Origin of the sequence: Pseudomonas putida NBRC 14164 (assembly GCF_000412675.1) — a bacterium.
Classification (GTDB): domain Bacteria; phylum Pseudomonadota; class Gammaproteobacteria; order Pseudomonadales; family Pseudomonadaceae; genus Aquipseudomonas; species Aquipseudomonas putida.
The window spans coordinates 5822687-5879071 of record NC_021505.1 but is presented as its reverse complement, the minus strand read 5'-3'; the positions used below and the strand labels follow the sequence as shown (position 1 = coordinate 5879071).

The following is a 56385-nucleotide window of genomic DNA, read 5'->3' as shown; positions in this document are numbered from 1 at the left end:
CAGCAGATTTCAGCTGTTTGGCAGCAAGCGGCAGGTGATGCTCTTGATGTAGCGGGTCTCGGCGATGGCCGGGTGTACCGGGTGGTCCGGGCCCTGGCCGCCGCGCTCGAGCAGCTGCATGTTGCGGTCCAGGTGGCGGGCGCTGGTCAGCAGGATGTTGTTCAGATCGTCCTCGGGCAGGTGCATCGAGCACGAGGCGCTGACCAGGATGCCATCCTTGTTCAGCATGCGCATGGCCTGTTCGTTCAGGCGGCGGTAGGCCGCTTCGCCGTTTTTCAGGTCTTTCTTGCGCTTGATGAAGGCGGGTGGGTCGGCAATGATCACGTCGAAGCGTTCTTCTGCAGCCTTGAGCTCGCGCAGGGCTTCGAACACGTCGCCTTCGATGCAGGTCAGCTTCTCGCTGATGCCGTTCAGGGCAGCGTTACGCTCCACGCCATCCAGGGCAAAGCCCGAGGCATCGACGCAGAATACTTCGCTGGCGCCGAACGCGCCGGCCTGCACGCCCCAGCCACCGATGTAGCTGAACAGGTCGAGTACACGCTTGCCTTTCACGTACGGCGCCAGGCGCGCGCGGTTCATGCGGTGGTCGTAGAACCAGCCGGTCTTCTGGCCTTCACGCACCGGGGCTTCGAACTTGACGCCGTTCTCTTCCAGCGCCACCCAGTCGGGCACTTCGCCGTAGACGGTCTCGACATAGCGCTGCAGGCCTTCGGCGTCACGCGCGGCGGAGTCGTTCTTGAACAGGATGCCGCCAGGCTTGAGCACCTGCACCAGGGCAGCGATCACATCGTCCTTGTGCGCTTCCATGGTGGCCGAGGCCAGCTGCACCACGAGGATGTCGAAGAAGCGGTCGACCACCAGGCCCGGCAGCAGGTCGGAATCGCCGTAGACCAGGCGATAGCACGGCTTGTCGAACAGGCGCTCGCGCAGCGACAGGGCGACGTTCAGGCGGTGTACCAGCAGCGACTTGTCCAGCGGCAGCTTGATGTCGCGCGACAGCAGGCGGGCGCAGATCAGGTTGTTCGGGCTGAGTGCGACGATGCCCAGCGGCTTGCCGTTGGCTGCCTCGAGAACGGCCTGCTGGCCGGCCTGGAAGCCTTGCAGCGGGGTCGCGGTGACGTCGACTTCGTTGCTGTAGACCCACAGGTGGCCGGCGCGCAGGCGGCGGTCGGCATTGGCTTTGAGGCGAAGGCTGGGCAGGGACATGACGTCGCTCCGGAAAAAAGAGCGGGAGTATAACGTGTCTGCGGTGCTTTCGCCTTTAGAGGTGCAGCGCCTGGGAGATCGAGCGCCGCGTGGGCGGCGCTCGATTTCCCAGGCGCTGCACCTGTCACGGCGAGCGCAGAGAGGGTTAAAATCGCCGGTCCTAAACGAGTGTGCACGTATGTCCCAAGAACTCAGCGCCGAACAGATCCAGCAAGCCTTGCAAGGCATCACCATTCCGCCGCAACCGCAGATCATGGTCGACCTGCAGTTCGAGCAGTACATGCCTGACCCGGACCTGGAAACCATCGCCAAGCTGATTTCCCAGGACCCGGGCCTCTCGGGCGCCTTGCTCAAGCTGGTCAACTCCCCGCACTTCGGCCTGTCCAACAAGATCGGCTCGATCCAGCGCGCAGTAAATTTGCTGGGCAGCCGTTCGATCATCAACCTGATCAACGCCCAGTCGATCAAGGGCGAGATGAGCGACGAGACCATCGTTACCCTCAACCGCTTCTGGGATACCGCCCAGGATGTGGCGATGACCTGCCTGACCCTGGCCAAACGCACCGGTGTCCAGGCCGCAGACGAGGCTTACACCCTGGGCCTGTTCCATGACTGTGGGGTGCCGCTGATGCTCAAGCGCTTCCCGGACTACATGGATGTGCTGGTGCAGGCCTATGCCCAGGCCGACGAAGAAACGCGCGTGGTCGACACCGAAAACCGCGTGTTCAACACCAACCATTCGGTGGTCGGCTATTTCACCGCCAAGTCCTGGCGCCTGCCCGAGCACCTCACGGCAGCCATCGCCAACCACCACAACGCCCTGGCCGTGTTCCGTGACGAGAGCGCGCGCAATACCCAGAGCCAGCTGAAAAACCTGCTGGCGGTGCTGAAGATGGCCGAGCACATCTGCGCGTCCTACCGGGTGCTGGGCAACCAGGCGGTGGACCACGAATGGAACGTGGTCGGCCCGCTGGTGCTCGATTACATAGGCTTGTCGGAATACGATTTCGAAAACCTCAAGCAGAACATTCGCGAGCTGAGCGGGCACTGACACATGCCGGAATTGCCAGAAGTAGAAACCACCCGGCGCGGTATTGCGCCCCACCTCGAAGGCCAGCGCGTCAGCCGCGTGGTGGTGCGCGACCGGCGCTTGCGCTGGCCGATCCCGGAGGACCTGGATGTGCGCCTGTCGGGGCAGCGCATTGTCAGTGTCGAGCGGCGCGCCAAGTACCTGTTGATCAATGCCGAGGTCGGTACGCTGATCAGCCACCTGGGCATGTCGGGCAACTTGCGGCTGGTCGAGCTGGGTTTGCCTGCGGCCAGGCATGAACATGTCGACATCGAGCTGGAGTCGGGGCTGATGCTGCGCTACACCGACCCGCGCCGCTTTGGTGCCATGTTGTGGAGCCTGGACCCGCTGAACCACGAGCTGCTGCTGCGCCTCGGGCCTGAGCCGCTGACGGACCTGTTTGACGGTGAGCGGCTGTTCCAGCTGTCCCGTGGGCGGTCGATGGCGGTCAAGCCGTTCATCATGGACAACGCGGTGGTGGTGGGGGTGGGCAACATCTACGCCACCGAAGCGCTGTTTGCCGCAGGCATCGACCCACGGCGCGAGGCGGGCGGGATTTCACGGGCGCGCTACCTGAAGCTGGCAATCGAGATCAAGCGGGTGCTGGCGGCGGCGATCGAGCGCGGTGGTACCACCCTGCGCGACTTCATCGGTGGCGATGGGCAGCCGGGGTACTTCCAGCAGGAATTGTTCGTCTACGGGCGAGGCGGGCAGCCGTGCAAGGCGTGTGGCACGGAGTTACGCGAGGTGAAGCTGGGGCAAAGGGCGAGCGTGTATTGCCCGCGCTGCCAGCGCTGACCTGAAGCTGGCGCGATCACTGTGGGAGCGGGCAAGCCCGCGAAGCAGGCGACGCAATGGATGGCACCGGCTGCGCCGGTGTTCGCGGGCATGCCCGCTCCCACAGTGACCAGTGATCAGTCCTTGCCGGTAATGCGGCGGTACTTGGCCATCAGCTGTTCTTCGGACTCCGGGTGTGCCTCATCCAGCGGGATGCAGTCGACCGGGCAGACCTGTTGGCACTGCGGCTCGTCGTAGTGGCCCACGCACTGGGTGCACAGGTTAGGGTCGATCACGTAGATCTCTTCGCCTTGGGAGATGGCCTCGTTCGGGCACTCGGGTTCGCAGACGTCGCAGTTGATGCAATCGTCGGTGATGATCAGGGACATGGGGACTCCGGCCGGGGCTCATGGCCCGGGCATGTTCAACGCAGTGGGCACAATTGTGCCGCATTCGCGCCCGCAGTGCACGCGGGCGCGATAATCAGGCGATCGGGCTTATTTCTTGAAGCGTTCAGTCAGCGCGTCGGCCACCACCGGATGGACGAATTTGCTGATATCACCGCCCAGAGCGGCGATTTCCCGGACCAAAGTCGAGGAAATGAACGAATAACGTTCCGAAGGCGTCAGGAACAGGCTCTCGACATCGGGGGCCAGTTGCCGGTTCATGTTCGCCAGCTGGAACTCGTACTCGAAGTCGGACACCGCACGCAGGCCACGCAGGAAGACGTTGGCGCCCTGTTCCTTGGCGAAATGCGCCAACAGGGAGGAGAAGCCGATGACTTCGACATTCGGCAGGTGCTTGGTGACCTCACGGGCTAGCGCCACCCGCTGCTCCAGGGGGAACAGGGGGTTTTTCTTCGGGCTGGCCGCCACCGCGATGATCACGTGGTCGAACAAGCGCGAGGCGCGCTCGACCAGGTCTCCATGGCCTTTGGTAATGGGGTCGAAAGTACCCGGGTACAACACTCGGTTCATCGCGTCATCCTGGCTGGAGTGCGTTGGGGAGTCGGATGGTAGCGCAGCGATTGCGCCCGGCCAAGTCATGCGGCCAGCTGATGGCACTATAGACAGGCGCCGTATTCGTTGTCATGCGCTGTGTGCCAGGCGGCCAATCAGGGCTTCGGTGAGCTTGGCGCTGATGGCATACACCGACAGTTGCGGGTTGGCGCCGATGCTGGTGGGGAACAGCGAGCCGTCGTGCACCGACAGGTTTTCCAGCTGGTGATGGCGGCCCAGGCTGTCGCACACGGCCTGACGCGGGTCTTCGCCCAACGCACAGCCACCCATCACATGAGCGCTGCCCAGGCGCGCCCTGAAGGGCTCCAGGCGCAAGGCGTCGATCATGCCCAGCGCCTGTTCCAGGCTGGAAGCAGCGCTGGCGTCGCTGTGCACGGGGGTCACCTGCATGGCCCCGGCCGCGAACTGGATCTGCGCCATGCTGCGGTAGGCGCGACGCAAGCCGTCGCGCAGGTAGTCGGTGACCGTGTAATCGAGCACCGGTGAACCGTCGCCACGCAGCTCCACGGCGCCACCCTGGCTCTCGGGGTGGAAACCGTCGCGCAGCAGCGCGAGCATCACATGGGTGTGCGGCAGCTCGGCCATGCGCCGTGCATTTTCGTGGCCGTGCCCACCCAGCAGGGTGCTGGCCAGCGCAGGGTGCAGCGGTGGCACTTCCAGTTTGTAGCCGACTGGGCCATCTGTGCCGCCTTGCCACTGGAAGTGGTCGCTGTAGATGGACTGCGGGGCGCCGTAGTAGGGGTCGATACGGTCTGTGAAACGCGCTGCGCTGAAGTTCACCAAGTGCAGGAACGTGCGTTTGCCCAGGCGGCCATGTGGGTCGGGCGCGGCGGAGCGCAACAGCAGGGCCGGGCTGTTGATGCCGCCGCCAGCCAAGAGGTAATGGCGTGCGCGTACGCTGACCTGCCTGCCGGTGGGATGTACGCCTTGGGCATCCAGGGCCTGGCAGGTCAGGCCCTGGATGCGCTCGCCGTTGTGCGTGAAGCGCTCGGCCCGGGCCAGGTACAGCAGTTCGCCGCCTTGTTCGAGGGTGGCGGGAATGCGCGTCACCAGCATCGATTGTTTGGCATTCACCGGGCAGCCCATGCCGCAGTAGCCCAGGTTCCAGCAGCCACGCACGTTGCGCGGGATCACCGCCCAGCGGTAGCCCAGCTGCTCACAGCCCCGGCGTAGCACGTCGTTGTTGGCATTCGGCGGCAGGGCCCAGGGGGTAATGCCCAGTTCCTGCTCCATGCGTTCGAACCAGGGCCGCAGCTCATCTTCACCCAGCCCAGTCACGCCGTGGGCTGAAGCCCAGTGGACCAGGGTCTGGGGAGGGGTGCGAAAGCTCGAGGTCCAGTTCACCAGCGTAGTGCCGCCCACGGCGCGGCCCTGCAGGATGGTGATGGCGCCATCCTTGCTCATGCGCCCCAAGCCTTCCTGATACAGGCTGGCGTAGGCTTCGCTCTCCAGCAGGTGGAAATCGTTGCTGGTCTTGAGCGGGCCTTCTTCGATCAGCAGCACCTTGAAGCCTGCGGCGCTGAGCATCTGCGCGCTGGTGGCACCGCCGGCGCCGCTGCCGATCACGGCAACGTCGGCCTCCAGGGCAAGGTCCTGCGCCAGACGCGAAGCGTCATGGGTGATCCAGCCGCGTTCGAGGCCTTGGCGAAACGGGTCGGGGACAGGCATTGGCGATGCTCTTGTTGTTTTCAGATTGTTGGTGGCCCGGGGTAGCCGCAGGCGGCCCAGGACTCGGGGCGTTCGTACCAGGCCATCTGCAGCAACTGCAGCAACGAGGCGTGGCCCATGCGCAGCAGGTTCAGCGAACTGTCCTGCCAACGCTGCAGGAAGGCCGTGACTTGCGCAGGGCTGGCCTGTGCCCAGGCGCCCCATACACCGGTCAGGGGGCCGCGGGTGAGTGGCAGGCTGAGCACGTCGAACAATTGCCGGGTGAGCTTGAGCATTTCCGGCGACAGCGCTGCCAGCTTGCGGTCGAGGCTGTGCAGCACCAAGTGCTCGGAGGCCTGCGTACCGGCGAGTACCACCGGGATCAGCGCCCGCAGCAGCGGCAGGTCGTCGTCGCGCAGTACCTGATAGCCCGTCGCCGCTGTTTGTGCGCTGCAGCCAACCAGGCTGGCGCCCGCCAGAAAGGCGCTGGCGCCAAGGCTGAAACGCAGCAGGTCGCGGCGGTGCACAGGCCGGCGCTCAGCGGATGAACAGCTTGTAGACCAAGCGCTGCAAGGCTTTGCCATAAGGCGGGTAGATCAGCCGTGCGGCGTTGAAACGTTGCTTGGCAAGTACGGCCTTGGCCTTGCTGAAGGTCAGAAAACCGTCGTGGCCATGGTAGTGGCCCATGCCCGAAGGGCCGATGCCGCCGAAGGGCAGGTCGTCCTGGGCCACATGCAGCAGGGTGTCGTTCAGGCATACCCCGCCGGAGTGGGTGTGGCGCAGCACATGCTCCTGGCCGGCCCGGTCATAACCGAAGTAGTACAGCGCCAGCGGGCGCGGGCGCTGGTTGATGTAGGCCAGCGCCTGGTCGAGGCTGTCGTAGGGCACCAGCGGTAGCAGCGGGCCGAAGATTTCGTCCTGCATCACCTGCATGCTGTCGTTCACGTCCAGCAGCAGGTGCGGTGGCAGGCGCCGGCCCTGGCGGGTTTCGCCTGGGTACAGGTCAAGCACCTGCGCACCTTTGCTGTGGGCATCGTCCAGCAGGTGCTGCAAGCGCTGCAGCTGGCGGGGATTAATGATGGCGGTGTAGTCGGGGTTGTCGGCAATGCGCGGGTACAGGCGGCGCACGGCGCGCTGGTAGGCGTCGCTGAAGGCCGCCAGCCGTTCGCGCGGCACCAGCACATAGTCGGGGGCGACGCAGGTTTGCCCGGCGTTGAGGGTCTTGCCGAAGGCGATGCGCTCGGCAGCGCTGTCCAGTGGCACGTCGGCCGACACGATGGCCGGTGACTTGCCGCCCAGCTCCAGGGTAACCGGGGTCAGGTTCTGCGCCGCCGCCAGCATGACCTGTCGGCCCACGCTGGTGGCACCGGTGAACAGCAGGTGGTCGAAGGGCAAGCGGGCGAAGGCCTGGCCCACCGCTACCTCACCCAGCACCACGCTGACCAGATCGGAGGGAAACACCTGCTCCAAGAGTTGTTTCAAGGCCTGGGCGCTGGCGGGCGTGGCTTCGCTGAGCTTGAGCATGACCCGGTTGCCGGCGGCCAGGGCGCAGGTCAGCGGGCCGATGGCGAGAAACAGCGGGTAGTTCCACGGCACGATGATGCCCACCACCCCCAGCGGCTGATAACGCACCTGCGCGCTGGCCGGCTGGAAGGCCAGACCGACCCGTCGCCGGCTGGCGCGCATCCAGCGATGCAGGTGCCTTTCGGCGTGGCGCAGGCCCTGTACCGAGGGCAGCAGCTCGGCCAGCAGGGTCTCGTCGGCGCTGCGCCCGGAAAAATCCTCGCTGATGGCCTCGATCAGCCCAGCCTGGTTGGCCAGCAAGGCTTCGCGCAGGGTTCTCAGCCATTGCAGTCGCTGGGCCGCGGGCGGCAGGGGGTTACCGGCGAAGGCCTGGCGCTGGGCAGCGAACATCGCAGCAAGGTCGAGGTCGGATTGCACAGGGGTCAAGGCACTGGGCGCGTTCATGGCGGCGTTTGATCCGGGCAGGAAATGTCTAGAGCCTATACTCTAATCGGGACGATGGTGCGAATTTTTCCGCGCCGCCGAACGGTGCATTCCACCTGTAATACGCCGTAAGATGACCCTTTGATGAAAGCCCGCAGACTGGGAGCTGAGCATGGCCCCGCGCATGAAGACCCGAGAGCGCATCGTGCAGAACAGCCTGGAGCTGTTCAACCAGCAGGGCGAACGCAGCGTCAGTACCAACCACATTGCCGCGCACATGGAAATCTCGCCCGGCAACCTGTATTACCACTTCCCCAACAAGCAGGCGATCATTGCCCTGTTGTTCAGCCAGTATGAAGAACTGGTAGACAGCTTCCTGCGCCCGCCGCAAGGCCGCCAGGCAACCGTGGAGGACAAGCGCTTCTACCTCAAGGCCTTGCTGGCAGCGATGTGGAACTACCGCTTCCTGCACCGTGACCTGGAGCACCTGCTGGACAGCGACGCGGAGCTGGCCGCCCGTTACCGGCGTTTTTCCGAGCGCTGCCTGCGCCAAGGCCAGGCGATCTACCGCGGCTTTGTCGAGGCGGGCATCCTGACCATGGCGCCGGCGCAGATCGAATCGCTGACCATCAATGCCTGGATCGTGCTGACGTCCTGGGTCCGTTTCCTCAGCACTACGCGTGAACATTCCGCGCACTTGGGTGAAGAAGCCTTCAAGCGGGGCGTCTACCAGGTACTGGTGCTGGAACTCGGCTACGTCACCGACCGTGCGCGCAGTGCTGTGGACGCCCTGTGCCAGGAATTCCATGTACCGTTCAACCAGGCTCTGGAACATTGACCCAGGGCCCTAGTGCCATCGATCAGGAGATTGTCATGCCCCTTGCGCAATTGATCACCCCGCAGCAGTTGGCCGAGCGTCTGGGCTCGCCCAAGTTGGTGATCCTCGACTGTCGCTTTGCCCTCGAGGATGTGGACTATGGCCAACGCAGCTATGCCCAGGGGCATATTGCCGGGGCGCATTTTGCCGACCTGGACCGCGACCTCAGCGGGCCGGTGAGCAAGGGGCGCACCGGGCGCCATCCACTGCCCGATGCGCACCGGCTGGTGGAGCGCCTGCGCGAGTGGGGCCTGGACAACGACAGCGAGGTGGTGCTGTACGACGACGGCCCTGGCGCCTTTGCCGCCCGGGCCTGGTGGCTGCTGGCCTGGCTTGGCAAGCGCAACGGCGTGGCGATCCTCGATGGTGGCCTGAAGGCTTGGCATGCGGCACACCTGCCGTTGAGCCTGGACTCACCGTCCAAACGCGAAGGCACCTTCAGTGGTGAGCCCGATGCCAAGTTGCTGATCGATGCCGAGCACCTGGGCAAGCGCCTGGGCAGCACTGACCTGACCTTGATCGATGCGCGTGCCTTGCCGCGTTTTCGCGGTGAAGTAGAGCCGATCGACCCGGTGGCGGGGCATATTCCCGGGGCCCAGTGCGCGGCGTTTAACGACAACCTGGGGGCTGATGGGCGCTTCTTGCCTGTGGATCAACTCAAGCAGCGCTTTGCCGAAAAGCTGGCCGGGCGGGCACCGGAGCAGTTGGTGTCTTACTGCGGGTCTGGGGTGACGGCTTGCCATAACCTGTTTGCGATGGCACTGGCGGGGTACCCGCTGGGCAAGCTGTACGCCGGGTCGTGGAGCGAGTGGATCAACAACCCGCAGCATGCGGTAGCTACCGGCGAGTAAGCAGGTCCGGCCTCATCGCCGGCAAGCCAGCTCCCACAGGTACATCACTGCCCATCAGGGCTGTGCCCTACCTGTGGGAGCTATTGCCTTGCTCACATTCCAAAGCTTGCGCGATCCCTGTGGGAGCTGGCTTGCCGGCGATGAAAACTGCGGCTCTTACTGGCCTTCGACCAGCCACTGCGGAATCCGCCGCTCCAGGTAGTACCCCGGGTTGCGCAGGCTGCCATCGACAAACCCCACATGGCCACCGCGGCGGTGCAGTTCGAAGCGGGTCTGGGGTGCCAGTTCACGGGCCGTAGGCAGGCTCTGGCCGGCCACGAACGGGTCATCGCTGGAATGGATGATCAGCGTCGGCGTGCGGTTCTGGCCAAGGAAGAAGTGGCTCGATGAGCGGCGATAGTAGTCGTGCACATCGCGAAAGCCATTGAGGGGTGCCGTGACTTTGCCGTCAAATTCCCAGAACGTGCGCAGGTTGCTCAGCTGCCCCAGGCGCTCCAGCGCCGCCAGCCGTTCATGCTCGCCCTGCTCGTGGAAGTGCCGCTGCTTGAGCTGAACATACGCCAGCATCTCGCGCATGAAATGCGCCTGGTACACCTTGGAAAAGCCCTGGCCGATACGGTCGGCACAGTGGTCCAGGCGAAAGGGCACCGACACGGCAACTGCCGCCTCCAGCTGGCTGGCAACGCCGCTCTCGCCCAGGTATTTCAACAGCACATTGCCACCCAGTGAGTAACCCACCGCATACAGCGGCGCCAACGGGCGCTGGGCACGCAGGTGGCTGACAATTTCGGCCAGGTCTTCGCTGGCGCCGGAATGGTAGCTGCGCGGCAGCAGGTTGGGTTCGCCTGAGCAACCACGCCAGTTCACCGCCACGCTGGCCCAGCCGCGGTTTTGCAGCGCTTGCTGCAAGCCTTTGACGTAGGGTGAATGGGACGAGCCCGTCAGCCCATGTAGCACGAGCACCAGTGGCGCCTGTGCCTGATGTGGGCCATGCCAGTCGAGATCGATGAAATCGCCGTCGGCCAGCCACAGGCGCTCGCGGTTGCGCTGCAGCTCAGGCAGCTTGCGCCACAAGGGGCCCCACAGCGTCTGCAGGTGGGGATTGGACAGGCCGATGGCCGGACGGAAGGTGGCGCTTGGGCTGGGCATGCTGGGCAACTCATGATGTGCTTGCCTAGATTGCCATGAAAAAGCGCCACAGTACCTGCGCTATTGGTCGGTGGCCGGCAGTGGTTGTTGCGCGGTAGGTGGGCCGACACTGACGCGTACCGCCTGGCTCAAATCGAGCTGACGCTGCAGGACGGCGCCGACATCTGCCAGTGTCAGCCTGGCGACGCGCATCCTCGCTGCCAGAGCGCGTAATGCACCTGGCCGGTTTTCTTCTCGCGGTGCAGCCGCCAGTTGCCGGGCATCGGCAGTGTTGAGGGCGCCGCTTCGCTTTCGGTGTAGATCAGCGCCTGTTCGCCTAGCCACTGGTTCTGCTCCAGCAGGTTGCAGGTGTTGGCCAGCAGGTCCTGGTGGAACGGCGGGTCGAGGAACACCACGTCGAACTGTTGCTTGGCCGGGCCTTGCAAGTAGCGCAGGGCATCAGTTTGCAGGATTTGCCCGCGGGGGCAACGCAGGATCTCGAGGTTGTTCTTCAGGTTGCCGATCGCCGCCGGGTTGCTGTCCAGTGCCACGGCATCCTTGGCGCCGCGAGACAGGGCTTCGAGCACCAGGGCACCGCTGCCGGTGAAGGCATCCAGAACGCGGGCACCCTCGATGTGCGGCGCCAGCCAGTTGAACAGGGTTTCGCGCACGCGGTCAGGCGTTGGCCGCAGGCCTTCGCCTTCCGGTACCGCCAGGCGGCGGCTACGCCACTCGCCGGCGATGATGCGCAGGTGGCCCTGGCCCTTGCTTTGGCCCGATTGCGGGCGGGCGGGAGGGGTGGATCTTGGCATTAGTGCTCCGGTACCCCGAGCGCTTGCTCGGAGGGCTTGTCAGTGGGGGCTGGAAGTGGTTTTTGTGGCACTTTCGGGCCTACGGTGACGATCACCAGTTTATCGGCTGACAGGTGTTTGTTCATGGCCGCCTTGACCTGCTCGACGGTGAGGGCCTGGGACTGCTGCATGAAGTCCTCCAGCCAGGTCAGCGGCAGATTGTAGAAGCCGATTGCGCCCAACTGGCCGACGATGCTGGCGTTGCTGGCATTGGACAGCGGGAAGCTGCCGGCCAGTTCGCGCTTGGCATCGTCCAGCTCTTGCTGGGTGGGGCCTGTCTTGAGGTAGTCGGAAAGAATATCCTGTACCAGCTTGAGCGTGCCTTCACTGAGCTCGGCACGGGTCTGCAGGTTGATCATGAACGGGCCGCGCACCTGCATGGGGCTGAACACCGAGTACACGCCGTAGGTCAGGCCACGCTTTTCACGCACTTCGCTCATCAGCCGGGTACCGAAGGCGCCACCACCGAGGATCTGGTTACCCAGCGACAAGGCTGGCCAATCCGGATCCTGGCGGTCGATACCAAGCTCAGCCAGCATGAGGTGAGTCTGTTTGGACGGGAAGTCGATGTGGGTCAGGCCGGCCTTGGCTTCGCTGGGCTGGGCTGGCGCGGCAAGCGCCGGGCCCTTGGGCAGGCCCGCCGAAACCTGGGCGGCAATGGCTTCGGCTTCGGCACGGCTGAGGTCGCCGACCAGGGCGATTACTGCGTTGCCGCCGGTATAGGCCTTGGCGTGGAAGGCGCGCAGTTGTGCCAGGGTAATGCCGTTGATGGTTTCTGCGGTGCCATCGCTTGGGTGGGCGTAGGGGTGGTCGCCATAGAGGTTGCCGAACAGCGCCTTGCCAGCGATCTTGCCGGGGTTCTGCTTCTCGTACTCGAAGCCGGCCAGCATCTGGTTCTTGATGCGCTTGAGGGCGTCCTCGGGGAAGGTCGGCTTGCCGGCCACTTCGGTGAACAGCTTGAGCGCAGGTTCGCGCTTGTCCTTGATGCTGAGGCTGCGCAGCGATGCCACGGCCATGTCACGGTAGGAGCCATTGCCAAAGTCTGCGCCCAGGCCTTCGAAACCTTCGGCGATGGCGGTGACGTCCTTGCCGGCCACACCCTCGTTGAGCATGGCGTTGGTCAGCGCCGCTACGCCGGGGGTTCCGGCGTCCTGGCTGCTGCCGGCGGCAAAGGTGACGCGCAGGTCGAACATCGGCAGTTCGCGGGCTTCCACGAACAGCACACGGGCGCCCTCAGCGGTGTTCCAGTGCTGGATGTTCAGCTGGCGCCGGCTGGGTGCCTTGCCATCCAGCTCGGCCAGCGACTGCAAGGTGTTGGCCGGGCGGGCGGCGCTGGTGTCCGCCTTGGCGGCGTTGTCGGCCATGGCCGGGGCGGCCAGCACTGCCGCCAGCGCCAGGGCGCGGATGCCCGTGGCCAGCAGGGTTGGGCGCGGTGCGCGATGATCACTCATGAGCGGACTCCTCGGGCAGTACATGGGCAACGCTCAGGCGTTCGCGGGTGAAGTAGGTGCGCGCGGCGTCCTGGATGTCCTGCGGGGTGACGCGCTTGAGCTCGTCCAGCTCGCTGTCGATCAGTTTCCAGGACAGGCCGACGGTTTCCAGCTGGCCGATGGTGGTGGCCTGGCTGCTGATGGAGTCGCGGTCGTAGACCAGGCCGGCAATGACCTGGGCGCGTACGCGTTCGAGCTCTTCGGCGCTGGGCGGGGTGGTCTTGAGTTCTTCAAGCAACTGCCAGATGCCTTTCTCCACATCGTCGAGGGTTTTCTGCTTTTGCACGTTCGGCGTGGCCGAGATCAGGAACAGGCTGTCGCCGCGGGTGAAGGCGTTGTAGCTGGACGAGGCGCCAGCCACCAACTCCTGGCCACGCTCCAGGCGTGCCGGCATACGGGCGCTGTAGCCGCCGTCGAGCAGTGCCGAGATCAGGCGCAGGGCATGCACGGTGCGCGGGTCCTTGGCGGTGGGCAGGCCGGGCACGTTGAAGCCATAGATCAGGCTGGGCAGCTGGGTGCGTACGTGCAGGGTCAGCTGGCGCTGGCCAGGCTCGGCCAGCTCCAGTGGCAGTTTGGCCGGCGGTACGGCGCGCGTTGGAATGCTGCCGAAGTACTTCTGCGCCAGGCCCTTGACCTCGTCGGCGGTGACATCGCCGACCACCACCAGGGTGGCATTGTTGGGGGCGTACCAAGACTCGTACCAGTGGCGCAGTTCTTCGACCTTCATGCGCTCCAGGTCCGCCATCCATCCGATGGTCGGCGTGTGGTAGCCGCTGGCCGGGTAGGCCATGGCGCGGAACAGCTCGAACGCCTTGGAGTTGGGCTGATCGTCGGTGCGCAGGCGGCGTTCTTCCTTGATTACCTCGATTTCGCGGCTGAATTCGTCGGCCGGCAGGCGCAGGCTGGCCAGGCGGTCGGCCTCCAGCTCCAGGGCGACCGGCAGGCGGTCGCGGGCCAGTACCTGGTAATAGGCGGTGTAGTCGTCGCTGGTGAAGGCGTTTTCTTCGGCGCCCAGGTCACGCAGGATGCGCGAAGCTTCGCCGGGGCCGACCTTGGCGCTGCCCTTGAACATCATGTGTTCCAGCGCATGGGACAAACCGGTCTGGCCTGGGGTTTCATAGCTGGAGCCGACCTTGTACCAGATCTGCGAGACCACCACCGGGGCGCGATGGTCTTCGCGCACGACCACCTTCAGGCCATTGTCGAGGATGAATTCGTGGGTGGGTTGCACATCGGCGGCGAAGGCCGCGAGCGGCAGGCAGAGCGTGCCGAGCAACAGGCCAGCGGCGCGGCGGGCTAGAGCATTCATAAGGTGTTTAACCTGTTCGGCGGCCCGCTGGGTTTAGCGTCGGCGGGCCAGGAGGTGCTAGGATACTGATCCGGTTGCCTGGCGACCATGCCTGACGCCGTTCTGGCCCGCAGGACACTAAGACAAAACGTTGCGCATGAACCAGCAGGCTTCAAGATAGTCTGTTCTGCGTAGAGAGAATTCCCGATGGGCCATTGCTGGCTCATCGCTACCCTGAGATAGCCGTCCTCCATGTTTGGTTCCAACGACGACAAGAAAGCGCCGGCCGAGGCTGGCGAGAAGAAAGGCCTGTTCAGCTGGTTTCGCAAGAAGCCGCAGCAACCTGTCGCCGAACAGCCACAAGCCCCCGAGCCCCAGGCTGCAGAGCCTGTAGCGCCGCAGCCCGCCGTCGAGCGCCCTGAAGCTGCTCCGGTCGAGCCGGTGGTTGCAGAAACCCCCGCCCCTGCAACCGAGGCGCCTCGGGCCGCCGAGCCGGCAACTGCCCCAGTGGTTACCCCGGTCCTTGAGCCCGCGCCCACCCCAGTGGCCGCCCCGGTCTTCGAGCCTGCACCCGCCCCAGTCCCTGCCCCGGCCCCCGAGCCTGCCCCGGCTCTAGAGGTTGTCCCGACCCTTCAGCCTGCCCCGGCCCCTGTGGGAGCGGGCGTGCCCGCGAATGCGCAGCCTGCGGCTCCGCAGGTCGAAACCCCTGCGCCGGTAGCTGCTCAAGCCGTTGAACGCCCTGTCAGCAACCTGGTCCTGCCCGTTGCCGAGGAACCTGTCGCTCTCGTCCCAGACCTGGAGCCAAAGGCCCCACCAGCGATTCCCGAGCGTCAGGTGGCAGAGCCCGTCGCACCAGAGCCCGAGCCAGCTCCCGCAGCCGTCGCAACCGTTACCGAACAAGCCAAACCCGGCTTCTTCGCTCGCCTCAAGCAGGGCCTCTCGAAGACCAGCGCCAGCATCGGCGAGGGCATGGCCAGCCTGTTCCTCGGCAAGAAGGTCATCGACGACGACCTGCTCGACGAAATCGAGACGCGCCTGCTGACCGCCGACGTCGGTGTGGAAGCCACCTCGGCCATCGTCCAGAACCTGACCCAAAAGGTTGCCCGCAAGCAGCTGGCCGACGCCGACGCGCTTTACAAGTCGCTGCAGGAAGAGCTGGCCGCGCTGTTGCGCCCGGTCGAGCAACCGCTGAAAGTGCAGGCGCAGAACAAACCCTATGTGATCCTGGTGGTTGGCGTGAACGGCGCCGGCAAGACCACCACTATCGGCAAGCTGGCGAAAAAGCTGCAGCTGGAAGGCAAGAAAGTCATGCTGGCTGCCGGTGACACCTTCCGTGCCGCCGCGGTCGAGCAGCTGCAGGTGTGGGGTGAGCGTAACCAGATTCCGGTGATCGCCCAGCACACCGGCGCCGACTCCGCGTCGGTGATCTTCGACGCCGTGCAGGCCGCCAAGGCCCGTGGCGCCGACGTGCTGATCGCCGACACTGCCGGCCGCCTGCACACCAAAGACAACTTGATGGAAGAGCTGAAGAAGGTCCGTCGGGTGATCGGCAAGCTCGACGCCGATGCGCCACACGAGGTGCTGCTGGTACTCGACGCCGGCACCGGCCAGAACGCCATCAGCCAGGCCAAGTACTTCAACCAGAGCGTCGAACTGACCGGCCTGGCCCTGACCAAGCTGGACGGCACCGCAAAAGGCGGGGTGATCTTCGCCTTGGCCAAGCAGTTCAACATCCCGATCCGCTTCATCGGTGTTGGTGAAGGCATCGACGACCTGCGTACCTTCGAAGCCGAGCCGTTCGTCAAGGCTCTGTTCGCCGAGCGAGACTGACCATGATCCGATTCGAACAGGTTGCCAAGCGCTATCCCAATGGTCATGTGGGTTTGCATGAGCTGAGTTTCCGGGCGCGCCGGGGCGAATTCCTGTTCGTCACCGGCCATTCGGGCGCCGGCAAGAGCACCTTGCTGCGCTTGTTGCTGGCCATGGAACGCCCGACCAGCGGCAAGCTCATGCTGGCCGGTCAGGACCTGGGCCAGATCAGCAACGCGCAGATCCCGTTCCTGCGTCGGCAGATCGGCGTGGTGTTCCAGAACCACCAGCTGTTGTTCGACCGCACGGTGTTCAACAACATCGCCTTGCCACTGCAGATTCTCGGCTTGTCCAAGGCCGAGATCGCCAAGCGCGTGGATTCGGCGCTGGAGCGTGTGTCGCTGTCCGACAAGGGCGAACTGTTCCCGGCCGACCTGTCCACCGGGCAGCAGCAGCGGGTGGGTATCGCCCGCGCCATCGTGCACCAGCCGGCCCTGCTGCTGGCCGACGAACCCACCGGTAACCTCGACCCGCGCCTGGCAGCAGAGATCATGGGCGTGTTCGAGGACATCAACCGCCTGGGCACCACGGTATTGATCGCCAGCCATGACCTGGCACTGATTGCGCGCATGCGCCACCGCATGCTGACCTTGCAGCGCGGCCGCTTGATCGGCGATGGGGAGGCCGGGCAATGAGCACTATACGTACGCCGAAGGTTTCCGAGCGGGTTGCGCCAAAGCCGGCCGACCCGCAACCGGAGAAGAAAAAACGCGGCGAGGACGATGACGGCCCGGATTTCCGCACACTGCTGAATGCCTGGCTGGAAAGCCACCGTGCCAGCATGGCCGACAGCCTGCGTCGTTTGGGCAAGCAGCCGATCGGCAGCTTTTTCACCTGCCTGGTAATGGCGGTGGCGCTGAGCATGCCCATGGGCCTGTCGTTGCTGCTGAAGAACATCGAGCAGCTTGGCGGCTCATGGCAGCGTGCTGCGCAGATTTCCCTGTACCTCAAGCTCGATGCCGGCAGCCGCGATGGTGAGGCCCTGCGCGACGAGATCAAGGGCATGCCCGGGGTGGCGGACGCGCAATTTGTCAGCCGCGAGCAGGCGCTGGAAGAATTCCAGCAGCAGTCCGGCTTGGGCGAGGCCTTGCGCGAACTGCCCGACAACCCGCTGCCTGGCGTGGTGGTGGTAACCCCGACCGAGGTCGACAAGCCCGCCCTGGATGCCTTGCGTCAACGCCTGTCGGAGCTGCCGCGGGTGGAAGTGGCGCAACTTGACCTGGTGTGGGTCGAGCGCCTGGCGGCCATCCTCAAACTCGGTGACCGCTTCGTCTTCGGCCTGGCCGTGATGCTGATTTCTGCCCTGCTGTTAGTAATCGGTAACACAATTCGTCTACACATTGAAAACCGCCGTGTCGAGATCGAAGTGATCAAGCTGGTAGGCGGCACTGACGCCTACGTGCGCCGGCCTTTCCTGTACATGGGCGCCTTGTATGGCCTGGGTGCGGGGCTGCTGGCGTGGGGTATCCTGGCGTTTGGCCTGAATTGGCTCAACGACGCGGTTGTAGGGCTTTCCGGACTGTACGGCAGTGACTTCGCCCTGGGCGGGGTGCCGGCGTCCGATGGTCTGTCGCTCTTGATCGGAGCGGTGCTGTTGGGGTATATCGGTGCATGGATTGCCGTCGCTCGTCATCTGAACGAGCTGGCGCCGCGATAGTTTTTACGTGCCAGCATTGACATTTTGTTCACTACGGAACTTGTACCGTCGTTCCAGGTCTATGTTGGCAGCGCCCACAAGGCGCGAGTTTTGTAAGTCGGAGGTTCTTGAATGACCACATCGTTGCAACCTGCCTATGCCCTGGTACCCGGTGCAAACCTGGAAGCCTATGTGCACACGGTCAACAGCATCCCGCTGCTGACGGTCGAGCAGGAGCGTGATCTGGGCGAGCGTCTCTATTATGAGCAGGATGTCGAGGCCGCTCGTCAAATGGTGATGGCCCACCTGCGTTTCGTCGTACACATCGCCCGTAGCTATGCAGGCTACGGTCTGGCACAGGCTGACCTGATCCAGGAAGGCAACGTCGGCCTGATGAAGGCCGTCAAGCGCTTCAACCCTGAAATGGGCGTGCGCCTGGTGTCGTTCGCCGTGCACTGGATCAAGGCAGAGATCCACGAGTTCATCCTGCGCAACTGGCGCATCGTCAAGGTGGCCACCACCAAGGCCCAGCGCAAGCTGTTCTTCAACCTGCGTAGCCAGAAGAAGCGCTTGGCGTGGCTGAACAACGACGAAGTGCACCGCGTGGCAGAAAGCCTTGGCGTCGAACCGCGTGAAGTGCGTGAGATGGAAAGCCGCCTGAGTGGCCAGGACATGGCCTTCGACCCGGCAGCGGAAGCTGACGACGACAGCGCCTTCCAGTCGCCTGCGCATTACCTGGAAGACCACCGTTACGACCCGGCGGTGCAGTTGGAGGATGCCGACTGGAGCGATAACTCCACCAGCAACCTGCACGAAGCGCTGCAAGGGCTGGACGAGCGTAGCCGCGATATTCTCTATCAGCGCTGGTTGGCGGAAGAGAAGGCCACGCTGCATGAGCTGGCAGACAAGTACAGCGTATCGGCTGAGCGGATTCGCCAGCTGGAGAAAAATGCGATGAACAAGGTCAAGGCACTGATCGCGATCTGATCGGGCCTTGGTTGTAGATAGAGCCGCTGGCCCCGATGGGGCGAGCGGCTTTTTTGTGCTCGGCGTGAATGTTGTGATGCCCGTGAGATTGAGCGCCGCCCGCGCGGCGCTCAATTTGCGCATCACCGCAAAACTCAAAGCTTGTTGCGCGAAGTATCGAGCTGCATCAGGTAGCTGGGCCCGCCCAACTGGCTCATCTGCCGGCGAATCCACCCCGCCCGGCTGGCCACATAGGCGCTCGGCCGGCTGGCACTCCACTTGATCGGACTAGGCAGCACCGCCGCCAGCTGCGCCGCCTGCTGGCGACTAAGACGACTGGCATCGACACCAAAGTGATAACGCGCCGCTGCCTGGGCGCCAAATACGCCTTTGCCCCATTCGGCACTGTTCAGGTAAACCTCAAGAATCCGCTCCTTGGACCAGAACAGCTCGATCAGGGCCGTGAACCAGGCCTCAAGCCCTTTACGGAACCAGCTGCGCCCGGACCACAGGAACAGGTTCTTGGCCACTTGTTGGGTCAGGGTGCTGGCACCGCGAACATTGCCGCCGCGCTCGTTGTAGGCCAGGGCCGCCTGGATAGCCGGGATGTCGAACCCCCAGTGGCTGGCGAACTTCTGGTCCTCGCCGGCGATGACGGCAACCTTCAGCTCATCGGAGATGTTCTCCCACGGCTCCCAGTCGCGCTGCAGGTCGATGGATTCTCCATTCACCCAAGACTGCACCTTGCGCTCGACCATCAGGGCCGTGCCGGGCGGTGGCACCCAGCGGAACACCAATACCAGCACAATGCTGCCGGCAGCGAACCATAGCAGGGCACGGGAAAGGCGGCGGAGAAGGGTTGGCAGCATGGCGATGGCTTGGCCGTACGGGTGGAAGGGGCCATTATACAGACCCGATACAAGGAGTCGTCCCATGCTTCGCAGCTTCCTGATGCTTGCCGCCTTTTTCGGCTTTACCGGGGTCGCCCTGGGTGCCTTCGCTGCCCACGGCCTGAAAAGCCGGCTGACGGCAGACTACCTGGCGATCTTCCACACGGGCGTGACCTACCAGCTGGTGCATGCCTTGGCGATCTTCGGAGTCGCCGTGCTCTCGGTGCACCTGCCCGGGCGCCTGGTCGGCTGGGCTGGCGGCCTGTTTGCCTTAGGCATCGTGCTGTTCTCCGGCAGCCTGTACCTGCTGACCCTCAGCGGCCTCGGCAAGCTGGGCATCATCACGCCGATCGGCGGCCTGTGCTTCCTGGCCGGCTGGCTGTGCCTGGGCCTGGCAGCCTGGCGGCTGGGCTGACCGAGTGGTCCACAATCGCGACTAATGGCGTGCACCGGCCTTGGGTTGCAGGTGAGTTCGGCGCTAGAATGCGGGCCCCAAAGAACAATGGTGGCCGTGCGCATGCGCATTCAACTGAACGGTGAACCTTACGAACTGCCTGCTGGCGAAAGCGTTGCAGCCCTGCTGACGCGCCTGGAACTGACCGGGCGCCGTGTGGCAGTAGAGCTGAACCTGGATATCGTGCCGCGTAGCCAGCACGACAGCACGCTGCTGAACGACGGCGACCAGGTCGAAGTGGTCCACGCCATCGGTGGTGGCTGACAGCAGCCCGGCGGTTTACAAGCAAGCCCAGCAACCTATTCCCGAGGAACAACGATGAGCAACGTTCGTAGCGACAAGCCCTTCACCCTGGGCGGGCGTACTTTCCAGTCGCGCCTGCTGGTCGGCACCGGCAAGTACCGTGACATGGAAGAAACCCGCCTGGCCACCGAGGCCTCGGGTGCCGAAATCGTCACCGTCGCCGTACGCCGCACCAACCTTGGCCAGAATGCGGGCGAGCCGAACCTGCTCGACGTACTGTCGCCCGACAAGTACACCATTCTGCCGAACACCGCAGGCTGCTTTGACGCGGTGGAAGCGGTGCGCACCTGCCGTCTGGCTCGTGAACTGCTGGACGGGCGCAAGTCGCACGAATCCCGCACGCTGGTGAAACTGGAAGTGCTGGCCGACCAGAAAACCCTGTTCCCCAACGTGATCGAAACCCTCAAGGCCGCCGAAGTGCTGGTCAAGGAAGGTTTCGACGTGATGGTCTACACCAGCGACGACCCGATCATCGCCCGTCAGCTGGCCGAAGTCGGCTGCATCGCGGTCATGCCGCTGGCTGGCCTGATTGGCACCGGCCTGGGCATCTGCAACCCCTACAACCTGCAGATCATCCTGGAAGAATCCAAGGTGCCGGTGCTGGTCGATGCCGGTGTGGGTACCGCTTCCGACGCCACCATCGCCATGGAAATGGGCTGCGAGGCAGTGCTGATGAACTCGGCCATCGCCCACGCCCAGCAGCCGGTGCTGATGGCCGAAGCCATGAAGCACGCTATTGTCGCCGGTCGCATGGCCTACCTGGCCGGGCGTATGCCGAAGAAACTCTATGCCAGCGCCTCTTCGCCGCTGGATGGTCTGATCAAGTAAGAGCTCCTGATGACTGAATCGCACGATACGCCGATCACCCCCGACGGCGAAGCCCGCCCACACCGCCGCATCAAGAGCTTCGTGATGCGCGCCGGGCGCATGACCGAAGGCCAGCAACGCGGCCTTGACCAGGGCGGCCCGCTGTACATCCTGCCGCTGGCCGACAGCCCGGTGGACTACGACCAGGTGTTCGGCCGTTCGGCGCCGCGCACTCTGGAGATCGGCTTCGGCATGGGCCATTCCCTGCTGGAAATGGCGGCTGCCGCGCCTGACCAGGACTTCATCGGTGTGGAAGTGCACCGCCCGGGTGTCGGCGCGCTGCTCAACGGCGTACTGACTCAGGGCCTGAAGAACCTGCGGGTGTACGACTGCGATGCCATCGAAGTGCTGAACCGCTGTGTGGCGGACAACAGCCTCGACCGCCTGATGCTGTTCTTCCCAGACCCTTGGCACAAGGCGCGCCACCACAAGCGCCGCATCGTCCAGCTGGAGTTTGCCGAGCTGGTACGTCGCAAGCTCAAGCCCGGTGGCGTGTTCCACATGGCCACCGACTGGGAGCCGTATGCCGAGTACATGCTGGAAGTGATGAGCGCCGCCCCAGGCTATCGCAACCGTGCAGCCGACGGCACCTACGTGCCACGCCCGGAAGAGCGCCCGATCACCAAGTTCGAACGCCGCGGCGAGCGGCTGGGGCATGGGGTATGGGACTTGAAGTTCGAGAAGGCGGATTGATCGGCTGATCTGGCCTTTCGATGTGCTGGTGCTTGCAGAAATGCGGGCGAAAAAAACCGCCTTGAGAAAGGCGGTTTTTTTGTGAGCGACAGGACTGAGTATCCTTCGCTCTGGGACTTCACCGAAAACGTCCCCACAGTTTTCGAAGGCATCGAAGTGCCGGTTAGATGCTGGAAGATTGGCCCGCCAACACGGAGGCCAAGGCATATCTGTGGGAGCGGGCATGCCCGCGAAGCAGGCGACGCGGTAGATGGCACCGGCTTTGCCGGTGTTCGCGGGCATGCCCGCTCCCACAGAAATTACGCAACCTTTGAGATTGTGAGTAAGGCAGTTGCTCTTGCAAGGGCCTTTGTAGGTGGAATCAACCCCTGCGATCAGCCACCACACCAATCAACACCAGCACCACCAGCAACACCGGCGCGAGCGCGTAGTTGTTGAACTGGCCCAGCCCCTTCACCACCCACGGCGTGGCATAGATCAGCGCCGCACCGCTGCCCACCATCACCATCAGCGCCATGAACGGCACCCGCAGTGCACCCGCCAGGCCACCGAGGCGTTGTTCGGCCCAGGCTTTCACATCGCTGCCGAACAGCACCAGCAGGCAGCCTACCAAGGCCAGGGAAATCTCCGACAGGTTGCCGCGGCTCCAGCGGGAAACCGTCGCGAGTAGATCAAGTACCAGATCCATGGGTCATCCTTAGGTCAAGAAATACTGCAGCAGGTCGTTGAGGAACAACTGGCCCCTTGGCGTGGCTACCAGTCGATCCGGTTCGACCTGTAAAAGGCCTTTTTGTTCGGCGGCGCGGCGTGCCTCGCGCAGTTGTGCAAGCGGCAAACCAGTACGCTGAGTGAACAGTTCGGCTTCCACGCCATCGGTCAGGCGCAGGGCGTTCATCAGGAACTCGAACGGCAGTTCGTCGACCGGCAGCAGCTTTTCGCCGGCCTTGAACGGCTTGGCCAGGTTCAGGTAGTCCTTGGGCAGGCGGGTTTTCCAGGTGCGCAGGATGCGGCCGTCGGCGAAGGTCAGCTTGCCGTGTGCACCGGCACCAATGCCGATGAAGTCGCCAAAGCGCCAGTAGTTGAGGTTGTGCCGCGCCGCGCGGTCCGCCTGGGCATAGGCCGAAACCTCGTACTGGCGGAACCCGTGCTCGGCCATCAATGCCTGGCCCGCCTCCTGGATGTCCCAGAGGATGTCGTCCTCGGGCAGCTCTGGCGGCTGGTTCCAGAACACCGTGTTCGGTTCCACGGTCAGCTGGTACCACGACAGGTGCGTCGGCCCCAGGTCGATGGCCTGGCGCAAGTCACCCAGCGCGTCATCCAGCGACTGGTCGGGCAGGCCGTGCATCAGGTCCATGTTGAAGTTGTCGAAGCCGGCAGCACGCGCCATACCGGCAGCACGGACCGCTTCGTCGCCATTGTGGATGCGTCCCAGCGCCTCCAGCTTGGCTGGCTGGAAGCTCTGTACGCCGATGGACAGGCGGTTGATGCCGGTTTGCCGGTAGGCCTTGAACTTGTCCTGCTCGAAGGTACCCGGGTTGGCCTCCAGGGTGATTTCGATGTCTGGCGCGAACGGGATGCGTTGTTCCACGCCGCGCAGCAGCCGCCCCAGGGCGTTGGCACTGAACAGGCTGGGTGTACCGCCACCAAAGAAGATCGAGCTGATCGGGCGGCCCTGTACGGCAGCCAGCTCCTGGTCAAGGTCGTCCAGCAGGGCCGAGACGTAGGCGTCTTCCGGCAGTTCAGGCCCGGCAGCGTGGGAGTTGAAGTCGCAGTAAGGGCATTTGCGTACGCACCACGGGATGTGGATGTACAGCGCCAGCGGCGGCAGGCTGGTAAAGGCCGCCGCGCCGGGAGAGGACAGCATTTCGATCATGCCAGGCCCAGACGTTGGCGCAGCAGGGCCATGGCACGGGCGCGGTGGCTGAGCTGGTTTTTATCTGCCGGGGCCAGGTCGGCGCTGGAGCAGTTGCGCTCCGGTACCCAGAACAGCGGGTCGTAGCCGAAACCGTGCTCGCCGCTGGCCTCGAACAGGATGCTGCCGTGCCACAGGCCTTCGCACAGGATCGGCAACGGGTCGTCGGCATGGCGCACCAGCGCCAGGACGCAGACGAACTGCGCGCCGCGCTCCGCTTCGGGCACGTCTTTCAGGGCTTCGAGCAGCTTGGCGTTGTTCGCTGCATCACCCTTGCCGTCGGCATAGCGTGCCGAGTAGATACCCGGCGCACCACCGAGGAAGTCCACGGCCAGGCCAGAATCGTCGGCCAGGGCCGGCAGGCCGGAAATACGCGCGGCGTTGCGTGCCTTGAGGATGGCGTTCTCGACGAACGACAGGCCGGTTTCTTCCGGCTCGACCTGGCTGAACTCGCCAATCGAGCGCAGCTGCACGGACTGGCCGAGCATGGCCTGGAGTTCCTTGAGTTTGCCGGCGTTATGGCTGGCCAATACGAGTTGCTGGAAATTCATCATTCGCCTGGGAACACTTCCTGGTTGAAGCTGAGGGAGTTGCTGATGCCGCCGGTTTCGATGGTCAGGTCGAAGGTGACGGTTTCTGCTTGTTCGATCTTGAACTGGGCGATGTAGTAAACCGCGCCCGGTTCGGTAACCTGCTTGAACGACAGCGGGCTGATGCGCCCGGTCAGGTCTTTGACCTTGCCGCTGACCAGTGCTGGGGTGGGCTTGCCGGCCTTGAGCACGGCAATGTTGAGCACGCCCTGGTTCTTGCTGCGCACAAGCCCGGTGGCTGCAGCCACCTCGGGTGTGAGCATGCTCGAAGTGAATGCGCTGTAATGCACCGTCACGTCGCCAAACACTTCCTTGCGCTCGGGCCGGGCGGCATCGGCAGCCAGTACTGGCAATGCCAGGCACAGGCTGATCAGGAACAGGGCTAGGCGACGCATGGGGCAATTCCTCCGGTGGGCGTCAGACAGCGAGCTGGTGCTCTGGCAGGCCCGGGCTGCTGACGCGGTAGATGCCGATCTCACCTAGAAGATTAGGCCAAAGCCGGCCACCCCACCCGTTGCGGTGCAAGTGGTCGACGGCCAGGCGGTCAAGCACCTTGGCCCTGCGTTCGTGCACCAGCTCCTCGAAGTCGGCGAAGGTGCAGAAGTGGATGTTCGGCGTGTTGTACCAGGTATACGGCATGAAGTCCGATACCGGCATGCGGCCTTTGGTCGCCAGGTACCAGCGGCAGCGCCAGTGGCCGAAGTTGGGGAAGGTGATGATGCACTGGCGGCCCACGCGCAGCATCTCGTCGAGGATGCGGTCGGGGTACTCCACGGCCTGCAGGGCCTGGGTCATGATCACTACGTCGAAACTGTTGCTGGCGAAATTGCCCAGGCCCTTGTCCAGGTCCTGCTCGATGACGTTGACGCCCTTGGCCACGCAGGCGGCGATGTTGTCGGCGTCGATCTCCAGGCCATAGCCGGTGACCTGCTTGCGGTCACGCAGCGAGGCCAGCAGTTCGCCGCTGCCGCAGCCCAGGTCGAGTACCCGGCTGCCGGCGGGGATCCAGTCGTGGATGATTTCCAGATCGGCTCTCATGCTGTCCTCAGATGGCAATGCGGTTCATGTAGTTCGAGAAACCCTGCATGTAGCGAGGTGTGGGGATCAGGAAGGCATCGTGCCCGTAAGGCGATTCGATCTCCAGGTAGCAGACGTTCTTGCGCGCAGCCATCAGCGCGTCGACGATCTCGCGCGAACGGGCCGGCGAGAAGCGCCAGTCGGTGGTGAACGACATGATGCAGTATTGCGCCTTCACGTGGGCCAGGGTGGCGGCCAGGTCGCCGCCTTGGGCTGCGGCCGGGTCGAAGTAGTCCAGCGCCTTGGTCATCAGCAAGTAGGTGTTGGCGTCGAAACGGCCAGAAAACTCCTCGCCCTGGTAGCGCAGGTAGCTTTCGACCTGGAACTCGACGCTGTGGAAGTCGTAGTTGAGCTTGTCGCTTTTCAGCTCACGGCCAAATTTCTCACCCATCGAGTCGTCGGACAGGTAGGTGATATGGCCGACCATGCGCGCCAGCATCAGGCCGCGCTTGGGGATGACGCCCTGGTCCTGGAACGAACCCCCATGGAATTCGGGGTCGGTGAGGATGGCCTGGCGAGCGACTTCGTTGAAGGCAATGTTCTGTGCCGACAGCTTGGGTGCCGAGGCGATGTCGACGCAATGGCGCACACGCTCCGGGTAGCTGATGGTCCATTGCAGTGCCTGCATGCCGCCCAGGCTACCGCCGACGACAGCGGCCCATTGCTGGATGCCCAGGCGCTCGCCCAGGCGCACCTGGCTGTGCACCCAGTCCTCTACGGTCAGTACCGGAAAGTCGGCGCCGTAAGGCTTGCCCGTGGCCGGGTTGACGCTGCTGGGGCCGGTGCTACCGTTGCAGCCGCCGAGGTTGTTCAGGCTGACCACGAAGAAGCGGTTGGTGTCGATCGGTTTGCCAGGGCCGATGCAGCTGTCCCACCATCCCGGTTTGCGGTCGGTGGCGGCATGGTAGCCGGCGGCATGGTGGTGGCCGGAGAGGGCATGGCAGATCAGCACGGCGTTGCTCGCGCTGGCGTTCAGGGTGCCATAGGTCTCGTAGACCAGCTCGTAACTGGCCAGGGAGCGGCCACAAGCCAGTGCCAGCGGTTCATCGAACCGGGCGGTTTGCGGTACTACCAGACCGACGGAATCTTCGGGAAAGACAGTGGACATCGACCCTGCTCACGCTTGACGGAGGCGTAAGTCTAAAGAGCGCTACCCCCAGCGGCAAGCAAAGGCTTGCCGCTGGAAGCAACCAGGGTCAGATCATGCGCCACAGTTCTTGTGGCATGCCTGCGTAGGCGGCCAGCGGGGGCATGACGAACGACTGGATCACCTGGATCGCCAGGAAGGCGAAGATCGGCGAGATGTCCATGCCGCCCAGGTTGGGCACGAGGCGGCGGAACGGTGCCAGTACCGGCTCGCTGATCTGGTAGGCCAGCTCGGCGGCCGGGTTGTGGCTGTTGGGGGCAACCCAGGAGACGATCACCATGACAATCATCGCCACCCAGAAAATCTTCAGGAACAGCGAGGTGATACCGATGATCGCCCACATCAGCAGGTGCAGGACGTCACCGAAGGTGCCGTAGGTGACCATCAGCACGAAGCCCATCAGCAGGGCCTGGATGATGACCGCCAGCAGCAGCGACGAGGTGTCCAGCCCACCGATGCTGGGGATGATCCGGCGGATTGGCTTGAGCAGCGGCTGCGTGGCGCGCACTGCGAACTGGCACAGCGGGTTATAGAAGTTGGCTTTGACCAGTTGCAGGACAAAACGCAGCAGGACGATCACCAGGTAGAGGCTGACCAGGGTTTGCACCACGAATATCGCGGCGCCGGACAGTGCATTCATCTAAAGCTCCTTATTTGCCCAGTTGTTCGGCCAGTTCGGCGGAGCGCGTAGCCGCAGCCTGCAGCGCCTGCTCGACGATGGCTTCGAAGCCGCTGGCCTGGAACGACTTGATCGCAGCTTCGGTGGTGCCGGCGGGCGAGGTGACGCGGCGGCGCAGCTCGGCGGCATCGACATCGCTGGCAACCGCCATGCGGGCAGCGCCAAGGGCGGTCTGCAAGGTCAGCTGGGAAGCGGTTTCGCGTGGCAGGCCGAGCTTTTCGCCTGCTGCGGTCATGGCCTCGATCAGCAGGAAGAAGTACGCAGGGCCGCTGCCGGACACTGCGGTCACGGCGTCCAGTTGTTGTTCCTGATCCAGCCACAGGGCTGTGCCCACGGCCGACAGCAGTTGTTCGGCCTGCTGGCGCTGCGTGTCGGACACTTCAGCGGTTGCGTACAGGCCGCTTACGCCCTGGCGCAGCAGCGCAGGGGTATTGGGCATGCAGCGCACCACCGGGCGAGCGCCCACCCAGCTTTGCAGGCTGGCACAGGTGATGCCGGCGGCAATGGAAACGATCAGTTGGCCATCCTGCAGGTTGGGTTGCAGGGCCTGGCACACGGCTTTCATGACCTGCGGCTTGACCGCCAGGACGATGACGTCGGCGCCGTCGATGGCCTGGGCGTTGTTCTCGAACGTTTCGATGCCGTGCTCGGCCTGGATGCGGGTGCGGGTCTCGGCGCCCGGGTCGCTGGCGCGGATCTGCGAGGCGTCCAGGCCCTGGGCACGCAAACCACCGATCAGGCTGGCGGCCATGTTGCCGGCGCCGATAAAGGCAATACGTGTCTTGCTCATGTCAGGTCCTTGTGGGGAAGAGTGAGTAAAGCATGGAGTCAGTTTTGGCCGTAGTCGCGGGCACCGAACAGGGCGGTGCCGATGCGTACCCAGGTCGCACCCTGTGCAATAGCCGCTTCCAGGTCGTGGCTCATGCCCATGGACAGGGTGTCCAGGCCAAGGCCCAGGCTTTCCTGCAACTGGCGCAAGCGGGCGAAGGAAGCTTCCTGGGCGGCGCGGTCGTCGGTGGGCTCGGGGATTGCCATCAACCCGCGCAAGCGCAGGTTGGGCAGCCCGGCCACGGCCTTGGCCAGGGCCGGAAGGTCTGCGGGGGTGCAGCCAGACTTGCTGTCTTCGCCGCTCACGTTCACTTGCAGGCAGAGGTTCAGTGGCGCCAGGCCGGCAGGGCGCTGCTCGGACAGGCGTTGGGCAATTTTCAGGCGGTCCACGGAATGCACCCAGTCGAAATGCTCGGCGATGGCTTTGGTCTTGTTCGACTGAATGGGGCCGATGAAGTGCCAGATCAAGGGCAGGTCGCTTAGCGCCTGCTGCTTTGTCAGCGCTTCCTGTAGGTAGTTTTCCCCGATATCGCGCACGCCAGCGGCGTGGATTTCGCGAATGGCGCTGGCGGGCTTGGTCTTGCTCACGGCCAGCAACTGGACGCTGGCCGGATCGCGCCCGGCAGCCCGGGCAGCGCTGGCGATGCGGGCGGAAATAGCGGAAAGGTTGTCTGCTAGGGTGGACATGGACGGATGCCGGCGGCTAGAGGGTCTGCGGCATTCTACCTACTTGAAGGCCTTTGGGGAGTCTCATGGATGTGACCGACCTGTTGGCCCGGGCCGTGGATGCGGGGGCTTCGGACCTGCACCTGGCGGCGGGCCAGATCCCGATGCTGCGCATTGAGGGTGACTTGCAACGCATGAATTTGCCGGCTCTGGTGCCGGCAGACCTGGCCGAAGGCATGGCGCCCTTGCTGGCTGAACACCAACGGCGGCAATGGGCCCAGGGCGATGAGCTGGACCTGGCGCTGGAGTTGCCCGGGCTTGGCCGCTTTCGGCTGAACCTGTTTCGCCAACTGAACGGCGCTGGGGCTACCTTTCGGCTGATCCCGGGGCGGATCGCCACGCTGGATGAGCTCGACCTGGGGGATGTGTATCAAGCTGTTGCGCAATGCACTGATGGCCTGATTCTGGTCGGTGGGCCTACCGGCAGTGGCAAGTCCAGCACCCTGGCGACGTTGATCGACCAGCTGAACCGCGAACGGGCGCTGCACATCATCACCCTCGAAGACCCGGTCGAAGTTATCCACAGCAGCCAGCGCAGCCTGATCAACCAGCGTGAGATTGGCCGCCATAGCGGCGGCTTCGCCCAAGGGCTGCGCAGTGCGCTGCGCCAGGACCCGGATGTGATCATGATCGGTGAGCTACGTGACCTGGAAAGCGTTCGCCTGGCCTTGCGCGCAGCCGAGACCGGGCACCTGGTGCTGGCGACCGTGCATACGCGGTCGGCGGCCAGCAGCGTTGACCGGTTGGTGGAGGTGTTTGCTGCCGAGGAAAAGCCCTTGGTGCGAACCATGTTGGCCGAGTCGTTGCGCCTTGTGGTGGCTCAGGTACTGGTCAGGCGTGTGGGCGGTGGGCGGGTGGCGGCGCGGGAAGTGCTGGTGGCGACGCCGGCGGTGCGCAACCTGGTGCGGGAGGGGCGAATGGCGCAGTTGTGTTCGGTGATGCAGGGCGGGGCGGCGCAGGGGATGCGGACGATGGAGGGGGCGATGCGGGAGCTCAAGGAGAGCGGACTGATCAGAGGGTTATAGTGCCTGCTCAGGCCTCTTCGCGGGCACGCCCGCTCCCACAGGTACGGCACAGGGTTCGAAGGCTGTGCTGTACCTGTGGGAGCGGGCGTGCCCGCGAAGAGGCCGGACCTGTTAGCGCTTGGCCAGGTTCAGCTGCTGCTGTTCCTTAGGCAGCACCCGCTTGGCTACTACGTAGTGCTTCTGCCAGTAGGGCTTGCTCAGGTTGTCGATGCTTACCCGCTTGCCACGCCGTGGTGCGTGGATGAAGCGGTCGTTGCCCAGGTAGATGGCAACATGGTTCACCCGGCGGCTCTTGATGTTGAAGAAAATCAGGTCGCCAGGCTTGAGGTCACCCTTGGCCACCTTGACGCCATGGCCCTGGGCCATGGCATTGGAGGTGCGCGGCAGGTCGACGTCTGCGACATCGTTGAAGGCGTATTTCACCAGCCCGCTGCAGTCGAACCCTTTTTTCGGGCTGCTGCCACCCCAAACATAAGGGGTACCGAGCACATTCACGGCACGGCTGAGCACATCGCTGCTCTGCTTCGGCGACATGGCAGCCACTGGCAAGCCGCGGTTGCTGGCGGCATTGGCTGGGCGTGCGCGTAGAGCGGTCTGCTTGACCGGCGCGTGTTTCACCGAGGCATTGGTGGTGTAGCCGGTGAAACCATTGGGAAGACGTTGCTCACGATTGGTGGCGTGGGCGGCCAGGGGCAATAATAGGCAGAGGGTCAGCCATGTCTTGATCAAAGGCGGCATAGATGAAGCTCTTATGAATAGTTATGTGTTGGGCGCGCAACTTTATAACAGCTTTTTGATCAATCTTTGATCCGTTGGTCGATTGCCCAGGTGCCGTACGTCGGCCTGCGACAAGAAAGTCACATTTTTTTTTAGAAAATTTTCGGATAACCCACGAGGGCTATGAATGAATACTTATCAACAGGGGGCGCCCTATCACGACACTCACAGCAAGGTCATCGGTTACCTGCTGTGGATTTTCGGCTTCACCGGGTCGCATCGCTTTTACTACGGCAAGCCCATCACCGGCACCATTTGGTTCTTCACCTTGGGCCTGCTGGGCATTGGCTGGTTGATCGACCTGTTCCTGATCCCGGCCATGGACCGTGAAGCAGACCTGCGGTTCCAGTCCGGGCGTATCGACTACAACATCGCCTGGATCCTGCTGACCTTCCTTGGGGTGTTTGGCCTGCATCGGCTGTATCAGGGCAAGTGGATCACCGCGATCATTTACTTCTTTACCGGCGGCTTGTTCCTGGTGGGGGTGCTGTATGACTTCTGGACGTTGAACAGCCAGGTGTCCGAGCGCAACGCCTTGCGTTGAAATGCTTCGCGGGTAATGAAAAAGGCCTTGTCGCACCGAAGCGGCAAGGCCTTTTTTTGTGGCTGGGTTACTGCCGGGTCTGCCGTTGTTGCAGCAGCAGGTTGCTGAACCCGGCCCCGGCCAGTTGCTTCTGCGCACCGGTCAGCTGTTCACGGTTGCTGAAGGGCCCGACCAGTACGCGGTACCACGTCTCGTCCTTGACCGTACCCGACTCCACCTTCACCGACTGGCCCAGGAGGATGATCTGCGCACGGACCTTGTCGGCATCGGCCTGCTTGCGGAACGAGCCAGCCTGCAGGAAGTACTGGGTGGTCGCAGCCGGCTTGATCACCGGTGGTGGCGGTGGCGGGGTCTGGCCCAGCAATGCCGCCTGGGCCCGCGCGGTGTCGATTTTTGCCGCTTCTGCCGGCGTCACCGGGGTCACGGGCTGGGCCGGTACCGGTGGCGTCTTCTCCGGTACCGCTTCTGGCGGCACGATCACCTCAGACTCCGGCAGCAGGGTGTAGAAGTCGTACTTCGGCTTCACCGGCTGCTGCGGGGTGGCCTGCGCAGGCTTGCTGGCTTCGGTCACCTTTTCCGTCTTCTGCTGCTCGGGCTTGGCACGCTTGATGTCATCGCCCCCCGGCTCGAGCTTCATCAGGAACACGATGAACGCGCCGACGGTGAGGCCGACGGCCATCCATACCCAACCAGGGATCGGCTGTTTGGCCGGTGCCGTCTGGCGGCTGGCGCCGCGTTTTGGGGCGGGTTTTTTCTTGGCAGCCAACTTACATGCGCTCCAGGGTTTCCAGGCCGAGCAGTTCCAGACCTTGTTTGAGGGTGCGGCCGGTCAGGGCGGCCAGGCGCAGGCGGCTTTGCTGTTGCTCCGGGGTTTCGGCGGCGAGGATCGGGCAGTTCTCGTAGAAGCTGGAGAACAGCCCGGCCAGGTCGTACAGGTAGCTGCACAGCACGTGCGGTGTGCCTTTTTCGGCGACGCTATTGAGGGTTTCGCCAAACTGCGCCAGGCGCGCAGCCAGGTCCTGCTCGTGGGCGGCCTGCAGCACGATCTTGCCTTCGACTTCGTCAAAGCCCTTGCCCAGCTTGCGGAATACGCCGGCTACGCGGGTGTAGGCGTACAGCAGGTACGGGGCGGTGTTGCCTTCGAAGTTGAGCATCAGCTCGAAGTTGAAGCTGTAGTCGCTGGTGCGGTGCTTGGACAGGTCGGCGTATTTTACTGCGCCAATGCCAACCACTTCGCCGATGTGGCGCAGATCTTCGTCAGCCAGGCTCGGGTTCTTTTCCTTGACCAACGCGTAGGCGCGCTCCTTGGCCTCGGTGAGCAGGTCGATCAGCTTGACGGTGCCGCCGTCACGGGTCTTGAACGGGCGGCCGTCGGCGCCGTTCATGGTGCCGAAGCCCATGTGCTCCATCTGCATCGGGTGGCCGACAAAGCCTGCACGGCGTGCCACTTCGAATACCTGGTTGAAGTGCAGGGCCTGGCGCTGGTCGACGAAGTACAGGGCGCGGTCAGCGTTGAGCACGTTGCTGCGATAGCGCACTGCGGCCAGGTCGGTGGTGGCGTACAGGTAGCCGCCGTCGGCTTTTTGCACGATCACCGGCAGGGGTTCGCCTTCGCTGTTCTTGAATTCTTCCAGGAACACGCACTGGGCGCCTTGGTCTTCGACCAGCAGGCCCTTGGCCTTGAGGTCGGCCACCACGTTGGCCAGGTCGTCGTTGTAGGCGCTTTCGCCCATCACGTCGGCCATGGTCAATTTGACGTTGAGCAGCTCGTAAGTCTTCTGGCAGTGCGACAGCGAGATGTCCTTGAAGCGGGTCCACAGGGCCAGGCACTCAGGGTCGCCGGCTTGCAGCTTGACCACCAGGCCACGGGCGCGCGTGGCGAACTCTTCCGATTCGTCGAAGCGCTTCTTCGCCGCCCGGTAGAAGTTCTCCAGGTCCGACAGCTCGTCGCTGGTGATCGGGTTTTCCTGCAGGTAGGCCATCAGCATGCCGAACTGGGTGCCCCAGTCGCCGACGTGGTTCTGGCGAATGACGTTGTCCCCCAAAAATTCCAGCACGCGTGCGACGCTGTCACCGATGATGGTCGAGCGCAGGTGGCCGACGTGCATCTCTTTGGCCAGGTTTGGCGCCGACATGTCGATGACGACCTTTTCGCTCGGGCCGGCCTTGCGCACGCCGAGGTGGTCATCGGCCAGGGCGGCGTCCAGGCGGTTGGCCAGGGCGTCGGTGTTCTGGAAGAAGTTGAGGAAGCCGGGGCCGGCGATTTCCACTTTGCTGATGTCGGCGCTGGCCGGCAGGGCGTTGATCAGTTTTTCGGCCAGGTCGCGTGGCTTCATGCCTGCCTGCTTGGCCAGCATCATGGCGATGTTGCTGGCGAAGTCGCCGTGGGTCTTGTCCCGGGCGTTTTCCACCTGGATCGCCGGCGACAGCCCTTCAGGCAGCACACCGTCGGTGACGAGTTGGGTGAGGGCTTGCTGGACCAGCTGGCGAATGGTGTCTTTCATGGGGATCTCTTTTCGACCGCAAGCGCGGTGAGCGCCTGGATGCGCAGGTGGAAAAACTGGGCATTATCCGTTGCCGGGAGCGGGTTGCCAACCTTTGGGGCTGCAAAGCAGCGCCAGACGTCAGTACAGGTCGACCGGGTCGACGTCCAGCGACCAGCGTACCTGCCGCCCGCTGGGCATCTGCTCCAACACTAGCAACCAGGCACTGATCAGTCGATGCAAAGGCGCCCGGGTATTGGCCTGTATCAACAGTTGCGCACGGAAGCGCCCGGCGCGGCGCTCCATGGGCGCCGGCACCGGGCCCAGCAGTTCGATGCCCGGCAGGCGCTGCTCGGCCACCAGGCGTTCGGCGGCGGCGCAGGCTTCGTCAAGGAAACCTTCGGCCTGCCCCGGCTTGTGCGCTTCGGCGCGCAGCAGGGCCAGGTGGGAGTAGGGCGGCAGCCCGGCGGCGCGGCGTTCGTCCAGGGCCTGTTCGGCAAAGGCGAAGTAGCCCTGCTCGGTAAGCTGCACCAACAGCGGGTGGTCGGCCAGGTGGGTCTGGATGATGACCTTGCCTGGCTCTTCGGCCCGCCCGGCGCGCCCGGCCACCTGCACGATCAGCTGCGCCATGCGCTCACTGGCGCGAAAATCACCCGAGAACAGCCCACCATCGGCGTCGAGGATGGCCACCAGGGTCACCCGGGGGAAGTGGTGGCCCTTGGCAAGCATCTGCGTACCGACCAGGATGCTCGGCTGGCCGCGCTGTATGGTAGTGAACAGGTTGTGCATGGCGTCCTTGCGCGCCGTGCTGTCGCGGTCCACCCGCAGGATCGGGTAGTCCGGGAACAGCACCTTCAGGCGTTCTTCGGCGCGCTCGGTGCCCGCGCCGACCGGGCGCAGATCCACGTGGTTGCACTGCGGGCACTGGTGCGGCAGGCGTTCGTCGTAGCCACAGTGGTGGCAGCGCAGCACGCCAGAACGCTGGTGCACGGTCATGCGTGCATCACAGCGCGGGCACTCGGACAGCCAGCCACAATCGTGGCACAGCAAGGTCGGGGCGAAGCCGCGGCGGTTCAGGAATACCAGCACTTGCTGGCCAGCCTCAAGGGTCTGGCGGATGGCTTGCTGCAGCGGGCCGCTGATACCGCTGTCCAGTGGCAGGCTCTTTACGTCCAGGCGCAGCATGCGCGGCGGGCGGGCGCCACCGGCGCGCTGGTTCATGCGCAGCAGGCGGTAGCGACCGGTCAGGGCGTTGTGCAGGGTTTCCAGCGACGGCGTGGCAGAACCTAGCAGGATCGGGATGTTCTCCTGGTGGGCGCGCACCAGTGCCAGGTCGCGGGCGTGATAGCGCAGCCCCTCCTGCTGTTTATAGGAGCCGTCGTGCTCCTCGTCGATGATGATCAGGCCGGGGTTTTTCATCGGCGTGAACAATGCCGAGCGGGTGCCGATGATGATATCGGCCTCGCCGTCCCGGGCAGCCAGCCAGGCGTCCAGGCGCTCGCGGTCGTTCACCGCCGAATGCAGCAGCGCGATGCGGGCGTTGAAGCGTTGCTCGAAGCGCGCCAGGGTCTGTGGGCCGAGGTTGATCTCCGGGATCAGCACCAGCGCCTGCTTCCCGGCTTCCAGGGTTTCACGAATCAGCTGCAGGTAGACCTCGGTCTTGCCGCTGCCGGTGACGCCGGCCAGCAGGAATGCGCCAAAGCCCCCAAAGCCTTCGCGCACAGCGTCAAAGGCGTCGCGCTGCTCATCGTTGAGCGGCAGTTCCGGCTGCGCCAGCCAGTGTTCGTGGCGTAGCGCCGGCGAGTGCCGGCGGACTTCAATCTGCACCAGCTCCTTGGCCAGCAGCAGGTCGAGGCTGTCCTTGTTCAGGTTGAGCTTGGCCAGCAGGCTGTGGGCCACGCCGTGCGGATGCTGGGCCAGGGTCTTGAGGGCGTCGCGCTGGCGCGGCGCGCGGGCGATCCGGGGGTCTTCCAGGCGGGCACCGGGGGCAATATGCCAGAAGCGCTCCTGGCGCATCTCGGCAGGTTCGCCCTGGCGCAATAGCGTCGGCAGGGCCCAGCTCAGGGTATCGCCCAGGCTGTGCTGGTAGTACTGGGCGGTCCACAGGCACAGTTTGAATAGCGATGGCGGGATCGGCGATACCGGATCGAGCAGGGCGCTGGCCGGCTTGAGCTTGTCGGCGGGCACCTCGCTCTGCGCGCACACCTCCACCAGCACGCCTATCATCTCGCGGCGGCCGAATGGCACGCGAATGCGCATGCCTGGGGTCAAGGCCTGGCGCGCCATGCTCGCGGGTGCCTTGTAGTCGAACAGGCGACGCAGCGGGGAGGGCAGGGCAAGGCGCAGGATGACGTCGGGCACGCGGAAGGTCTCGGAGGGCGTATCAAAGACTGGCGAGCCTAGCAGACGACGGTCGGTGCAAGCGACAACTTGCACTAGCGCAGCGCTCTGGTATTATTTGCCGCCTAATTACGTGCGGTATTCAACAATTGGTGTTGGATGGCGGCACGCAGCTCGAGGAAGCGACCATGAAAGAAGGTATCCACCCGAACTATGAAGTAGTTGCAGTCACCTGCAGCTGCGGCAACAAGTTCGAAAGCCGTTCGACCCTGGGCAACACCCTGTCGATCGACGTTTGCAACCTGTGCCACCCGTTCTACACCGGTAAGCAGAAAGTCCTGGACACCGGTGGTCGCGTACAGAAGTTCGCCGATCGCTTCGGCATGTTCGGTGCCAAGAAGTAATCATGCGCATGGCGAACCCCTCGGGTTTCGCATTGCTGCAAAAAAAAGCGCCCCTTGTGGGCGCTTTTTTTATGGGCGTCATCTGGCATTTCCCAGCCCTGGCGTTCTGCCCGCTGCCGGAGCAGCCACAGCAAGTGCAGGTACGCCAGGTGGTGGATGGCGATACCTTGCGCCTGGTCGATGGCCGCAGCGTGCGCCTGATCGGCATCAATACCCCGGAAGTCGGCCGCAAAGGGCGCAGCAGCGAGCCCTATGCCGAGGCCGCCAGGCGACGCCTTCAAGCATTGGTCAATGCCAGTGACGGCCGCGTCGGGCTGGTGCCGGGCGTTGAGGGAAAAGACAAGTATGGCCGCACACTGGCGCATATCTACGGCCTGAATGGCGACAATATGGAAGCACGGTTGCTCAGCGAGGGTTTGGGCTACCGCGTGGCAGTTGCCCCCAATGTAAGCCTCAGCGGCTGCCTGCAGGTTGCCGAGCAAGCGGCGCGCAAGGGCGGTGTCGGTGTGTGGCGACGCTCGCCCGTGGTGCCTGCAGGCAATGTCAGGCAGTCGGGCTTCGCTGTGGTCGGTGGCCGCATCAAGGGTATCGAGCGCAATCGTGGTGGGGTCTGGCTCACCCTGGACGACACTGTGGTGCTGCAGGTTCCCGCTCGTCTGCAACGCAACTTCCCCGCCAGCTTCTTCGATAACCTCAAGGGACGCCAGGTCGAAGCGCGAGGCTGGGTGCTGGACCGTTCCCGCAAGGGCGGCCTGAAGCCTGGGCAGCGACGCTGGGTGTTGCAATTGACCGATCCGAGCATGTTGGAGCGTTTTTCAGGCTAAAAGATGTAGACATTTCGCTATTGGATTGTACACACTGTTAGCCGTATGCCCCCGTGGGTTATAGCGTAAAGTCGTAGGCTAAAGGCCTTGACACAAGTGACCGACCAGTCTTGTGACTCCCCGGCTCTTTGCGTATCCTCGGCGGTCCGTCAGAACAGTAAATAGCGGAATGCCCACCATGTCAGACCTGAAAACCGCCGCTCTCGAATACCACGCTCAACCTCGTCCGGGGAAACTGAGCGTCGAACTCTCCAAGCCCACTGCCACCGCCCGTGACCTCGCCCTGGCCTACAGCCCAGGTGTTGCTGAGCCCGTGCGTGAAATTGGCCGTGATCCAGAGCTGGCTTACAAATACACCGGCAAAGGCAACCTGGTTGCGGTGATTTCCGATGGCACCGCCATCCTCGGTCTGGGTGACCTCGGCCCACTGGCTTCCAAGCCGGTCATGGAAGGCAAGGGCGTTCTGTTCAAGCGTTTCGCTGGTATTGACGTGTTCGACATCGAAGTCGAATCGGAAAGCCCGCAAGCGTTCATCGACACCGTTCGCCGTATCTCGATCACCTTCGGTGGCATCAACCTCGAAGACATCAAGGCACCTGAGTGCTTCGAAATCGAGCGCACCCTGATCGAACAGTGCGACATCCCGGTGTTCCACGATGACCAGCACGGTACCGCCATCGTTACCGCAGCCGGCATGATCAATGCCCTGGAAATCGCCGGCAAGAAGCTCGAAGACGCCAAGATCGTCTGCCTGGGTGCCGGGGCTGCTGCCATCTCCTGCATGAAGCTGCTGGTGAGCATGGGTGGCAAGGTCGAAAACATCTACATGATCGACCGCAGCGGTGTCATCCACGCTGGCCGTGACGACCTGAACCAGTACAAGGCCCAGTTCGCCCACGCTACCGACAAGCGCACCCTGGCTGACGCGCTCGACGGTGCTGACGTGTTCGTAGGCCTGTCCGGCCCGAACCTGCTGAGCCCTGAAGGCCTGAAGTCGATGGCTGCCAACCCGATCGTGTTCGCCTGCTCGAACCCGGATCCGGAAATCTCGCCTGAGCTGGCGCACGCCACTCGCAACGATGTGATCATGGCCACCGGTCGTTCCGACTACCCGAACCAGGTCAACAACGTTCTGGGCTTCCCGTTCATCTTCCGTGGTGCCTTGGACGTTCGTGCCAAGCGCATCAACGAAGAAATGAAGATCGCCGCCGCCATCGCCCTGAAGGACCTGGCCAAGCTGCCAGTGCCGAAAGAAGTGTGCGAAGCCTACGGTGTCGAAGGCCTGGAGTTCGGTCGTGAGTACATCATTCCGAAGCCGCTGGACGCACGCCTGATCACTGTCGTTTCCGACGCTGTGGCCAAGGCCGCTATCGAATCCGGCGTGGCTACCCTGCCGTATCCGAAGCACTACCCGCTGACCAGCGTGGATGAAGTGTTCAACGGCTGATTGCCGCTGTAGCTGTAATGAAAAAGCCCCGGTTCTTTTGAACCGGGGCTTTTTGTTGGGGCTTGGGAATGTGTCAGGGCTGAAATGTGTTCGTCAGGGCACTTGTGGCGCCTATGAGATCGAGCGCCGCGCGGGCGGCGCTCGATGTCAGCAGCCCCACATAACCCCAGTCAGGCACCCTGCCTCAGAACAGATCCATCGGCGCCGCTTCATCGGCCGGCAGCGGGCTGCCCGGTGCTGCGCCATTGCCCAGTTCGTCCACGGAGGGTGGCGAATCTTCGGCCTTGAACAGCTCGAAGAAGGCATTCGGCGTGCTCGGGGAGGCAGCGCGGCCGCTGATCGGGTCGACGCGCAGGCTGAGGATGCCTTCCGGCTCTGCTGGCGCATGCGCCGGCTTGTCCTTGAGCGCCGCGCCCATGAAGCTCATCCAGATCGGCAGCGCCGCCGTGCCACCGTATTCGCGGCGGCCGAGGGTTTCCGGCTGGTCGAAACCGACCCATACGGTGGTCACGTAATCGGCGTTGTAGCCGGAGAACCAGGCGTCCTTGGACTCGTTGGTAGTACCGGTCTTGCCCGCCAGGTCGGTGCGGCCCAGGGCCAGCGCCCGGCGGCCGGTACCGCGCTTGATCACGTCCTGCAGCATGCTGGTGAGGATGTAGGTGGTGCGCCCGTCGACGATCTGTTCAGCCACAGCCGGCGTTTGCGGTGCAGCGGCCGCCTGGTTGAAGGCGGATGGCGCCTCACCTGGCATGGCAGCAGTGCTGATCGGCTGTTCGGGTGCCGCCAGGCCAGCCTGGTCCTCGGCACCTTGCGGTACGCGGGGCGGGTTGGCGGTGAACAGGGTTTCGCCGTTGCGGCTTTCGATGCGGTCGATCAGGTACGGGGTGACCTTGTAGCCGCCGTTGGCAAAGGTGCTCCAGCCTGTGGCGATTTCCATCGGGGTCAGGGTGGCGGTGCCCAGGGCCAGCGACAGGTTGCGCGGCAGGTCCTGCTTGTTGAAGCCGAACTTGGCGATGTAGTCGATGGTGCGGTCTACACCCATGGCCTGCAGCAAGCGGATCGACACCAGGTTACGCGACTTGTACAGCGCTTCGCGCAGGCGGATCGGGCCGAGGAAGGTGTTGGTGTCGTTCTTCGGACGCCACACTTTGTCCACGGATTCGTCGACGAACACGATCGGCGCATCGTTGACCAAGGTGGAGGCGGTGTAGCCGCTGTCCAGCGCAGCACTGTAGATGAACGGCTTGAAGCTCGAACCAGGCTGGCGCTTGGCCTGCATGGCGCGGTTGTAGTTGCTCTGCTCGAACGAGAAGCCGCCAACCAGCGCGCGGATGGCACCGTTGTAAGGGTCGAGGGTGACCAGGGCGCTTTGCGCGCCAGGCACCTGGCTGAACTTGAGCTTGCCATCTTCCAGGCGCTGCAGGCGCACCAGGTCACCGACCTGCGCCACGTCTGCCGGTGACTGCGGTGAGCGGCCCTGGGCGTTACTGTTGATGAACGGGCGCGCCCATTTCATGGTGTCCCAGGCAACTTCGGCTTGCTGGCCGTCCCGGGTCAGTACCTGGAGGCCGGTTTTGTCGACATGGGTGATGATGGCCGGTTCCAGGCCGCCAAGGATGCGCTGCTTGCCCAGCTCCTGCAGCCAGGCTGCCTGGGTGCGGCCCGGGAAGCGTGCTTCGGGGCCACGGTAGCCGTGGCGTTCGTCGTAATCAGACAGGCCTTTGAGAATGGCCTTGTTGGCCATGTCCTGCATGTCGCTGGGCACCGTGGTGGTGACGCGGAAGCCTTCGGTGTAGGCGTCGCTGCCGTAGCGGCCGACCATTTCGGCGCGGGCCATTTCGGCGATGTAAGGCGCATTCACCTCAGGCGTCGGCACGTGGTAGCTGGCATTGAGCGGCTCGGCCAGGGCGGTCTGGTAGCTGGCCTGGTCGATCTTGCCCAGCTTGTACATGCGGCCGAGGATCCAGTCGCGGCGCTCCTTGGCGCGCACCGGGTTGGCCAGCGGGTTGAAGCGTGACGGTGCCTTGGGCAGGCCGGCGATCATCGCCATCTGCGCCAGGCTCACGTCGCGGATCGATTTGCCGTAGTACACCTGCGCGGCGGCATCGATGCCGTAGGCGCGGTTGCCCAGGTAGATCTTGTTCACGTACAGCTCAAGGATTTCGTCCTTGGTCAGTTCACGCTCGATCTGCAGGGCCAGCAAGATCTCGTTGGTCTTGCGCGAGAAGCTGCGTTCGCTGGTGAGGAAGAAGTTCTTCGCCACCTGCATGGTGATGGTGCTGCCGCCGGTCTGGATGTGCCCGGTTTTCACCAGCTGGGTCGCTGCACGCATCAGGCTGCTGGGGTCGACACCGTAGTGATTGAGGAAATTGTCGTCCTCGGCTGACAGAAGCGCCTGAATGAACTGTGGCGGAATTTCCGCGAAACGGATCGGCGAGCGGCGCATTTCGCCGAATTCGGCAATCAGTTTGCCGTCGCTGCTGTACACCCTGAGGGGGATCTGCAACTGGATGCTTCTGAGGGACTCGACCGAGGGCAGGCTGGGGCTAAGATACAGAAACGCACCGCTCACACCGAGTACGAGCGCGCAAATGACTGCGACGGAAGACCACCAGAAGAACTTCAGCAGACGTATCAAGGCTTTTCGGTGTCCAGGTTGAGAGTGGGTAGCACGCAGGCCCGGCGGACCAGAAAGCGCTGGGCATTATAAGCATTTTTTCGCCTCTCCGGGTTACCGGCCAGGCTGCCCGTCGCCTCGATGGGCAGGCCGGGCCTAGTGTTGACGCGGGGTTGCGACCGACCGCTGCAGCAGGCAGCAAGGAAGCCGCATGTTAGGACGCTTTGGCAAGGATGCCAGTTCACTCGTGGGGGTGGAAATTGCCCCTGAGGCTGTTCGTGTTGTGCAACTTCAGCGGCGCAATCGGCGCTGCCGGGTGCTTGCATCGGCACAAGAGCCGTTCGAATTACTGGCAGGCAAGAATTGGCTCGCGGAGCCCGCTACCGTGGTGGCAGCCCTGCGCCGTGCCTACCTGCGCAGCGGCCTGAGGCAGCGTCGGGTAGCGTTGGCGTTACCGGCCAGCCAGGTGATCTGCAAGCGGTGTCATTTGCCGATGGAGCAGGCCGGGGCAGAACTGGAGACGCAGTTGCTGGCCGACGCCGAGCGGCTGTTTCCGTTTCCGTTGGAGGACTTGGCCCTGGACTTTCAAGTCCTGGGGGCATCCCCCACGCAACCGGGGTGCGCCGAGGTGATGGTGGCCGCGTGTCGGCAAAGTGCGTTGGCGTCTCTTGATGCCATCGTCAAAGAGGCCGGGTTGCAACTGGAGGCTATCGAGGTCGACAACATTGCCTTGTGCCGCATGTTGCCTCAGGGCTGCCTCGAAGGTTCGGCACTGCTGCGGGTCGAAGCGCACAGCGCAGTGCTTTATGGCTGGCAGCCCGACCGGCCTTACCAGCGTCGTGAGCTTCAAGTGCAGGGGCTGAACAACATGGGGCAGTTGTCGGAGCAACTGCACGCGCTGCTTGCCGATGAGCATTTGCCTGGTGGCCTGTGGATTACCAGCAGCTCATCGGTGGACCCAACCTGGTTGCAAAACCTTGGTCACCAGCTGACTACGCCGTGCAGGCATTTACCTGGCCTGAAGGGGCTGGAACACGTTGACGGCACGATGCTCCTGGCGTGCGCCCTGGCACTTGGAGGGTTGCGCCCATGATTCGGCTTAACCTGATGCCCTGGCGTGAACGGCAGCGCGAGGCGGCGATTCGGCGCTTTCGTAGCCAGCTGATTGCCGGCGCACTGCTGGCGCTGTGCGCCGTGACGCTGGTCGACCAGTTGGCCCGTCAGCGCGGGCAGCAACAGGTGGTGGACAATGCCCAACACCATGCCGCCCTTGAGGTGCTGGCCGGGCAACTGCAGCCGCTGGCTGATGTGCGTGCACAGCATGACGCACTCATCGCACGGTCGGCAGCGCTAGAGGGCTTGCGTGCCCAGCAGGGTGTTCTGGGCGATGTATTCGCTGACCTCGAAAGGGCGCTACCGGTTGGGGTCCAGCTACTCGACCTCAACCTGGAAAACGGCCATCTGCAGATGACCGGGCTGGCTACGTCCGGCGCCGTGGTTGCGCAGTTCATGCGCGATCTGGATCGGTCGGGTGTTCTGCTCGATCTGGCGCTCAAGCGCGTCAGGAGCATGCCGGGTGGCGATGAATTTCTGCTCGTTGCGCGCGTTTCGGCGTTCTGGTCGTGAATGCAGCACCGATCCTTGCCTGGCTGGCGGTAGCCGAGCGCTCCAGAAGCATCAGGCGTATCGCGCCAGTGCTGGTCGCTGTGCTGGTGTTCGGCCTGGGTTGTGCGTTTCGCCTGCCGGCAGGGTTACAGCAGCAGGTGCAGGAGGCGGCCAGGAACGCCACATTGAACGAGCAGCAGGCAGCCAGTGCGGCGCAGTTGGTCGAGCTGGAGCGATTGCAGGCGTCTCTGGTTTTTGCCGAGCGGCGGTTGCTGGAGGCCCACTGGCACCTGGCCGCAGGGGAGGGCATGAGCGACCTGCTTGAGCGCCTGGCGGCTTCGGGGCATGCGCACGGGTTACTGGTCGAGCGGTTCGACGTACAAGAAGCCGAGCAACAGGCAGGCTATTGGAAAGTGCCGCTGGAAGTACAGGTGGTGGGGCGGTACGTGGACTTGCGTCAGTGGCTGGGCGACTGGCTGGGCCAGGCACGCCTGCTGCGCAGCGGTGACATGAACCTGGCCGCAGTCGAGGGTCAGCCCGGCCTATTGCGTCTGCAACTGCGGGTCGATGCCTTCCAGGCCACCGCGCCCGTACCGGCACCTGACGTGCTTGCGCATATGCCGGCCATGGCCGCGACGCCAGTGCCTGCGGTCGACCCCTTCGCGCCAGGGGCGACGCGAACGGCTGGCTCAGGGCTGGCCAGCGTGCCGCTGGCGCAACTGGAAATGGTCGGCAGCCTGTCGCGAGGTGCGGCGCATGAGGCTCTGTTGATGGCGGCTGGCAGGCTCTATCGCGTGCGGGCAGGTGAGCGCTTGGGGCGTAACCACGGTGTGGTGGCGCGGATTGATCAAGGCCAGGTCGAAGTGCACGAACGGCTATTCATGGCAGGGGGGTGGCACGAGCGCACGGCGTTCATCACCCTTGCAAACCGCGTGGGCAAGGAGGCCCCGAACCAGAATGAAGAGAGTGATGAAATGGATGTTGGCAGCCCTGCTGCCGATCCCGCTGGTGTGGGCGACGCCTTACCAGGGTGAACCCCTGTCGTTGAACTTTCAGGATGTGGAGGTGCGTTCGGTGCTGCAGGTACTGGCCGATTATGCGGGCGTCAACCTGGTTGCCAGCGATGACGTGCAGGGCAGCGTGACCTTGAGGTTGCAGGACGTGCCCTGGGACCAGGCCCTTGACCTGGTGCTGCGCAGCAAGGGCCTTGCCCGGCAGCAAGAGGGCAATGTGCTGCTGGTGGCGCCTGCGGCAGCGTTTGCCCCACAGCCGTTTGATGCCCATGTCGGCCTGTTGCCGGATGCACAATTGCAGCCGTTACGTCGTGAATTGATACCGATCCACCATGCTAACGCCGCGGAACTGGTCGAGCTGTTGATGACCAGCCTGGCGGATGACAGCACACTCGCCGTTCGTGGCAGCCTGGGTGTCGATGAGCGCACCAATACCCTGGTGGCGCACCAGCCCGCCGACCGACTGGCCGAGTTGCGACAACTGGTTGCGCAACTGGATGTGCCGGTGCGCCAGGTGGCGATCGAGGCACGTATCGTCGAGGCCAATGTCGACTACGAGAAAAGCCTGGGGGTGCGCTGGGGTGGGCCGCTGTACGGTGAAAGCCTGCGGCCGGGCAAGGAGCTGTTCATCGACCTCGGCGTGGAGCGGGCGGGCAGCAGTGTCGGCCTGGGCCTGCTGCGCGGCGGCGTGCTCCTCGACCTGGAACTCAGCGCCATGGAAAAAAGCGGCAACGGCGAAATCATCTCGCAACCCAAGGTGGTCACGGCCGACAAGGAAACGGCCAGGATCCTCAAAGGCACCGAGGTGCCATACCAGGAAACCAGTAAGAGCGGCGCCACCTCGGTCGCCTTTCGCGAAGCCTCGCTGTCGCTGGAGGTGACCCCGCAGATTACACCGGACAACAAGGTGATCATGGCGGTCCGGGTGACCAAGGACGAGCCGGATTACGTCAATGCCTTGAACAACGTACCGCCGATCCGCAAGAACGAGGTCAATGCCAAGGTTCGGGTGGCGGACGGCGAAACGATCGTGATCGGTGGCGTGTACTCGACTTCGCAAAACAATGTGGTCGACAAGGTGCCATTTTTAGGCGATCTGCCGTATGTTGGGCGGCTGTTTCGACGCGATGCATTACAAGAGAAAAAATCCGAGCTGCTGGTCTTCCTGACTCCGCGTATCATGAGTGACCAGGCGATTGCTGTGAGTCGTTGATTCTGTGCGAAATTTGATACTTGTGGGGCCCATGGGCGCTGGTAAAAGCACCATCGGACGCCTATTGGCCAAAGAGCTGCGCCTGCTGTTCAAGGATTCCGACAAGGAAATCGAACTGCGATGCGGCGCCAACATCCCGTGGATTTTCGACAAGGAAGGCGAGCCAGGTTTCCGTGAGCGCGAGCAGGCGATGATCGCCGAACTGTGCGCACTTGACGGCGTGGTCCTGGCCACCGGCGGTGGCGCTGTAATGCGCGAAGCCAACCGCCAGGCATTGCGCCGGGGCGGCCGGGTGATCTACCTGCATGCCTCGGTGGAACAGCAGGTGGGCCGTACCGCGCGTGATCGCAATCGCCCGCTGCTGCGCACCGCCAACCCCGAGGCGACCCTGCGCGCCCTGCTGGAAGCCCGCGACCCGCTCTACCGCGAGATCGCCGACGTGGTGGTGGAAACCGACGAGCGGCCGCCGCGCATGGTGGTGATCGATATTCTCGAACGCTTGCAGCAGTTGCCGCCCCGTTAACCCGGGACTATTCTCGGCCACCAGCGCCGAGGCGAGGTTCAACGATAGCGCGTGGGTTGCCCGAATGGCGCCGCGCCCAAGTACATTGTGGGGATACATGCAGACACTTAAGGTCGACCTGGGCGAGCGCAGCTACCCGATCTACATTGGCGAAGGCCTGCTGGACCAGCCCGAGCTGCTGGCACCGCACATTGCCGGCCGGCAGGTCGCCATCGTTTCCAACGAGACCGTCGCGCCCCTGTATCTCGAACGTCTGAGCAAGACCCTGGGTGCCTACTCGGTGCTGCCGGTGGTATTGCCCGATGGCGAGGCCCACAAGAACTGGGAAACGCTGCAGCTGATCTTCGACGGCCTGCTGACAGCCCGCCATGATCGTCGCACGACTGTGGTTGCCCTGGGCGGCGGCGTGATCGGTGACATGGCCGGCTTCGCTGCCGCCTGCTACCAGCGCGGTGTCGACTTCATCCAGGTACCGACCACCCTGCTTTCCCAGGTCGACTCGTCGGTGGGCGGCAAGACCGGTATCAACCACCCGCTGGGCAAGAACATGGTCGGTGCCTTCTATCAGCCCAATGCGGTGCTGATCGATACCACCAGCCTGAAGACCCTGCCGGCGCGCGAACTGTCTGCAGGCCTGGCCGAAGTGATCAAGTACGGCCTGATTTGCGACAAGCCGTTTCTCGGCTGGCTTGAAGACAACATGCAGGCCTTGCGCACCCTCGATTCCGCTGCCTTGACTGAAGCCATCCGCCGCTCCTGCGCGGCCAAGGCTGCAGTGGTCGGTGCCGACGAGCGCGAGTCCGGCGTACGGGCCACCCTGAACCTGGGGCATACCTTCGGGCATGCCATCGAGACCCACATGGGCTACGGCGTGTGGCTGCACGGCGAAGCCGTGGCAGCGGGCACGGTGATGGCCCTGGAAATGTCCATGCGCCTTGGCTGGATCGACCAGGCCGAGCGCGATCGCGGAATCCGCCTGTTGCAGGACGCAGGTTTGCCGGTGGTGCCACCACAGGAAATGACCCCGGCGCATTTCATGGAGCACATGGCGGTCGACAAGAAAGTGATCGACGGCCGCTTGCGTCTGGTGCTGTTGCGCCAGATGGGCGAAGCCGTTGTGACCGACGACTATCCGAAAGAGATTCTTCAGGCCACGCTGTCGGCGGATTACCGCGCGATCGTGGCCCAGCTTTGAGGTTGTGACAGCGCAATGACCAGTTTGCATGCCGATGAGGCCTTTCTCGACCATTACCAGTTGAGCCACGATCCGTTCGCGCCCCGTGTGCCCGGCTTCAAGTTCTTCCCGGCCCAGCGCAAGCCCGTGCTTGGCCAACTGCATCACCTGGCGCGCTACAGCCAGCTGATGCTGGTGGTCAGCGGCCCGCTGGGCAGCGGCAAGTCGCTGCTGCGCCAGGCCCTGGTGGCCAGCACCAACAAGCAGGCTGTGCAGAGTGTGGTGGTGTCTGCCCGCAGTGCCAGCGATGCTTCCAGCATGCTTGCCCAGGTCGCGCAGGACCTGGGTGTGGCCCAGCCCGAAGTGCAGGCGATCCTGTCCAAGGTGGTGCAGCTGGCACTGACCGGGCAGGAAGTGTATTTGCTGGTGGACGATGCGGAACAACTCGACGAGTCGGCACTCCAAGCGTTGCTGGAGTTGGCGGCGGGGGTACCGGAAGGGCGCCCGCACGTGTTCCTGTTCGGTGAGCCTTCACTGATTGCCGGGCTGGACGAGCTCAATGTCGAGGAAGAACGCTTCCACATCATCGAACTTGCCCCCTACAGTGAAGAAGAAACCCGCGAGTACCTGGAGCAGCGCCTGGAAGGGGCTGGCCGGGGCATCGAGGTGTTCAGCCGTGAACAGATCGTCGATATCCATGAACACTCCGACGGCTGGCCTGGCAACATCAACCAGGTCGCCCGTGACACTTTGATCGAAGCCATGATCGCCAGCCGTTCGACGGTCAAGCGACCATCCATGGGGTTCAAGATGCCTAAAAAACATGTGCTCGCGCTGTCCGCTGTGGTCGTGGTCGCTGTGGCGGCCGCGGTGTTGATGCCCAAGAAAGGTGACAAACCACCTGCTGAGGCGCCGGCCGCCCAAGCCCAGTTGCCGCTTGGCGATGGCAAGCAGGGTGCCAATATCGAGTTCTCCGGCTCTTCCCAGCCGATGCCGTTGCCGCTGGTTGGTCAGTCCCAGCCTGTAATGCGCGAACCGCTGGCCCAGGCCGCGGGCATGGGTGAGGGTGAAGAAGGCAGCCCGGCGGGTGACACTGCCCTGCAGCCTGGCAACCCGCCGCCAACCGTGACCACCATTGCGCCGCCGCAAGGCGTGCCAGCTGGCCCGGCACCTGTGCCTGCACAGCCTGTGGCTACTGCGCCGGTACAGCCGGTTGCGCCTGCGCCCAAGCCTGTTGCAACCCAGCCTGCGAAGCCGGTTGCACCTGCCAAGCCTGCACCCGCGCCTACCCAGGTCGCCGTTGCCAAGCCGGCCGCCAAGCCTGCCGAAAAACCTGCCGTCAGTGGCAGCGGCAACAGCGGCTGGTACTCCGCGCAGAAACCGGGCAATTATGTGGTGCAGATCCTGGGCACCAGCTCCGAGGCCTCGGCCCAGGCGTTCGTCAAGAGCCAGGGTGGCGACTATCGCTACTTCAAGAAAAACCTGCAGGGCAAGCCGCTGTACGTAGTCACCTACGGCAGCTTCGCCAACCGCGATGCAGCGGTTGCGGCAATCAAGAACTTGCCAGAGAAGGTCCAGGCTGGTAAACCTTGGCCACGTACCGTCGGCAGCGTCCAACAAGAGCTGGCCACGGCCCGCTGATACCTTCCGGGCGGCATCACCCCGCCGCCCAGTTGCTGAGCGATTACTGACTTTCGAATAGCCTGCTGCGTTTCAACGCGGCAGGCTTTTCTGTCCCAGACTGCCGGCCACAAGCCCCTAGTTGCAGTCATGGCTGAAACGCTTCAGACTCGAGCCAAGCCGTTATCACGGCGCATGGCGCAAAAACATTCAAAACTGCGACATAAATTTTCAATGGTGAGACATGAAAATTTGTGGGCATCGCTGTCGCTGTGCAACAATGGTTTTCCATGACCACCGCAAAAAAGCTGGCGTTTGATCGGCGTGGATGGTAAGTGGTTGTTAAAAAAGAGATTTGCCTCCGTTGAGAGGTGAACCTGGTGAGAATGTGTCTATGAAAACAGGTCTGTACCATCCCGAAGAATTCAAGGACAACTGTGGTTTTGGCCTGATCGCCCATATGACGGGCGTACCGAGCCACCACCTTCTGCAAACCGCCATGCAGGCGCTGACTTGCATGACCCACCGCGGCGGTATCAATGCCGACGGCAAGACCGGCGACGGTTGCGGTCTGCTCATGCAGAAGCCCGATCAATTCCTGCGAGCCGTGGCCCAGGAACACTTCGCCGTCGAACTGCCCAAGCAGTACGCCGTCGGCATGGTGTTCTTCAACCAGGACCCGGTCAAAGCCGAAGCTGCCCGCGCCAACATGGACCGCGAAATCCTCGCCGCTGGCCTGAAACTGGTCGGCTGGCGCAAGGTACCGATCGACACCAGCGTACTCGGCCGCCTGGCCCTGGAGCGCCTCCCGCAGATCGAGCAAGTGTTCATCGGCGGTGAAGGCCTGAGCGACCAGGAATTTGCTATCAAGCTGTTCAGTGCCCGTCGCCGTTCGTCGGTGGCTAACGCCCACGACAGCGACCACTACATCTGCAGCTTCTCGCACAAGACCATCATCTACAAAGGCCTGATGATGCCGCGCGATCTCGCGGCGTTTTATCCAGACCTGGGTGACGAGCGCCTGCAAACCGCGATCTGCGTGTTCCACCAGCGCTTCTCCACCAACACCCTGCCGAAATGGCCGCTGGCGCAGCCATTCCGCTTCCTCGCCCACAACGGCGAGATCAACACCATCACCGGCAACCGCAACTGGGCCATGGCCCGTCGCACCAAGTTCGCCAATGACCAGATTCCCGACCTCGAAGAGCTCGGCCCGCTGGTCAACCGCGTCGGTTCCGACTCGTCGAGCATGGACAACATGCTGGAGCTGATGGTGACCGGTGGCATCGACCTGTTCCGCGGCGTGCGCATGCTGGTACCGCCAGCCTGGCAGAACGTCGAGACCATGGACGCCGACCTGCGCGCCTTCTACGAATACAACTCCATGCACATGGAGCCGTGGGATGGCCCGGCCGGTATCGTCATGACCGAAGGCCGCCACGCGGTGTGCCTGCTCGACCGCAACGGCCTGCGCCCGGCGCGCTGGGTGACCACCACCAATGGCTACATCACCATCGCCTCGGAAATCGGCGTATGGGGTTACCAGCCTGAGGAAGTGCTGGCCAAGGGCCGTGTCGGCCCGGGTCAGATCCTCGCCGTGGACACTGAAACCGGGCAGATCCTCGACACCGACGCCATCGACAACCGCCTGAAGTCGCGCCACCCGTACAAGCGCTGGCTGCGTCAGCACGCTACCCGCATTCAGGCGACGCTGACCGACGACCAGGGCGCGGCCAGCTACGACGCTGACCAGCTCAAGCAATACATGAAGATGTTCCAGGTCACCTTCGAAGAGCGTGACCAGGTGCTGCGCCCGCTGGGTGAGCAGGGCCAGGAAGCCGTTGGCTCGATGGGTGACGACACGCCGATGGCCGTGCTGTCGCAGCGTGTGCGTTCGCCGTTCGACTTCTTCCGCCAGCAGTTCGCCCAGGTGACCAACCCACCGATCGACCCGCTGCGCGAAGCCATCGTGATGTCGCTGGAGATCTGCCTGGGCGCCGAGCGCAACATCTTCCAGGAGTCCCCGGAGCATGCTTCGCGGGTCATCCTCAGCTCGCCGGTCATCTCGCCCGCCAAGTGGCGTTCGCTGATGAACCTGGAGCGTGAAGGTTTTGACCGTCAGCTGATCGACCTCAACTATGAGCAGAGCGTCGGCCTGGAAGCGGCCATTCGCAACATCGCCGACCAGGCTGAAGAAGCCGTGCGCGCTGGCAAGACCCAGCTGGTGCTGAGCGACCGCTACATCGCCCCGGGCAAGCTGCCGGTGCACGCATCGCTGGCCGTTGGCGCGGTACACCACCGCCTGACCGAACAGGGCCTGCGTTGCGACAGCAACATCCTGGTGGAAACCGCCACCGCCCGCGACCCGCACCACTTTGCCGTGCTGCTGGGCTTCGGTGCCTCGGCCGTTTACCCGTACCTGGCGTATGAAGTACTGGCCGACCTGATCCGTACCGGCGAAGTGCTGGGCGACCTGGACGAAGTGTTCAAGTACTACCGCAAGGGCATCTCCAAGGGCCTGCTGAAGATCCTGTCGAAGATGGGTATCTCCACCATCGCCTCGTACCGCGGTGCGCAGCTGTTCGAAGCCATCGGCCTGGCCGAGGAAGTGGTCGGCCTGAGCTTCAAGGGCGTGTCCAGCCGCATCAAGGGCGCGCGCTTCGTAGACCTGGAAAGCGACCAGAAGCTGCTGGCGGCCGAAGCCTGGAGCGCGCGCAAGCCGATCCAGCAAGGCGGCCTGCTGAAGTTCGTCCACGGTGGCGAGTACCACGCCTACAACCCTGACGTGGTCAACACCCTGCAAGCCGCCGTGCAGCAGGGCGACTACGCCAAGTTCAAGGAATACACCACGCTGGTCGACCAGCGCCCGGTGTCGATGATCCGTGACCTGCTCAAGGTGAAAGTGGCCGACCAGCCACTGGCGCTGGAGCAGATCGAGCCGCTGGAGGCCATCCTCAAGCGCTTCGACTCCGCCGGTATCTCGCTGGGTGCACTGTCGCCAGAGGCTCACGAAGCGCTGGCCGAGGCGATGAACCGCCTGGGCGCGCGTTCCAACTCCGGTGAAGGCGGTGAAGACCCGTCGCGCTACGGCACCATCAAGAGCTCCAAGATCAAGCAGGTGGCCACCGGCCGCTTTGGTGTGACCCCGGAATACCTGGTGAACGCCGAAGTGCTGCAGATCAAGGTTGCCCAGGGCGCCAAGCCGGGTGAAGGCGGCCAGTTGCCAGGCGGCAAGGTCAACGGCCTGATCGCCAAGCTGCGTTATGCGGTACCGGGCGTGACCCTGATCTCGCCACCGCCGCACCACGACATCTATTCGATCGAAGACCTGGCCCAGCTGATCTACGACCTCAAGCAGGTCAACCCGCAGGCCCTGGTGTCCGTCAAGCTGGTGGCAGAGGCCGGCGTGGGCACCATCGCCGCTGGCGTTGCCAAGGCCTATGCCGACCTGATCACCATCTCCGGTTATGACGGTGGTACCGGTGCTTCGCCGCTGACCTCGATCAAGTACGCCGGCGCCCCGTGGGAACTGGGCCTGGCCGAAACCCACCAGACCCTGCGCGGCAACGACCTGCGCGGCAAGGTACGGGTACAGACCGACGGCGGCCTGAAAACCGGCCTGGACGTGATCAAGGCAGCCATCCTCGGCGCCGAAAGCTTCGGTTTCGGTACCGCGCCAATGATCGCCCTGGGCTGCAAGTACCTGCGCATCTGCCACCTGAACAACTGCGCCACCGGCGTAGCCACCCAGAACGACAAGCTGCGCAAGGACCACTACATCGGCACCGTCGACATGGTGATCAACTTCTTCACCTTCGTCGCCGAAGAAACCCGTGAGTGGCTGGCCAAGCTGGGCGTGCGCAGCCTGGGCGAGCTGATCGGCCGTACCGACCTGCTCGAAATGCTGCCAGGCGATACCGAGCGCCAGCAGTACCTGGACCTGTCGCCGCTGCTGGGCAGCTCGCACATTCCTGCGGACAAGCCGCAGTTCTGCGAAGTCGACAAGAACCCGCCGTTCGACAAAGGCGAGCTGGCCGAGAAGATGGTGGACATGGCCCTGCCGGCGATCCGTGATCAGGCCGGTGGCGAGTTCAACCTCGACATCTGCAACTGCGACCGTTCCATCGGTGCCCGTATCTCTGGCGAAATCGCCAAGCTGTACGGCAACCAGGGCATGGCCGCCAACCCGATCACCTTCCGCTTCAAGGGTACTGCCGGCCAGAGCTTCGGCGTATGGAACGCCGGTGGCCTGAACCTGCACCTGCAAGGCGATGCCAACGACTACGTCGGCAAAGGCATGACCGGTGGCAAGGTCACCATCGTGCCGCCAGCCGGCAGCCCGTTCGAAACCCAGCACAGCGCCATCGTCGGCAACACCTGCCTGTACGGTGCCACTGGCGGCAAGCTGTTTGCCGCAGGCACTGCGGGCGAGCGCTTCGCTGTGCGTAACTCCGGCGCCCACGCTGTTGTCGAGGGCACTGGCGATCACTGCTGTGAGTACATGACCGGCGGCTTTGTCTGCGTCCTGGGCAAGACCGGTTACAACTTCGGTTCTGGCATGACTGGCGGCTTCGCCTACGTGCTCGACATGGACAATAGCTTCGTCGACAAGCTCAACCACGAGCTGGTGGAAATCCAGCGTATCAGTGGTGAAGCGATGGAGGCCTACCGCAGCCACCTGGCGCGCGTCCTTGGCGAGTATGTGGAAGAAACCGGCAGCGAGTGGGGGCGTGAGCTCTCCGAGAACCTGGACGACTACGTGCGGCGCTTCTGGCTGGTGAAGCCGAAGGCAGCCAACCTGAAGCAACTGTTGTCCAGTACTCGTGCCAACCCGCAGTAAAAACAGCTGCAAGTGGCAAGCCTCAAGCTGCACGTAAAGGCAGTACGAGGTTTGCCCGGCTTAAGTGATCGTCTTGCGGCTTGCAGCGTGTAGCTTGCAGCTGCTGTAAAGAGGTTTTGAAAAATGGCTGAACGTCTGAATAACGACTTCCAGTTCATCGAAGTGGGCCGCAAGGACCCGAAGAAAAAGCTGCTGCGCCAGCGCAAGAAGGAGTTCGTGGAAATCTACGAACCGTTCAAGCCGCAGCAGTCCGTAGACCAGGCGCACCGCTGCCTGGGCTGTGGTAACCCGTATTGCGAATGGAAGTGCCCGGTGCACAACTTCATCCCCAACTGGTTGAAGCTGGTGTCCGAAGGCAACATCCTGGCTGCGGCCGAGCTGTCGCACCAGACCAACACCCTGCCGGAAGTGTGTGGCCGCGTGTGCCCGCAAGACCGTCTGTGTGAAGGTGCCTGCACCCTGAACGACGGCTTCGGCGCGGTGACCATCGGTTCGGTGGAGAAGTACATCACCGACACCGCCTTCGCCATGGGCTGGCGCCCGGACATGTCCAAGGTCAAGCCAACCGGCAAGCGCGTCGCCATCATCGGTGCCGGCCCGGCTGGCCTGGGCTGCGCCGACGTGTTGGTACGCGCTGGGGTAACCCCGGTGGTCTTCGACAAGAACCCGGAAATCGGCGGCCTGCTGACCTTTGGCATCCCTGAGTTCAAGCTGGAAAAGACCGTGCTCAGCAACCGCCGTGAAGTGTTCACCGGCATGGGCATCGAGTTCCGCCTGAACACCGAGGTGGGCACCGACATCACCATGGAGCAGCTGCTCGCCGAGTACGACGCAGTCTTCATGGGCATGGGCACCTACACCTACATGAAGGGCGGCTTCCCGGGCGAGGACCTGCCGGGCGTGCATGACGCGCTGGACTTCCTGATCGCCAACGTCAACCGCAACCTGGGCTTCGAGAAGTCGCCGGAAGACTTCGTCGACATGCGGGGCAAGAAGGTTGTGGTGCTGGGCGGTGGTGACACCGCAATGGACTGCAACCGCACGTCGATCCGCCAGGGCGCGCAAGCGGTCACCTGCGCCTATCGCCGTGACGAGGCCAACATGCCGGGTTCGCGCAAAGAGGTGAAAAACGCCAAGGAAGAGGGCGTGAAGTTCCTCTACAACCGCCAGCCCATCGCCATCGTCGGCGAGGACAAGGTGGAAGGTGTGAAGGTGGTGGAGACCCGTCTCGGCGAGCCGGATGCCCGTGGCCGCCGCAGCCCTGAGCCGATCCCGGGTTCCGAAGAGATCCTGCCGGCCGATGCCGTGGTGATCGCCTTCGGCTTCCGCCCAAGCCCGGCGCCGTGGTTCGAGCAGCACGGTATCCAGCTGGACAGCCAGGGCCGCGTGGTAGCGCCGGAGAAGGGCAAGTTCAAGCACCAGACCAGCAACCCGAAAGTGTTTGCCGGTGGCGACATGGTGCGCGGTTCGGACTTGGTGGTGACGGCGATCTTCGAAGGGCGTACGGCTGCGGAAGGTATCCTGGACTATCTGGAAGTCTGATCCATTGTTGGGGCCGCTTCGCGGCCCATCGCGGCACAAGGCCGCTCCTACAGGAGATATGCGATTCCCTGTAGGAGCGGCCTTGTGCCGCGAATAGGGCTGCAAAGCAGCCCCCAGGGCATTTTTGTATACAAAAACGCTTGATCTGTGGCATCCAATAGACAAAACGCATGGCCATGGCCGTGCCTTTTGCGCTGGCGTCTGAGAAAATGCCCGCACTATTTTTCCGGATGCCGACATGACTGCCCTGAAGAACGACCGTTTCCTGCGTGCACTGCTCAAGCAACCTGTAGACGTCACCCCGGTGTGGATGATGCGCCAGGCCGGGCGCTACCTGCCGGAGTACCGCGCCAGCCGCGCCAAGGCCGGTGACTTCATGAGCCTGTGCATGAACCCGCAGTTTGCCTGCGAGGTCACCCTGCAGCCGCTGGAGCGCTACCCGCTGGACGCGGCGATTCTGTTCTCGGACATCCTCACCATCCCCGATGCCATGGGCCTGGGCCTGTACTTCGAAACCGGCGAAGGCCCGCGTTTCAAGAAGGTCATCAGCACCCCCGCCGACATTGAAGCGTTGCCGATCCCCGACCCGCAGAAAGATCTGGGCTATGTGATGGGCGCGGTCAGCACCATCCGCCGCGAACTGAACGGCCGCGTGCCGCTGATCGGCTTCTCGGGCAGCCCGTGGACCCTGGCCACCTACATGGTCGAAGGCGGCTCGTCGAAAGACTTCCGCAAGACCAAGGCCATGGCCTACGACAACCCGCAAGCCCTGCACCTGCTGCTGGACAAGCTGGCCCAGTCAGTCACCAGCTACCTCAACGGCCAGATCCTTGCCGGCGCCCAGGCTGTGCAGATCTTCGACACCTGGGGCGGCAACCTGTCTGCGGCGGCCTATCAGGAATTCTCCCTGGCCTACATGCGCAAGATCGTCAGCGGCCTGATCCGCGAACACGAAGGGCGCAAGGTGCCGGTGATCCTGTTCACCAAGAACGGCGGCCTGTGGCTGGAGAGCATTGCTGAAGCCGGTGCCGACGCGCTGGGTCTGGACTGGACTTGCGAAATCGGCGATGCCCGCCGCCGCGTGGGCGACAAAGTAGCCTTGCAAGGCAACATGGACCCGACCGTGCTTTACGCCAAGCCGGAAGCCATCCGCCAGGAAGTGGCGCGCATCCTGGCCAGCTACGGCCACGGCACCGGCCATGTGTTCAACCTTGGCCACGGCATTACCCCGGAAGTCGACCCGGAGCACGCTGGCGTGTTCATCAATGCCGTTCACGAGCTGTCTGCGCAGTACCACCAGTGAGTTGAATGCTGAAAACAAAAAGCCCGGTCCTGTGCCGGGCTTTTTGTTGCATTAAGTTTTAATTCAGCGATCGTCGTTAATCTGGTCCCATCGAAACCGAAACAGGACCCGTTCCCCATGAAAGCCCGTTACCTCGCCCTGATCCTTGCCCCTCTGTTCAGCACCGCTGCTCTGGCCGCAACCTATACCGGCCCTGGCGCCCAGTCTGTCACCACTGTTGCGGCTGCCAACGATGCCGCCGATGACACGCCTGTGGTGCTGCAGGGGTATGTGACCAAGAAGATCAACAACGACGACAAGTACG

General features: G+C 63.7%; 53 protein-coding genes (1 of these 53 running past the window's edge). 28 read left to right on the top strand and 25 right to left on the bottom strand.

Features of this window, described 5'->3' with window-relative positions; all coding sequences use genetic code 11:
- Positions 1-9: 9 nt before the first annotated feature.
- Positions 10-1206 carry a class I SAM-dependent rRNA methyltransferase gene (locus PP4_RS26155; protein ID WP_016502087.1) on the bottom strand — a complete coding sequence of 399 codons (1197 nt, stop codon included), beginning with the start codon at positions 1204-1206 and terminating at the stop codon, positions 10-12.
- A 232-nt stretch (positions 1207-1438) separates the two neighbouring features.
- Here PP4_RS26155 and PP4_RS26150 point away from each other — a divergent pair, with 232 nt between their 5' ends.
- Both PP4_RS26150 and mutM read left to right on the top strand, forming a co-directional pair.
- Positions 1439-2257 carry an HDOD domain-containing protein gene (locus PP4_RS26150; protein ID WP_169725196.1) on the top strand — a complete coding sequence of 273 codons (819 nt, stop codon included), beginning with the start codon at positions 1439-1441 and terminating at the stop codon, positions 2255-2257.
- 3 nt (positions 2258-2260) lie between these two features.
- Positions 2261-3073: a bifunctional DNA-formamidopyrimidine glycosylase/DNA-(apurinic or apyrimidinic site) lyase gene (gene mutM, locus PP4_RS26145; RefSeq protein WP_016502085.1), complete on the top strand. Its 813-nt coding sequence runs from the start codon at positions 2261-2263 to the stop codon at positions 3071-3073.
- A gap of 116 nt (positions 3074-3189) precedes the next feature.
- On the opposite strand, the gene PP4_RS26140 is transcribed toward mutM, so the two are convergent.
- From PP4_RS26140 to PP4_RS26120, 5 genes are all read right to left on the bottom strand, one after another.
- Complete coding sequence (locus PP4_RS26140) at positions 3190-3441, bottom strand: YfhL family 4Fe-4S dicluster ferredoxin (RefSeq protein ID WP_016502084.1); 252 nt, start codon at positions 3439-3441, stop codon at positions 3190-3192.
- A 108-nt stretch (positions 3442-3549) separates the two neighbouring features.
- Entirely contained in the window at positions 3550-4029 is a 480-nt protein-coding gene (coaD, locus tag PP4_RS26135) for a pantetheine-phosphate adenylyltransferase (protein WP_016502083.1), read from the bottom strand.
- Between the two features lie 111 nt (positions 4030-4140).
- Positions 4141-5739 carry a GMC family oxidoreductase gene (locus PP4_RS26130; protein ID WP_016502082.1) on the bottom strand — a complete coding sequence of 533 codons (1599 nt, stop codon included), beginning with the start codon at positions 5737-5739 and terminating at the stop codon, positions 4141-4143.
- 20 nt (positions 5740-5759) lie between these two features.
- Entirely contained in the window at positions 5760-6245 is a 486-nt protein-coding gene (locus PP4_RS26125; RefSeq protein WP_016502081.1) for a hypothetical protein, read from the bottom strand.
- 10 nt (positions 6246-6255) lie between these two features.
- Entirely contained in the window at positions 6256-7686 is a 1431-nt protein-coding gene (locus tag PP4_RS26120) for a coniferyl aldehyde dehydrogenase (protein WP_016502080.1), read from the bottom strand.
- 151 nt (positions 7687-7837) lie between these two features.
- Between PP4_RS26120 and PP4_RS26115 the strand changes: the two genes are divergently transcribed.
- Together PP4_RS26115 and PP4_RS26110 are read left to right on the top strand one after the other, a co-directional pair.
- The gene (locus tag PP4_RS26115) at positions 7838-8503 is read left to right on the top strand and encodes a TetR/AcrR family transcriptional regulator (protein WP_016502079.1); all 666 of its coding nucleotides are present in this window, start codon (positions 7838-7840) and stop codon (positions 8501-8503) included.
- Positions 8504-8538: 35 nt separating this feature from the next.
- A complete protein-coding gene (locus tag PP4_RS26110; RefSeq protein WP_016502078.1) occupies positions 8539-9393 on the top strand; it encodes a sulfurtransferase in 855 nt (284 codons plus the stop codon).
- 156 nt (positions 9394-9549) lie between these two features.
- Here PP4_RS26110 and PP4_RS26105 read toward each other — a convergent pair whose 3' ends face one another.
- From PP4_RS26105 to PP4_RS26090, 4 genes are all read right to left on the bottom strand, one after another.
- Positions 9550-10542 (bottom strand): hydrolase, encoded by a 993-nt coding sequence (locus PP4_RS26105; RefSeq protein WP_016502077.1) that lies wholly within the window; start codon positions 10540-10542, stop codon positions 9550-9552.
- 173 nt (positions 10543-10715) lie between these two features.
- Positions 10716-11333, bottom strand: coding sequence for a 16S rRNA (guanine(966)-N(2))-methyltransferase RsmD (rsmD, locus tag PP4_RS26100; protein ID WP_016502076.1), 618 nt, complete (start codon positions 11331-11333; stop codon positions 10716-10718).
- Positions 11333-12823, bottom strand: a complete 1491-nt coding sequence (locus tag PP4_RS26095; RefSeq protein ID WP_016502075.1) for a M16 family metallopeptidase — start codon at positions 12821-12823, stop codon at positions 11333-11335. Before PP4_RS26095 ends, rsmD begins: the two co-directional genes overlap by 1 nt.
- On the bottom strand, positions 12816-14171 hold the full coding sequence (locus PP4_RS26090; RefSeq protein ID WP_016502074.1) for a M16 family metallopeptidase: 1356 nt from the start codon (positions 14169-14171) through the stop codon (positions 12816-12818). Before PP4_RS26090 ends, PP4_RS26095 begins: the two co-directional genes overlap by 8 nt.
- A gap of 231 nt (positions 14172-14402) precedes the next feature.
- Here PP4_RS26090 and ftsY point away from each other — a divergent pair, with 231 nt between their 5' ends.
- From ftsY to rpoH, 4 genes are all read left to right on the top strand, one after another.
- The gene (gene ftsY / locus PP4_RS26085; protein ID WP_041167933.1) at positions 14403-15980 is read left to right on the top strand and encodes a signal recognition particle-docking protein FtsY; all 1578 of its coding nucleotides are present in this window, start codon (positions 14403-14405) and stop codon (positions 15978-15980) included.
- Between the two features lie 2 nt (positions 15981-15982).
- Entirely contained in the window at positions 15983-16654 is a 672-nt protein-coding gene (gene ftsE, locus PP4_RS26080) for a cell division ATP-binding protein FtsE (protein WP_012274659.1), read from the top strand.
- Positions 16651-17676, top strand: a complete 1026-nt coding sequence (ftsX, locus tag PP4_RS26075) for a permease-like cell division protein FtsX (RefSeq protein WP_016502071.1) — start codon at positions 16651-16653, stop codon at positions 17674-17676. The genes ftsE and ftsX overlap by 4 nt, the downstream gene beginning before the upstream one ends.
- Positions 17677-17787: 111 nt before the next feature.
- Positions 17788-18642, top strand: coding sequence for an RNA polymerase sigma factor RpoH (gene rpoH / locus PP4_RS26070; protein WP_016502070.1), 855 nt, complete (start codon positions 17788-17790; stop codon positions 18640-18642).
- A 134-nt stretch (positions 18643-18776) separates the two neighbouring features.
- On the opposite strand, the gene mtgA is transcribed toward rpoH, so the two are convergent.
- On the bottom strand, positions 18777-19490 hold the full coding sequence (gene mtgA, locus PP4_RS26065) for a monofunctional biosynthetic peptidoglycan transglycosylase (RefSeq protein ID WP_041168150.1): 714 nt from the start codon (positions 19488-19490) through the stop codon (positions 18777-18779).
- Between the two features lie 64 nt (positions 19491-19554).
- Between mtgA and PP4_RS26060 the strand changes: the two genes are divergently transcribed.
- The 4 genes from PP4_RS26060 (at position 19555) to trmB (ending at position 21828) form a co-directional block, all read left to right on the top strand.
- Positions 19555-19926: a DUF423 domain-containing protein gene (locus PP4_RS26060; RefSeq protein ID WP_016502068.1), complete on the top strand. Its 372-nt coding sequence runs from the start codon at positions 19555-19557 to the stop codon at positions 19924-19926.
- 102 nt (positions 19927-20028) lie between these two features.
- Entirely contained in the window at positions 20029-20229 is a 201-nt protein-coding gene (gene thiS / locus PP4_RS26055; protein WP_033692437.1) for a sulfur carrier protein ThiS, read from the top strand.
- Between the two features lie 54 nt (positions 20230-20283).
- Complete coding sequence (locus PP4_RS26050) at positions 20284-21096, top strand: thiazole synthase (protein WP_016502066.1); 813 nt, start codon at positions 20284-20286, stop codon at positions 21094-21096.
- A 9-nt stretch (positions 21097-21105) separates the two neighbouring features.
- Positions 21106-21828 carry a tRNA (guanosine(46)-N7)-methyltransferase TrmB gene (gene trmB / locus PP4_RS26045; RefSeq protein ID WP_016502065.1) on the top strand — a complete coding sequence of 241 codons (723 nt, stop codon included), beginning with the start codon at positions 21106-21108 and terminating at the stop codon, positions 21826-21828.
- Between the two features lie 361 nt (positions 21829-22189).
- Here trmB and PP4_RS26040 read toward each other — a convergent pair whose 3' ends face one another.
- The 9 genes from PP4_RS26040 to PP4_RS26000 all read right to left on the bottom strand — a co-directional run bounded on the left by PP4_RS26040 (position 22190) and on the right by PP4_RS26000 (position 28748).
- Positions 22190-22516: a DUF3392 domain-containing protein gene (locus PP4_RS26040; RefSeq protein WP_016502064.1), complete on the bottom strand. Its 327-nt coding sequence runs from the start codon at positions 22514-22516 to the stop codon at positions 22190-22192.
- Positions 22517-22525: 9 nt separating this feature from the next.
- Positions 22526-23701, bottom strand: coding sequence for a radical SAM family heme chaperone HemW (gene hemW / locus PP4_RS26035; protein ID WP_016502063.1), 1176 nt, complete (start codon positions 23699-23701; stop codon positions 22526-22528).
- The gene (rdgB, locus tag PP4_RS26030; protein WP_016502062.1) at positions 23698-24294 is read right to left on the bottom strand and encodes an RdgB/HAM1 family non-canonical purine NTP pyrophosphatase; all 597 of its coding nucleotides are present in this window, start codon (positions 24292-24294) and stop codon (positions 23698-23700) included. Before rdgB ends, hemW begins: the two co-directional genes overlap by 4 nt.
- Positions 24291-24725 carry a DUF4426 domain-containing protein gene (locus PP4_RS26025; RefSeq protein WP_016502061.1) on the bottom strand — a complete coding sequence of 145 codons (435 nt, stop codon included), beginning with the start codon at positions 24723-24725 and terminating at the stop codon, positions 24291-24293. Before PP4_RS26025 ends, rdgB begins: the two co-directional genes overlap by 4 nt.
- Before the next feature lie 22 nt (positions 24726-24747).
- A complete protein-coding gene (gene metW, locus PP4_RS26020; RefSeq protein ID WP_016502060.1) occupies positions 24748-25368 on the bottom strand; it encodes a methionine biosynthesis protein MetW in 621 nt (206 codons plus the stop codon).
- Positions 25369-25375: 7 nt separating this feature from the next.
- Positions 25376-26515: a homoserine O-succinyltransferase MetX gene (gene metX, locus PP4_RS26015; protein ID WP_016502059.1), complete on the bottom strand. Its 1140-nt coding sequence runs from the start codon at positions 26513-26515 to the stop codon at positions 25376-25378.
- An 88-nt stretch (positions 26516-26603) separates the two neighbouring features.
- Positions 26604-27194 (bottom strand): YggT family protein, encoded by a 591-nt coding sequence (locus PP4_RS26010; RefSeq protein WP_016502058.1) that lies wholly within the window; start codon positions 27192-27194, stop codon positions 26604-26606.
- 10 nt (positions 27195-27204) lie between these two features.
- Positions 27205-28023 (bottom strand): pyrroline-5-carboxylate reductase, encoded by an 819-nt coding sequence (gene proC, locus PP4_RS26005; RefSeq protein ID WP_016502057.1) that lies wholly within the window; start codon positions 28021-28023, stop codon positions 27205-27207.
- Positions 28024-28061: 38 nt separating this feature from the next.
- Positions 28062-28748, bottom strand: coding sequence for a YggS family pyridoxal phosphate-dependent enzyme (locus PP4_RS26000; RefSeq protein WP_016502056.1), 687 nt, complete (start codon positions 28746-28748; stop codon positions 28062-28064).
- 65 nt (positions 28749-28813) lie between these two features.
- Between PP4_RS26000 and PP4_RS25995 the strand changes: the two genes are divergently transcribed.
- On the top strand, positions 28814-29812 hold the full coding sequence (locus tag PP4_RS25995) for a type IV pilus twitching motility protein PilT (protein ID WP_016502055.1): 999 nt from the start codon (positions 28814-28816) through the stop codon (positions 29810-29812).
- 111 nt (positions 29813-29923) lie between these two features.
- On the opposite strand, the gene PP4_RS25990 is transcribed toward PP4_RS25995, so the two are convergent.
- The gene (locus PP4_RS25990; RefSeq protein ID WP_016502054.1) at positions 29924-30550 is read right to left on the bottom strand and encodes a C40 family peptidase; all 627 of its coding nucleotides are present in this window, start codon (positions 30548-30550) and stop codon (positions 29924-29926) included.
- Positions 30551-30716: 166 nt separating this feature from the next.
- Here PP4_RS25990 and PP4_RS25985 point away from each other — a divergent pair, with 166 nt between their 5' ends.
- Positions 30717-31133: an NINE protein gene (locus tag PP4_RS25985; protein ID WP_016502053.1), complete on the top strand. Its 417-nt coding sequence runs from the start codon at positions 30717-30719 to the stop codon at positions 31131-31133.
- Positions 31134-31200: 67 nt separating this feature from the next.
- On the opposite strand, the gene PP4_RS25980 is transcribed toward PP4_RS25985, so the two are convergent.
- From PP4_RS25980 to PP4_RS25970, 3 genes are all read right to left on the bottom strand, one after another.
- Positions 31201-31899 carry an SPOR domain-containing protein gene (locus PP4_RS25980; protein WP_016502052.1) on the bottom strand — a complete coding sequence of 233 codons (699 nt, stop codon included), beginning with the start codon at positions 31897-31899 and terminating at the stop codon, positions 31201-31203.
- Position 31900: 1 nt separating this feature from the next.
- Entirely contained in the window at positions 31901-33637 is a 1737-nt protein-coding gene (gene argS / locus PP4_RS25975; RefSeq protein WP_016502051.1) for an arginine--tRNA ligase, read from the bottom strand.
- Positions 33638-33757: 120 nt separating this feature from the next.
- Positions 33758-35977, bottom strand: coding sequence for a primosomal protein N' (locus tag PP4_RS25970; RefSeq protein WP_041167932.1), 2220 nt, complete (start codon positions 35975-35977; stop codon positions 33758-33760).
- Positions 35978-36144: 167 nt separating this feature from the next.
- Between PP4_RS25970 and rpmE the strand changes: the two genes are divergently transcribed.
- From rpmE to PP4_RS25955, 3 genes are all read left to right on the top strand, one after another.
- Complete coding sequence (gene rpmE, locus PP4_RS25965; RefSeq protein ID WP_016489630.1) at positions 36145-36360, top strand: 50S ribosomal protein L31; 216 nt, start codon at positions 36145-36147, stop codon at positions 36358-36360.
- Between the two features lie 2 nt (positions 36361-36362).
- Positions 36363-37184, top strand: coding sequence for a thermonuclease family protein (locus PP4_RS25960; RefSeq protein WP_016502049.1), 822 nt, complete (start codon positions 36363-36365; stop codon positions 37182-37184).
- 178 nt (positions 37185-37362) lie between these two features.
- Entirely contained in the window at positions 37363-38631 is a 1269-nt protein-coding gene (locus tag PP4_RS25955; protein ID WP_016502048.1) for a malic enzyme-like NAD(P)-binding protein, read from the top strand.
- Positions 38632-38815: 184 nt separating this feature from the next.
- On the opposite strand, the gene PP4_RS25950 is transcribed toward PP4_RS25955, so the two are convergent.
- Positions 38816-41266, bottom strand: coding sequence for a penicillin-binding protein 1A (locus PP4_RS25950; RefSeq protein ID WP_370453626.1), 2451 nt, complete (start codon positions 41264-41266; stop codon positions 38816-38818).
- Between the two features lie 193 nt (positions 41267-41459).
- Here PP4_RS25950 and pilM point away from each other — a divergent pair, with 193 nt between their 5' ends.
- The 11 genes from pilM to PP4_RS25895 all read left to right on the top strand — a co-directional run.
- Complete coding sequence (pilM, locus tag PP4_RS25945; protein WP_016502046.1) at positions 41460-42341, top strand: type IV pilus biogenesis protein PilM; 882 nt, start codon at positions 41460-41462, stop codon at positions 42339-42341.
- Complete coding sequence (locus PP4_RS25940; protein WP_016502045.1) at positions 42338-42874, top strand: PilN domain-containing protein; 537 nt, start codon at positions 42338-42340, stop codon at positions 42872-42874. The genes pilM and PP4_RS25940 overlap by 4 nt, the downstream gene beginning before the upstream one ends.
- Positions 42875-42885: 11 nt before the next feature.
- On the top strand, positions 42886-43887 hold the full coding sequence (locus tag PP4_RS25935; protein ID WP_041168149.1) for a pilus assembly protein PilP: 1002 nt from the start codon (positions 42886-42888) through the stop codon (positions 43885-43887).
- Positions 43811-45079 carry a type IV pilus secretin PilQ gene (locus PP4_RS25930; RefSeq protein ID WP_080642824.1) on the top strand — a complete coding sequence of 423 codons (1269 nt, stop codon included), beginning with the start codon at positions 43811-43813 and terminating at the stop codon, positions 45077-45079. The genes PP4_RS25935 and PP4_RS25930 overlap by 77 nt, the downstream gene beginning before the upstream one ends.
- A gap of 4 nt (positions 45080-45083) precedes the next feature.
- Positions 45084-45602, top strand: coding sequence for a shikimate kinase AroK (gene aroK / locus PP4_RS25925; RefSeq protein WP_024717571.1), 519 nt, complete (start codon positions 45084-45086; stop codon positions 45600-45602).
- A 97-nt stretch (positions 45603-45699) separates the two neighbouring features.
- Complete coding sequence (gene aroB, locus PP4_RS25920; RefSeq protein WP_016502041.1) at positions 45700-46797, top strand: 3-dehydroquinate synthase; 1098 nt, start codon at positions 45700-45702, stop codon at positions 46795-46797.
- A gap of 15 nt (positions 46798-46812) precedes the next feature.
- Entirely contained in the window at positions 46813-48417 is a 1605-nt protein-coding gene (locus tag PP4_RS25915) for an SPOR domain-containing protein (protein ID WP_016502040.1), read from the top strand.
- A 373-nt stretch (positions 48418-48790) separates the two neighbouring features.
- Complete coding sequence (gene gltB / locus PP4_RS25910) at positions 48791-53236, top strand: glutamate synthase large subunit (RefSeq protein WP_016502039.1); 4446 nt, start codon at positions 48791-48793, stop codon at positions 53234-53236.
- A 123-nt stretch (positions 53237-53359) separates the two neighbouring features.
- A complete protein-coding gene (locus tag PP4_RS25905) occupies positions 53360-54778 on the top strand; it encodes an FAD-dependent oxidoreductase (protein WP_016502038.1) in 1419 nt (472 codons plus the stop codon).
- A 238-nt stretch (positions 54779-55016) separates the two neighbouring features.
- Positions 55017-56081: a uroporphyrinogen decarboxylase gene (gene hemE / locus PP4_RS25900; protein WP_016502037.1), complete on the top strand. Its 1065-nt coding sequence runs from the start codon at positions 55017-55019 to the stop codon at positions 56079-56081.
- Positions 56082-56198: 117 nt separating this feature from the next.
- Positions 56199-56385, top strand: partial view of a YgiW/YdeI family stress tolerance OB fold protein gene (locus PP4_RS25895; protein ID WP_016502036.1) — the 5' portion only. The gene runs 161 nt beyond the window's last position; only the first 187 of its 348 coding nucleotides appear in the window; the start codon lies at positions 56199-56201; its stop codon lies beyond the right edge, outside the window.

Coding starts and splice junctions, on each gene's coding strand:
- PP4_RS25960 (WP_016502049.1), top strand. CDS start 36,363: ATGCGCATGGCGAACCCCTCGGGTTTCGCATTGCTGCAAAAAAAAGCG.
- ftsE (WP_012274659.1), top strand. CDS start 15,983: ATGATCCGATTCGAACAGGTTGCCAAGCGCTATCCCAATGGTCATGTG.
- gltB (WP_016502039.1), top strand. CDS start 48,791: ATGAAAACAGGTCTGTACCATCCCGAAGAATTCAAGGACAACTGTGGT.
- PP4_RS26060 (WP_016502068.1), top strand. CDS start 19,555: ATGCTTCGCAGCTTCCTGATGCTTGCCGCCTTTTTCGGCTTTACCGGG.
- thiS (WP_033692437.1), top strand. CDS start 20,029: ATGCGCATTCAACTGAACGGTGAACCTTACGAACTGCCTGCTGGCGAA.
- PP4_RS26000 (WP_016502056.1), bottom strand. CDS start 28,748: ATGTCCACCCTAGCAGACAACCTTTCCGCTATTTCCGCCCGCATCGCC.
- PP4_RS25905 (WP_016502038.1), top strand. CDS start 53,360: ATGGCTGAACGTCTGAATAACGACTTCCAGTTCATCGAAGTGGGCCGC.
- PP4_RS26110 (WP_016502078.1), top strand. CDS start 8,539: ATGCCCCTTGCGCAATTGATCACCCCGCAGCAGTTGGCCGAGCGTCTG.
- PP4_RS25990 (WP_016502054.1), bottom strand. CDS start 30,550: ATGCCGCCTTTGATCAAGACATGGCTGACCCTCTGCCTATTATTGCCC.
- rpmE (WP_016489630.1), top strand. CDS start 36,145: ATGAAAGAAGGTATCCACCCGAACTATGAAGTAGTTGCAGTCACCTGC.
- metW (WP_016502060.1), bottom strand. CDS start 25,368: ATGAGAGCCGATCTGGAAATCATCCACGACTGGATCCCCGCCGGCAGC.
- PP4_RS26025 (WP_016502061.1), bottom strand. CDS start 24,725: ATGCGTCGCCTAGCCCTGTTCCTGATCAGCCTGTGCCTGGCATTGCCA.
- PP4_RS26095 (WP_016502075.1), bottom strand. CDS start 12,823: ATGAGTGATCATCGCGCACCGCGCCCAACCCTGCTGGCCACGGGCATC.
- rdgB (WP_016502062.1), bottom strand. CDS start 24,294: ATGATGAATTTCCAGCAACTCGTATTGGCCAGCCATAACGCCGGCAAA.
- PP4_RS26090 (WP_016502074.1), bottom strand. CDS start 14,171: ATGAATGCTCTAGCCCGCCGCGCCGCTGGCCTGTTGCTCGGCACGCTC.
- PP4_RS26040 (WP_016502064.1), bottom strand. CDS start 22,516: ATGGATCTGGTACTTGATCTACTCGCGACGGTTTCCCGCTGGAGCCGC.
- PP4_RS25915 (WP_016502040.1), top strand. CDS start 46,813: ATGACCAGTTTGCATGCCGATGAGGCCTTTCTCGACCATTACCAGTTG.
- rpoH (WP_016502070.1), top strand. CDS start 17,788: ATGACCACATCGTTGCAACCTGCCTATGCCCTGGTACCCGGTGCAAAC.
- PP4_RS25985 (WP_016502053.1), top strand. CDS start 30,717: ATGAATACTTATCAACAGGGGGCGCCCTATCACGACACTCACAGCAAG.
- PP4_RS26120 (WP_016502080.1), bottom strand. CDS start 7,686: ATGAACGCGCCCAGTGCCTTGACCCCTGTGCAATCCGACCTCGACCTT.
- PP4_RS25940 (WP_016502045.1), top strand. CDS start 42,338: ATGATTCGGCTTAACCTGATGCCCTGGCGTGAACGGCAGCGCGAGGCG.
- PP4_RS26010 (WP_016502058.1), bottom strand. CDS start 27,194: ATGAATGCACTGTCCGGCGCCGCGATATTCGTGGTGCAAACCCTGGTC.
- pilM (WP_016502046.1), top strand. CDS start 41,460: ATGTTAGGACGCTTTGGCAAGGATGCCAGTTCACTCGTGGGGGTGGAA.
- PP4_RS25955 (WP_016502048.1), top strand. CDS start 37,363: ATGTCAGACCTGAAAACCGCCGCTCTCGAATACCACGCTCAACCTCGT.
- PP4_RS26130 (WP_016502082.1), bottom strand. CDS start 5,739: ATGCCTGTCCCCGACCCGTTTCGCCAAGGCCTCGAACGCGGCTGGATC.
- metX (WP_016502059.1), bottom strand. CDS start 26,515: ATGTCCACTGTCTTTCCCGAAGATTCCGTCGGTCTGGTAGTACCGCAA.
- hemE (WP_016502037.1), top strand. CDS start 55,017: ATGACTGCCCTGAAGAACGACCGTTTCCTGCGTGCACTGCTCAAGCAA.
- hemW (WP_016502063.1), bottom strand. CDS start 23,701: ATGATCGAAATGCTGTCCTCTCCCGGCGCGGCGGCCTTTACCAGCCTG.
- mtgA (WP_041168150.1), bottom strand. CDS start 19,490: ATGCTGCCAACCCTTCTCCGCCGCCTTTCCCGTGCCCTGCTATGGTTC.
- argS (WP_016502051.1), bottom strand. CDS start 33,637: ATGAAAGACACCATTCGCCAGCTGGTCCAGCAAGCCCTCACCCAACTC.
- ftsY (WP_041167933.1), top strand. CDS start 14,403: ATGTTTGGTTCCAACGACGACAAGAAAGCGCCGGCCGAGGCTGGCGAG.
- rsmD (WP_016502076.1), bottom strand. CDS start 11,333: ATGCCAAGATCCACCCCTCCCGCCCGCCCGCAATCGGGCCAAAGCAAG.
- ftsX (WP_016502071.1), top strand. CDS start 16,651: ATGAGCACTATACGTACGCCGAAGGTTTCCGAGCGGGTTGCGCCAAAG.
- PP4_RS26105 (WP_016502077.1), bottom strand. CDS start 10,542: ATGCCCAGCCCAAGCGCCACCTTCCGTCCGGCCATCGGCCTGTCCAAT.
- PP4_RS25930 (WP_080642824.1), top strand. CDS start 43,811: ATGAAGAGAGTGATGAAATGGATGTTGGCAGCCCTGCTGCCGATCCCG.
- PP4_RS25995 (WP_016502055.1), top strand. CDS start 28,814: ATGGATGTGACCGACCTGTTGGCCCGGGCCGTGGATGCGGGGGCTTCG.
- proC (WP_016502057.1), bottom strand. CDS start 28,023: ATGAGCAAGACACGTATTGCCTTTATCGGCGCCGGCAACATGGCCGCC.
- trmB (WP_016502065.1), top strand. CDS start 21,106: ATGACTGAATCGCACGATACGCCGATCACCCCCGACGGCGAAGCCCGC.
- coaD (WP_016502083.1), bottom strand. CDS start 4,029: ATGAACCGAGTGTTGTACCCGGGTACTTTCGACCCCATTACCAAAGGC.
- PP4_RS26140 (WP_016502084.1), bottom strand. CDS start 3,441: ATGTCCCTGATCATCACCGACGATTGCATCAACTGCGACGTCTGCGAA.
- PP4_RS26115 (WP_016502079.1), top strand. CDS start 7,838: ATGGCCCCGCGCATGAAGACCCGAGAGCGCATCGTGCAGAACAGCCTG.
- mutM (WP_016502085.1), top strand. CDS start 2,261: ATGCCGGAATTGCCAGAAGTAGAAACCACCCGGCGCGGTATTGCGCCC.
- PP4_RS26155 (WP_016502087.1), bottom strand. CDS start 1,206: ATGTCCCTGCCCAGCCTTCGCCTCAAAGCCAATGCCGACCGCCGCCTG.
- aroB (WP_016502041.1), top strand. CDS start 45,700: ATGCAGACACTTAAGGTCGACCTGGGCGAGCGCAGCTACCCGATCTAC.
- PP4_RS26050 (WP_016502066.1), top strand. CDS start 20,284: ATGAGCAACGTTCGTAGCGACAAGCCCTTCACCCTGGGCGGGCGTACT.